The 57,671-nt window shown below is 38.4% G+C and carries 52 protein-coding genes and 3 pseudogenes (1 of these 55 running past the window's edge); 21 read left to right on the top strand and 34 right to left on the bottom strand.

What is annotated here, in order from left to right; translation table 11 throughout:
- Together DES48_RS03620 and DES48_RS03615 are read right to left on the bottom strand one after the other, a co-directional pair.
- Positions 1-423, bottom strand: the 5' portion of a protein-coding gene (locus DES48_RS03620) for a GNAT family N-acetyltransferase (RefSeq protein WP_113866940.1). The gene continues 33 nt to the left of window position 1, outside the view; the window shows 423 of its 456 coding nt (coding positions 1-423); its start codon is at positions 421-423; the stop codon falls past the left edge of the window.
- Between the two features lie 58 nt (positions 424-481).
- On the bottom strand, positions 482-670 hold the full coding sequence (locus tag DES48_RS03615; RefSeq protein WP_113866939.1) for a nucleoside triphosphate pyrophosphohydrolase family protein: 189 nt from the start codon (positions 668-670) through the stop codon (positions 482-484).
- A gap of 144 nt (positions 671-814) precedes the next feature.
- Here DES48_RS03615 and DES48_RS03610 point away from each other — a divergent pair, with 144 nt between their 5' ends.
- Positions 815-1,417 (top strand): NAD(P)H-dependent oxidoreductase, encoded by a 603-nt coding sequence (locus DES48_RS03610; RefSeq protein ID WP_113866937.1) that lies wholly within the window; start codon positions 815-817, stop codon positions 1,415-1,417.
- Between the two features lie 372 nt (positions 1,418-1,789).
- On the top strand, positions 1,790-2,122 hold the full coding sequence (locus DES48_RS03605; protein WP_113866935.1) for a magnetosome magnetite crystal formation protein family: 333 nt from the start codon (positions 1,790-1,792) through the stop codon (positions 2,120-2,122).
- A gap of 265 nt (positions 2,123-2,387) precedes the next feature.
- On the opposite strand, the gene DES48_RS03600 is transcribed toward DES48_RS03605, so the two are convergent.
- The 6 genes from DES48_RS03600 to DES48_RS03575 all read right to left on the bottom strand — a co-directional run bounded on the left by DES48_RS03600 (position 2,388) and on the right by DES48_RS03575 (position 9,697).
- Positions 2,388-3,470, bottom strand: coding sequence for a metal ABC transporter solute-binding protein, Zn/Mn family (locus DES48_RS03600; protein WP_245911280.1), 1,083 nt, complete (start codon positions 3,468-3,470; stop codon positions 2,388-2,390).
- Between the two features lie 42 nt (positions 3,471-3,512).
- Entirely contained in the window at positions 3,513-3,782 is a 270-nt protein-coding gene (rpsN, locus tag DES48_RS03595) for a 30S ribosomal protein S14 (protein WP_113866933.1), read from the bottom strand.
- Positions 3,783-4,178: 396 nt separating this feature from the next.
- Positions 4,179-5,147 (bottom strand): arabinan endo-1,5-alpha-L-arabinosidase AbnA, encoded by a 969-nt coding sequence (abnA, locus tag DES48_RS03590; protein WP_113866931.1) that lies wholly within the window; start codon positions 5,145-5,147, stop codon positions 4,179-4,181.
- A 439-nt stretch (positions 5,148-5,586) separates the two neighbouring features.
- Positions 5,587-7,155: a histidine kinase N-terminal 7TM domain-containing diguanylate cyclase gene (locus tag DES48_RS03585; RefSeq protein WP_113866929.1), complete on the bottom strand. Its 1,569-nt coding sequence runs from the start codon at positions 7,153-7,155 to the stop codon at positions 5,587-5,589.
- Positions 7,156-7,277: 122 nt separating this feature from the next.
- Positions 7,278-8,882 carry a xylulokinase gene (locus DES48_RS03580; protein ID WP_425451852.1) on the bottom strand — a complete coding sequence of 535 codons (1,605 nt, stop codon included), beginning with the start codon at positions 8,880-8,882 and terminating at the stop codon, positions 7,278-7,280.
- Positions 8,883-9,172: 290 nt separating this feature from the next.
- A complete protein-coding gene (locus DES48_RS03575; protein ID WP_113866925.1) occupies positions 9,173-9,697 on the bottom strand; it encodes a VanZ family protein in 525 nt (174 codons plus the stop codon).
- Between the two features lie 930 nt (positions 9,698-10,627).
- Between DES48_RS03575 and DES48_RS03570 the strand changes: the two genes are divergently transcribed.
- Positions 10,628-12,376, top strand: a complete 1,749-nt coding sequence (locus DES48_RS03570) for a methyl-accepting chemotaxis protein (RefSeq protein ID WP_113866923.1) — start codon at positions 10,628-10,630, stop codon at positions 12,374-12,376.
- 60 nt (positions 12,377-12,436) lie between these two features.
- Here the strand turns inward: DES48_RS03570 and DES48_RS03565 are convergent, their stop codons facing one another.
- Positions 12,437-13,819, bottom strand: a complete 1,383-nt coding sequence (locus DES48_RS03565; RefSeq protein ID WP_113866921.1) for an amino acid permease — start codon at positions 13,817-13,819, stop codon at positions 12,437-12,439.
- A gap of 162 nt (positions 13,820-13,981) precedes the next feature.
- Between DES48_RS03565 and DES48_RS03560 the strand changes: the two genes are divergently transcribed.
- From DES48_RS03560 to DES48_RS03525, 8 genes are all read left to right on the top strand, one after another.
- On the top strand, positions 13,982-15,409 hold the full coding sequence (locus DES48_RS03560) for an aldehyde dehydrogenase family protein (protein WP_113866919.1): 1,428 nt from the start codon (positions 13,982-13,984) through the stop codon (positions 15,407-15,409).
- A 546-nt stretch (positions 15,410-15,955) separates the two neighbouring features.
- Complete coding sequence (locus DES48_RS03555) at positions 15,956-16,900, top strand: glycine betaine ABC transporter substrate-binding protein (RefSeq protein ID WP_113866917.1); 945 nt, start codon at positions 15,956-15,958, stop codon at positions 16,898-16,900.
- Between the two features lie 386 nt (positions 16,901-17,286).
- Complete coding sequence (gene abc-f, locus DES48_RS03550; RefSeq protein ID WP_113866915.1) at positions 17,287-18,927, top strand: ribosomal protection-like ABC-F family protein; 1,641 nt, start codon at positions 17,287-17,289, stop codon at positions 18,925-18,927.
- A 352-nt stretch (positions 18,928-19,279) separates the two neighbouring features.
- Positions 19,280-19,948: a response regulator transcription factor gene (locus DES48_RS03545; RefSeq protein ID WP_113866913.1), complete on the top strand. Its 669-nt coding sequence runs from the start codon at positions 19,280-19,282 to the stop codon at positions 19,946-19,948.
- Positions 19,945-21,309 (top strand): sensor histidine kinase, encoded by a 1,365-nt coding sequence (locus tag DES48_RS03540; protein ID WP_113866910.1) that lies wholly within the window; start codon positions 19,945-19,947, stop codon positions 21,307-21,309. The genes DES48_RS03545 and DES48_RS03540 overlap by 4 nt, the downstream gene beginning before the upstream one ends.
- A gap of 104 nt (positions 21,310-21,413) precedes the next feature.
- A complete protein-coding gene (locus DES48_RS03535; RefSeq protein WP_113866908.1) occupies positions 21,414-22,325 on the top strand; it encodes an ABC transporter ATP-binding protein in 912 nt (303 codons plus the stop codon).
- Complete coding sequence (locus DES48_RS03530) at positions 22,322-23,029, top strand: ABC transporter permease (RefSeq protein ID WP_113866906.1); 708 nt, start codon at positions 22,322-22,324, stop codon at positions 23,027-23,029. Before DES48_RS03535 ends, DES48_RS03530 begins: the two co-directional genes overlap by 4 nt.
- Positions 23,029-23,751 (top strand): ABC transporter permease, encoded by a 723-nt coding sequence (locus tag DES48_RS03525; protein WP_113866904.1) that lies wholly within the window; start codon positions 23,029-23,031, stop codon positions 23,749-23,751. Before DES48_RS03530 ends, DES48_RS03525 begins: the two co-directional genes overlap by 1 nt.
- A 303-nt stretch (positions 23,752-24,054) precedes the next feature.
- Here DES48_RS03525 and DES48_RS16570 read toward each other — a convergent pair.
- Positions 24,055-24,258 (bottom strand): annotated as a pseudogene (locus DES48_RS16570) (Lrp/AsnC ligand binding domain-containing protein); the annotation flags it as partial.
- Positions 24,259-24,440: 182 nt separating this feature from the next.
- A complete protein-coding gene (gene ald / locus DES48_RS03515; protein ID WP_113866900.1) occupies positions 24,441-25,574 on the bottom strand; it encodes an alanine dehydrogenase in 1,134 nt (377 codons plus the stop codon).
- Between the two features lie 465 nt (positions 25,575-26,039).
- On the opposite strand from ald, the gene DES48_RS03510 reads away from it, so the two are divergent.
- A complete protein-coding gene (locus tag DES48_RS03510; RefSeq protein ID WP_113866899.1) occupies positions 26,040-27,962 on the top strand; it encodes a beta-glucoside-specific PTS transporter subunit IIABC in 1,923 nt (640 codons plus the stop codon).
- 130 nt (positions 27,963-28,092) lie between these two features.
- Here the strand turns inward: DES48_RS03510 and DES48_RS16140 are convergent.
- The 5 genes and pseudogenes from DES48_RS16140 to DES48_RS03485 form a co-directional block, all read right to left on the bottom strand.
- Positions 28,093-28,242, bottom strand: a pseudogene (locus DES48_RS16140) (GNAT family N-acetyltransferase); the annotation flags it as partial.
- A 40-nt stretch (positions 28,243-28,282) separates the two neighbouring features.
- A complete protein-coding gene (locus DES48_RS03500; RefSeq protein WP_113866897.1) occupies positions 28,283-28,501 on the bottom strand; it encodes a Rieske 2Fe-2S domain-containing protein in 219 nt (72 codons plus the stop codon).
- Positions 28,494-28,904, bottom strand: coding sequence for a hypothetical protein (locus DES48_RS16340; RefSeq protein ID WP_113866895.1), 411 nt, complete (start codon positions 28,902-28,904; stop codon positions 28,494-28,496). Before DES48_RS16340 ends, DES48_RS03500 begins: the two co-directional genes overlap by 8 nt.
- Positions 28,905-29,250: 346 nt before the next feature.
- On the bottom strand, positions 29,251-29,652 hold the full coding sequence (locus DES48_RS03490; protein ID WP_113866893.1) for a hypothetical protein: 402 nt from the start codon (positions 29,650-29,652) through the stop codon (positions 29,251-29,253).
- Between the two features lie 36 nt (positions 29,653-29,688).
- Positions 29,689-30,030, bottom strand: a complete 342-nt coding sequence (locus tag DES48_RS03485) for a VOC family protein (protein WP_113866891.1) — start codon at positions 30,028-30,030, stop codon at positions 29,689-29,691.
- Positions 30,031-30,236: 206 nt separating this feature from the next.
- Here DES48_RS03485 and DES48_RS03480 point away from each other — a divergent pair, with 206 nt between their 5' ends.
- Complete coding sequence (locus tag DES48_RS03480) at positions 30,237-32,168, top strand: beta-glucoside-specific PTS transporter subunit IIABC (RefSeq protein ID WP_113866889.1); 1,932 nt, start codon at positions 30,237-30,239, stop codon at positions 32,166-32,168.
- A gap of 44 nt (positions 32,169-32,212) precedes the next feature.
- Here DES48_RS03480 and DES48_RS03475 read toward each other — a convergent pair whose 3' ends face one another.
- The 3 genes from DES48_RS03475 to DES48_RS16485 form a co-directional block, all read right to left on the bottom strand.
- Positions 32,213-32,761, bottom strand: a complete 549-nt coding sequence (locus DES48_RS03475) for a cysteine hydrolase family protein (protein ID WP_113866887.1) — start codon at positions 32,759-32,761, stop codon at positions 32,213-32,215.
- 356 nt (positions 32,762-33,117) lie between these two features.
- A complete protein-coding gene (locus DES48_RS16490) occupies positions 33,118-33,495 on the bottom strand; it encodes a sulfurtransferase (protein ID WP_342769926.1) in 378 nt (125 codons plus the stop codon).
- A complete protein-coding gene (locus DES48_RS16485; RefSeq protein WP_342769925.1) occupies positions 33,489-33,947 on the bottom strand; it encodes a sulfurtransferase in 459 nt (152 codons plus the stop codon). The genes DES48_RS16490 and DES48_RS16485 overlap by 7 nt, the downstream gene beginning before the upstream one ends.
- Before the next feature lie 967 nt (positions 33,948-34,914).
- Here DES48_RS16485 and DES48_RS03460 point away from each other — a divergent pair.
- From DES48_RS03460 to DES48_RS03445, 4 genes are all read left to right on the top strand, one after another.
- Entirely contained in the window at positions 34,915-35,823 is a 909-nt protein-coding gene (locus tag DES48_RS03460; RefSeq protein ID WP_113866883.1) for a DMT family transporter, read from the top strand.
- 61 nt (positions 35,824-35,884) lie between these two features.
- Positions 35,885-36,571, top strand: coding sequence for a GNAT family N-acetyltransferase (locus DES48_RS03455; RefSeq protein WP_147232379.1), 687 nt, complete (start codon positions 35,885-35,887; stop codon positions 36,569-36,571).
- Between the two features lie 30 nt (positions 36,572-36,601).
- On the top strand, positions 36,602-37,099 hold the full coding sequence (locus DES48_RS03450) for a kinase (protein ID WP_113866879.1): 498 nt from the start codon (positions 36,602-36,604) through the stop codon (positions 37,097-37,099).
- 654 nt (positions 37,100-37,753) lie between these two features.
- Complete coding sequence (locus DES48_RS03445) at positions 37,754-38,215, top strand: hypothetical protein (RefSeq protein WP_113866877.1); 462 nt, start codon at positions 37,754-37,756, stop codon at positions 38,213-38,215.
- A gap of 48 nt (positions 38,216-38,263) precedes the next feature.
- Here the strand turns inward: DES48_RS03445 and DES48_RS03440 are convergent, their stop codons facing one another.
- A complete protein-coding gene (locus DES48_RS03440; RefSeq protein ID WP_170126158.1) occupies positions 38,264-38,455 on the bottom strand; it encodes a DUF3951 domain-containing protein in 192 nt (63 codons plus the stop codon).
- Between the two features lie 134 nt (positions 38,456-38,589).
- Positions 38,590-39,297: a dihydropteridine reductase gene (locus DES48_RS03435; protein WP_113866873.1), complete on the bottom strand. Its 708-nt coding sequence runs from the start codon at positions 39,295-39,297 to the stop codon at positions 38,590-38,592.
- 330 nt (positions 39,298-39,627) lie between these two features.
- Between DES48_RS03435 and DES48_RS03430 the strand changes: the two genes are divergently transcribed.
- Positions 39,628-40,020, top strand: a complete 393-nt coding sequence (locus tag DES48_RS03430; protein WP_113866871.1) for a hypothetical protein — start codon at positions 39,628-39,630, stop codon at positions 40,018-40,020.
- On the top strand, positions 40,013-40,429 hold the full coding sequence (locus DES48_RS03425) for a DUF3139 domain-containing protein (RefSeq protein WP_113866869.1): 417 nt from the start codon (positions 40,013-40,015) through the stop codon (positions 40,427-40,429). The genes DES48_RS03430 and DES48_RS03425 overlap by 8 nt, the downstream gene beginning before the upstream one ends.
- 241 nt (positions 40,430-40,670) lie before the next feature.
- Here the strand turns inward: DES48_RS03425 and cydC are convergent, their stop codons facing one another.
- The 5 genes from cydC to DES48_RS03395 form a co-directional block, all read right to left on the bottom strand.
- On the bottom strand, positions 40,671-42,428 hold the full coding sequence (gene cydC / locus DES48_RS03420; RefSeq protein ID WP_113866867.1) for a thiol reductant ABC exporter subunit CydC: 1,758 nt from the start codon (positions 42,426-42,428) through the stop codon (positions 40,671-40,673).
- Entirely contained in the window at positions 42,421-44,142 is a 1,722-nt protein-coding gene (gene cydD, locus DES48_RS03415) for a thiol reductant ABC exporter subunit CydD (RefSeq protein WP_113866865.1), read from the bottom strand. Before cydD ends, cydC begins: the two co-directional genes overlap by 8 nt.
- On the bottom strand, positions 44,142-45,155 hold the full coding sequence (cydB, locus tag DES48_RS03410) for a cytochrome d ubiquinol oxidase subunit II (RefSeq protein ID WP_113866863.1): 1,014 nt from the start codon (positions 45,153-45,155) through the stop codon (positions 44,142-44,144). The genes cydD and cydB overlap by 1 nt, the downstream gene beginning before the upstream one ends.
- A gap of 1 nt (position 45,156) precedes the next feature.
- On the bottom strand, positions 45,157-46,560 hold the full coding sequence (locus tag DES48_RS03405) for a cytochrome ubiquinol oxidase subunit I (protein WP_113866861.1): 1,404 nt from the start codon (positions 46,558-46,560) through the stop codon (positions 45,157-45,159).
- A gap of 807 nt (positions 46,561-47,367) precedes the next feature.
- Positions 47,368-47,559: a hypothetical protein gene (locus tag DES48_RS03395; protein ID WP_113866857.1), complete on the bottom strand. Its 192-nt coding sequence runs from the start codon at positions 47,557-47,559 to the stop codon at positions 47,368-47,370.
- 227 nt (positions 47,560-47,786) lie between these two features.
- On the opposite strand from DES48_RS03395, the gene map reads away from it, so the two are divergent.
- Positions 47,787-48,527: a type I methionyl aminopeptidase gene (map, locus tag DES48_RS03390; protein WP_113866856.1), complete on the top strand. Its 741-nt coding sequence runs from the start codon at positions 47,787-47,789 to the stop codon at positions 48,525-48,527.
- Between the two features lie 2,064 nt (positions 48,528-50,591).
- Here the strand turns inward: map and DES48_RS15850 are convergent.
- From DES48_RS15850 to DES48_RS03360, 8 genes and pseudogenes are all read right to left on the bottom strand, one after another.
- Complete coding sequence (locus DES48_RS15850) at positions 50,592-50,744, bottom strand: hypothetical protein (protein ID WP_170126157.1); 153 nt, start codon at positions 50,742-50,744, stop codon at positions 50,592-50,594.
- A gap of 180 nt (positions 50,745-50,924) precedes the next feature.
- Positions 50,925-51,395, bottom strand: coding sequence for a VOC family protein (locus tag DES48_RS03385; protein ID WP_113866854.1), 471 nt, complete (start codon positions 51,393-51,395; stop codon positions 50,925-50,927).
- Between the two features lie 74 nt (positions 51,396-51,469).
- Positions 51,470-51,676: pseudogene (locus DES48_RS15845) on the bottom strand (hypothetical protein); the annotation flags it as partial.
- Between the two features lie 243 nt (positions 51,677-51,919).
- The gene (locus DES48_RS03380; protein ID WP_113866852.1) at positions 51,920-52,735 is read right to left on the bottom strand and encodes an ABC transporter ATP-binding protein; all 816 of its coding nucleotides are present in this window, start codon (positions 52,733-52,735) and stop codon (positions 51,920-51,922) included.
- The gene (locus DES48_RS03375; RefSeq protein ID WP_113866850.1) at positions 52,735-53,766 is read right to left on the bottom strand and encodes a FecCD family ABC transporter permease; all 1,032 of its coding nucleotides are present in this window, start codon (positions 53,764-53,766) and stop codon (positions 52,735-52,737) included. Before DES48_RS03375 ends, DES48_RS03380 begins: the two co-directional genes overlap by 1 nt.
- Positions 53,763-54,803, bottom strand: a complete 1,041-nt coding sequence (locus DES48_RS03370; protein WP_113866848.1) for a FecCD family ABC transporter permease — start codon at positions 54,801-54,803, stop codon at positions 53,763-53,765. The genes DES48_RS03375 and DES48_RS03370 overlap by 4 nt, the downstream gene beginning before the upstream one ends.
- Positions 54,796-55,863 (bottom strand): iron-siderophore ABC transporter substrate-binding protein, encoded by a 1,068-nt coding sequence (locus DES48_RS03365; RefSeq protein WP_113866846.1) that lies wholly within the window; start codon positions 55,861-55,863, stop codon positions 54,796-54,798. Before DES48_RS03365 ends, DES48_RS03370 begins: the two co-directional genes overlap by 8 nt.
- Before the next feature lie 63 nt (positions 55,864-55,926).
- Positions 55,927-56,973: an NAD(P)/FAD-dependent oxidoreductase gene (locus DES48_RS03360; RefSeq protein ID WP_113866844.1), complete on the bottom strand. Its 1,047-nt coding sequence runs from the start codon at positions 56,971-56,973 to the stop codon at positions 55,927-55,929.
- A 273-nt stretch (positions 56,974-57,246) separates the two neighbouring features.
- Here DES48_RS03360 and DES48_RS03355 point away from each other — a divergent pair, with 273 nt between their 5' ends.
- Positions 57,247-57,435 carry a hypothetical protein gene (locus DES48_RS03355; RefSeq protein ID WP_113866842.1) on the top strand — a complete coding sequence of 63 codons (189 nt, stop codon included), beginning with the start codon at positions 57,247-57,249 and terminating at the stop codon, positions 57,433-57,435.
- Positions 57,436-57,671 lie beyond the last annotated feature (236 nt).

Below are 57,671 nucleotides of genomic sequence, written 5' to 3'. Positions count from 1 at the left end.
CCTACAATGAATACTATTTTCAAAAATTGGTTCATCATAATGCTTCACAAAGAAGTCCCTATCCACTGCATAAATGCTAAAACCACATTTCTGATATAACGCAAGCTGACCAATACTAGAATTACCGGTACCGACTTCTATCGTTTGATATCCATTATTTTTGGCCACTTGGATAGCATGGTTAATCAATTGCTTGCCAATTCCTTGATTTTGAAATTGTTGCGCAACTGCCAGATTTACTAGTTCAATTGTTGTTGAACTTTGAGCAAGTAGTATGTATACGCCCACAATATCATTCGCTTCCACCCCCAGATAACAATGACCTTTGTGCAAATACTCCTCATTTAGGGACTGGGAGGGATCAGCTAATAATAATAAATGCATCGGTGCTTCTTCTAATTGGTTTAACTCTCTAACTTCCATCTCACTCTCCTTCAATCCCAGTAAATTTCTCTATCTCCCACAGTTGTGTGTTGAAATCCTACTTTTCTAACATTTTTTTATCAGACAGTTGGTTGGCTCGGTTCAATTCTTCAACTTCTTCTCTCAGTTTATCTATCAGTGCATCGCGATACGCGTTAGCGGATAAGATGCGAAACTGTGGATGTTGCTTGTTTGCTTTGATAATAGCGATGATATTATCTCTTACTAGTTTGCGATAAACAGGCATATTATCCCCTCCTTCCTTCACACTAGTTTATCGTATGAAGACAATATAATGCTATACGAACCTATTGTTCTGTAAAATTATTCATGCTATGCTTTAACTATTGATTGTGAAATATTAAACATGACTTTGAAGGTGGTCGATTTTATGAAAGCATTAATTGTTTATGCTCATCCAAGAGAAGAAAGTTTTTCCCATGCATTACTGCAACGTGTTACAAAAGCTTTAGAGGCAAAAAACTATCAGGTAACAGTCCGTGATTTGTATCAAATGAAGTTTAACCCTGTGTTAGATGGTCCAGATATGATACATATTAAAGATAAGCAGTTTGTTCGTGAAAATAAGCAATTCCCTACTGATGTAAAGCAAGAGATGGATTACATGTTAGCAAGTGATTTATATATTTACATTTTTCCAAGCTGGTGGAACGGGATGCCTGCCATCATGAAAGGCTATGTCGATCGGGTCTTTCAGCATGGATTTGCATACAGCTTTGAAAATGAAGAAGTTAAAAAACAGTTTGATGGTAAACGTGCGCTATTCTTTACCCCTACTGGACAACCACAAGAAATTGACGGAAAAGAAAATCCATTGACAGGTGCTATTCGCATGCTGACATCTGGCTGGTTGTTTAATAGTAATAATGTTCAGGTGATTGATCATGTATTTTATGGTAGCGTTCCCTATTTAACCCGTGAAGAACTAGCATTATATTTGGAAGATGCGGAGAAGAGAATTGCAACCTTGTAAGAAGCAACTCCAAATAGTCATACACCTAACGAAGAAATTAGCGCCTCTGTATATTTATTAATTCTTTTATTATAATTTTTTACAGCAACTTTTGTTTAAACTGATTGCATCTTCCTATTTAAAAAGAATGGTTTTTGTGTGAAAAAAATCCATTTTTATTATAAAAAAGCAACAGTTTGCAACGATTACGCTTATCAGTAATCCTTTATGACTATGCCTAATTTTTGGACCCTCTGTTTTTAAACACTTTAGTACATTTAGTTTATTTTCTGAAAATAGTATTCTCAACTCAATCGAATTATGTTATTTTGTAGCTTGAGGTAAGTTATGACAATTAAATGTTATTTTTTATTTAGAAATGGAGGAACTTATATGAATGATTTAGAAACGAACACAACACATACAAATGATGTGCAAGAAAACAAGCTAGTTGCTATTTTAGGGTATATTCTCTTTTTTATTCCGCTTCTTGCAGCAAAAGACTCTGCCTTTGCTCGATATCACGCAAATCAAGGACTTATTTTATTACTTACGAGTATTGCTGTAAACATTATTGGTGCTATAATTCCTATTATAGGTGTATTTATTATTATTCCTATTGCAAGCATTGTTATTTTCGTCTTTTTTATCTTAGGCATTGTTAACGCTGCTAACGGTCAAATGAAACCTCTACCTTTAATTGGCGGGATTGAAATAATTAAATAACTACGACGGGAACGGCATTTGCCTTGTCCTATGTGAATAAACAAAAGAAGCGCTTGAATAGAGAGGTTACTTCTCTCCAAGCGCTTCTTTTTCTTAAATAAATATTGGTATTTGTCAATAACACTTGTTGTTCCCACTAAAGGGTCGCATTTTTCCAGTTACTTCATTATCCTCACCAACCAAAAACGACTGTTAGATATCATTAAATATCTAACAGTCGTTTTTTGAGTATTTCATTTTACTTTTGTGTCAGCCTCATTGTTTATTATTCTTGTAAAGCCATCTTAATAGTATCTAGATTTCGATTCATCAGCGTAAAGTAATCTTCATTATTATCCACATCTTCTTCTGTTAAAACAGATAAGTTATGGATATATAAGGATTCTACATTTGTTTCATCTTGGATCACTCGAGCAACTTTTGGTTCGACATTTTGTTCAAATAGTAAATAGCGAATGTTGTGTTCTTTCACTGTATCTACTAATTCTTGCAATTTTTTCTGTGATGGTTCAGTAGATGGAGACAGTCCAGAAATAGCTAACTGCTCAATACCGTAAGCACTCGCCCAATAGCCATAACCTGCATGGGTAACTAAAATTTCATTTCTCGGAGCACTTTCCAATGTGTTATGGAAGTCTGTATCTAATTCTTCTAATCTTGTTTTAAGATCTTCGAAGTTCGCTTCAAATTCATCTTTCGAATCTGGTTGTAATTCCACTAATGTATTTTTAATATTCTCAGCCAAGCTGATCGCACGAATTGGATCTAACCATACATGTGGATCTTTGTCCCCATGATGGTGGTGACCTTCTTCTGCATGATCACGGTCTTCACTTTCTGCATGATCGTGACCTTCTTCCTCGTGGCCGTGGTCTTCACCTTCTGCATGATCATGACCTTCTTCCTCGTGGCCGTGGGCATGTTCTTCTGAATGGTCAATTAAAGAAATTCCTTCTGACGCTTCTAAAATGCTAACATCTTCTCCAGATAAAGCATCTGTAATGGATTCTGCATATGCTTCCATACCTGCACCATTGTAGATAAAAGCGTCTGCTTCTGCAATATCCACCATTGTTTTTGAAGTTGGCTCGTAAGTATGAGCATCTGCTCCAAGCGGTAAAATAGATTCCGCATTAACATGATCTCCACCGATTTCATTAGCAAAATAAGCTAACGGGTAAAGCGTTGTGTAAACTTGTAAAGTTTCTTCGTTTGATTCAACTGCAGCGTCAGTATCTGATTCAGATTCATTTGAAGCACTCTCTTCAGCTGCTTGTCCACCACATGCTCCTAAGATTAAAATTGCAATGATACCTAACACTGCGATTATATTCCAACGTTTGTTCAATTGTCTCCACTCCCTAATACAATTTTAATATAAAAGTCCCAATTACCAGCTTGCTTTTTTGACACCAGGCAATTGGCCTTTATGTGCATATTCTCTAAATGCAATTCGTGACATGTTAAATTTACGCATATAACCTCTTGGTCTACCAGTTACTTCACAGCGACGTTTCACTCGGGTTGGAGAAGAATCTCGTGGAAGCTTGCGTAACGCTTCATAATCGCCTTTTTCTTTCAGTTCTCTTCTTAGCTCTGCATAGCGTTCAACCATTACTTCACGCTTCTTCTCTTTAGCAATCTTAGATTTTTTTGCCATGTGTGTTTACCTCCTTTTTTCAAATAATAATGTTTACGATTTATTCACCAAAAAATATGGTAACCAATACAATATATTTACATCAATCGTAATTATTACGGTTCGCTTTAATATTATAGCCTGCTTCTTCATATTTGTAAACAGTAATTATTACGATTTATTTTTTGTAACCACTACTAATAAAAGATTGCGACTAGGACAAAAGCGTAACTGAATAGAAAAAATCCGAACATTAAAGAGTGCACCATAATAGCACTTAGGCAAAATATTTCGCTTTCCACGGGCACATACTTGGGCCCACAGGAGTCTGCGTATTTTGCCTACGCTTGGTTCACATTGTTCGGACTCTAGTTCTTCTGATTTAGTTATGTCTCAACCTCATCTTTCTTATCTTGGTTAATAAGTCGGCCACCCAGCAGAATCCCAATACAAATCATTGATTAATAGCCTTGGAACCCCGTTATTCTCTGCATCATAAGCATGTCGTACAATTACATTATTATTATATACATCTTGGTGCCCTGGTCCTCTCCACCGCTCATTACCTGCATCAAGAATTGTTCCTCCTCCTTGTAACATATTTACCCCATTTCGGTCATAGTATGGTCCGGTAACTTGTCTTGATCTACCAACTGCGATTTTATAATCACTATTCACTCCTTGACAGCAGTGATCAAATGATACAAAGAGATAATAATATCCATTTCGATACGTAATATTTGGCGCCTCAATCGCATGTTCTGGGTGATTTGGTCGAGCTGCAATGGAATGAATGTTTCCAGTCGGTTTCATTGTATACTTATCTAATTTTACTAGTTTAATGCCACTCCAGAATGAACCAAATGATAACCAAGGCTCACCGCTCACATCAATGACTAAGTCACCATCAATTGCATTAAAATTATTGTTCATAGTCGATCGGATAACTAAACCATCATCTCGCCAATTACCTGATTGAATACTTGTTGTTGACGTCAAGCCGATCAATGAATTTTTTGAGCCGAACGATGATACAGAGTAAAACAACCAATACCTTCCATTATAGTATTGTATGTCAGGTGCCCATTGATTCGTTTCATGGGTAGGTACATAATTTTTCCACCATGATAATGGTGACGGGAAAATCACAGGGGTTGGTGACCAGTAAGAACCGTTATTAGACACCATAACACGTATCCCATTTTTATTTACTTCTCCAGTTCCAAAAGCCCACCACGTATTCCCTTCTTTTGTGATCGACGGGTCATGTAACATCGTGTCCCCAGATAGATCCCAAAATTGGGCGGATGCAGTAGGGATAATACAGAAAAGAAACAAACTAGATAGCAGCAATGAACGTCTTAGTACTTTCCACTTGGATACCATTAATAAAAACCCCTCCCTATTATTCGTTTACAAATTTTTCTTTCACAATCTTATTAAACCACAAAATGTAAGCGCTATCAATAGTTTTGAATATATTGTAAAATGTTTAACTCAACTATCTTAAGCTATGAGTTATCACCTTAGTCTGATTTCATGTAATTAACATAAAAAATGGTATTGGCTACGTAACTACAATACCATTCGCTTATTATCAATTTTTTACTACTTAACTCGACTAAAAATTTGGTTACAAATGGGAGTGAACAACTCCATTATTTGTTGACATGTGGTTGATGAATAAACTGCTGATGAAGTCACTTTTACCCTGCCTTTAGTCAGTTAATCGGATCAGCAAAGATAGAAACAACAATCCACTCGTTTTATCAAAAATTAGATTGATTATTATAAATTTCGCTACGCTATTTTTTAAATATATCTTCTAGTACAAGTGCAATGACTTAGCGTTCTCTCCCTCAATTCTCACTTGGTTTCGACCATTATTTTTGGCCTCATAAAGCGCGGTATCTGCCCGTTTTAACAATTGACGAAGTGTCTCGGCTTCGTCTCCAGTGGCTTGTGCAATTCCTATACTAAACGTAACCAACAAGTTGGTATTATCAATAGGTACGGCATGATGTTCCAATGTTTGACGCATTTGTTCTGCAAGTGTGAAGGCCTCCGCCGCATCTGCACGAACTGCTACAACAAATTCTTCTCCCCCATATCGAGCAAATAATGCATTGTTGCCAATTTGTTGCTTACACGCTTGTACTACTTCCTGTAATACAACGTCGCCAATGTCATGTCCATAAAAATCATTAATACGTTTAAAATGATCGATATCCATTAAAATCGCTGTATATGGCGTACCAGTTTCTTTGGCTTGTAAAAATTCAGATAGACAATGCTGAAAAAACGCTCGACGATTTAACACCTGTGTAAGCTCATCATAATAAGCGATATGCTCAAGCTGGAATTGTAGCTTTTTCATTTCTGTAATATCAGTAAAAAGCATGACAATACCATTGTGTTGCTTCGATACACCGAGACAACTCGTTCGCATTTGATAAATAGTACCATGTTGATCAACATGAATTTCTTTAGTCAAAGGGGACTGATCTAAGGTACAAGGGAATACTTCGTCGTAAAGGTCTCGCCATAAATTATAAAAGTTAACGCCAAGCATGTCTTTTGTTAATCCAGGAAACATTTGTTGGCCTGCTTTATTAAACTCGATTAAACGATAAGATTCGTCTAAAACTAGCACGCCATCATTCATACTTTGAAAAATGGTATCTTTTGCAATTGGAATGACGGTAAACATCTTCGAGTTATTCATAGCCCATAGATATAAAAGGGAGGAAATCCACAAAACCATCGGGACTGGATCAATACCTGGAGCAGTGCCAACAAGCAAATAAATAAACGCTGCTACCATTGGAATCAGCTGACCAATGATTAGCGCTACCAATTGCGGACGATAGGTTGCACTTGTTTCTTTCCAATTTGCTAAAATCACATATAGCCCGGCTAACATGCAGGAAAACGTATAGATACCATGTATGACATACCCTATCCCTATTTCTAATTGGATATAGGGTAATCCAAGATATGGGTGAGCTTCATAAACACGATAATACAAATGGTGCAAGTCATTTGTGGCTACCAATAACAAGGTGATTATAGGTATCACTAGAAAGATTAGATATCTTTTTCGGTTCACTTTTCGACCTAAATACTGCATAACAAAGAACAACCCCAGTATAGGGGCAAAAGCGATTCCGATATATTGTATTGTTGTCCATAATTTCAATTGTTCTATTGAGGTAGAAAGTAAACCAAAAGCTGCTGCAAGACAGTAGATCGTAATTGACCCAATGTACATACTAAAAGTCGTTGCAATGCTTCTATAGTAACTTTTTTTCTTTACTACATAGATAGCTAGAAATAGATTTAATACAGCTGAGATGCTAATTAGTGAGACAAACGCGGTTATATTCGTATTCATGGGATACCTCTTTTATTTAGACTATTCATGCAGCAGGTGCTCTCGTTGCTCGTTATGTATTATTATTAGCTTTACATAAAAAAAGATAGAAAACAAATGTTTTCTATCTTTATATTCTGTATTTAATTTAAATAATTAACCGCTGCTCGCTCAATTGGTAAACCTTCTTTATATCTTTTAATAAACATCTCAAAACCTTGCACGTCTTTTGGGTGAGGAGCGATTGTTTCAACTTGTTGACTGTCGAACACTTTTTCATTTAAATAATCTTCTAATGATTGATTGATAGCTTTGTTCTTCATATAAGATGCCAGTAGTGCAATTCCCCATGCACCACCTTCTCCAGCTGTTTCCATTAACGATACCGGCGTGTTCAATGAGGCTGCCATGATTTTTTGTCCAACCCCTTTGGTTTTAAATAAACCTCCATGACCAAGCATTTCATCTAGTTCTACTTTTTCTTCCTTCATTAAAATATCCATACCGATTTTCATCGCACCTAATGCGGAGTATAAATGGGTACGCATAAAGTTTGCTAGATTAAAGTTACTATTAGAAGAGCGAACAAATAATGGACGCCCTTCTTCAAAGTGCGTCATGTGCTCGCCGGATAAGTAACCATAAGCGAGTAAGCCGCCTCCATCATGGTCCCCTTCTAATGCTAAGTTAAACATTTTGCTATACAACTCATTTTTGCTTATTTCAAAGCCCATTATACCGGAATACTCAGAAAATAAATCGAGCCATGCATTTAAGTCAGATGTGCAATTATTTGAATGTGCCATCGCAACTAAGTGGCCAGATGGCGTGGTCACAAGATCAATTTCTGTGTGCAATTTTTCCAATGGTTTTTCTAATACAACCATGGCAAATACAGAAGTTCCCGCCGATACGTTACCAGTGCGCTTCGCAACACTATTGGTTGCTACCATCCCAGTACCTGCATCCCCTTCTGGGGGACATAATGGGATACCTGCTTCTAATGTACCCGTCGGATCTAATAAAGTAGCTCCTTCTTCGGAAAGTACACCTGCATCCTCGCCGGCTACCTTCACTTGCGGGAAAATGTCTTCCAGTTTCCAAGGAAGATTTTCTGCTTCTACTAATGTATTAAATTGATCAACCATGGTTTGGTTAAATGTTTTCGTTTCTACATCAATCGGGAACATACCAGAGGATTCACCGACACCAAGTACTTTTTGACCCGTCAGTTTCCAATGAACGTACCCTGCTAATGTGGTCTGAAATGTAATATCCGAAACATGTGATTCTTTATTAAGTATTGCTTGATACAAATGTGCAATGCTCCAACGTTGTGGAATCTGATAGTTAAATAGGTTGGTTAGTTCATTTGAAGCTTGGTCTGTAATGTTATTTCGCCAGGTACGGAATGGAACAAGTAATTCATCATCCGCTCCAAACACCATGTAACCATGCATCATCGCACTAAAACCGATTCCACCAATTTTGCTCAACGCAAGGCCATACTGCTCTTTGACAGAGGCAGCCATTTTTTGATAACTATCTTGTAGACCTTTCCACACTTCTGCCGTGTCATACGTCCAAATATTAGCAACATAACTGTTTTCCCAATCATGGCCACCCGATGCAATCGGGGTGTGATCTGGACCAATTAGTACCGCTTTAATTCGTGTTGAGCCAAATTCAATACCTAAAAATGTTTCCCCATTCTGAATCGCCTGTTTGTTCATTTCGCTCATTTTCATTCCCCCCACCTTTAAGTAACCACCAATAATTAAAACGCTTTCTTATGACTTTATTATAAACAAAAATACATATACGTACAAGTTAATATTGATAATTGTTAATAAGTTTATTTTGTTGTAATCATCTAATTGAATAAATTTACTATTGGGTCGGACAATTACCCTTATTGTGACATTGTTAATGAATTTTGGGTTTGACAGGTGGAGTAGATAGGGTGAAGAGGAGAGAAAATAATTGTTTTCTAGGAGGAGGGAGCGTACGAAACAATGATGTAGAAATGGAGGAAGAATTAATGGTGATCCGTGATAGTGCGTTTACTGATGATGTAGCCAAATGCAATACCGACAAAATTTAATATCCAATCATCAATATCTACAGTCCGAGTAACATAACCTATGTGGTGGAGAAAGATTTGTCCTGCTTCTAACAAAACAGGAATACCTAGCGCAGCGATCAAGCTTATGTGCATCGGATAACGCTTATAAGCTAACCACAATCCTATTGGGGTAGTTATTACCACATTCCCTACCATGTTGATCAAAAAGATAGAAAACCTGATGGAACCATGGAGTAGTTGCTCAACATAAAAAGTAATCGTTTGAAATGGAATAAGATTGTAAGATTGCTCTTCTAACACACTACCTCGATCAAACCAAACTAGATAAGCAAAAATTAGTCCATATAATACCATTGCTAGGTCAACTAGTTCCTTCTTTAATGAAGAAAATTTTCTCGTAACTAACTTAATACATATATACAGTGCGCTGCCCGGTAAACCAATGAACAAAAATCCCTTGATAATAGCAGTTAACATGGTTTTCCCCTTCCTTTAATCGATGTAACTTTCTCTATCTTCTATCACCTTACAAAAACTGTTAATATTTTATTTGTTTTAACTCCTGATATGCTGTTTGTTATCTTTCCACCTTCATTTTCATTCATATCTTTATACGGTAAATGTCTTCGGGAACTTAAAAAACTGCCTTAGCTAACATACTTATCTTGTTCATCCTGATCTTTGACGGTAAATGAGCCACTTAAACTGAATAGTTTTTGCCTAATGTACAATTTTTTCATAACGACTCTCTCCTTTGATTTTGCTTATTTCAAAAAGTGGTTCACATCATTTTTTTCTATATTTATTGATGATTTCCTCCTTTATTTACACTTTTGAAATAAATGATAAACAATTCGTCTACAACTAAACGATCATCTACTTCTGCTGATTGTGACAATTTTTAGCTATCTGAGTGAATTTCATAATTGCATTGACAATTATAAAACACGAATGTTACATGGCTATTTCTTTTACATGTTTTCTTTACACATAAGTGAAGGAAGCAAATGGGGGAGACTCCTCGAAAATAAAAAACTATTTTCTTCGTGCGATGATTTGCTGCCGAAGCGTTCCTTATCCTGAAGGAAACGCATCAACCGAAGATCCACTTTTGTTAATGCAGGAACGTTAGACTAAAACCGTCACGTCGTGTGACAACGTCTAACTGACCTACGTCTTGTGGGCCAGGTGATGCCTTCGGAAAGCGACCCCATTTGCAGACTGAACGAAGGAGTCTGCTACATTCAGTCTGTAGTATCATTCGTATTTGCTAATCAAATATTGAATTATGAAACTGATTCATCTATGTAAAAAATACGTAAAGAATGCCCAATAACATAGCAAAATTAGGACATTTGGCATACAATTTTGTTGGTAATGATCTACTTTTAGGAGGATGATATTATCATGCAATTACTTATCACCATTAAGGAGCGAATATTTTGTGTGTTTCAGCATTTTCACTGGCGAAATCAATCCATCAATCAGAAAATGATGTCTGCTGCTACGATCAGCTTTATGTTATATTTAGTGGCGGCTGGTTTTATCGGAATTTATATCAATCATTTAACTAGCGATGTTAACCACATTAATCACGATAGTGACTTGGCGGTTAATGTCACAGAAATCCAATCACTGATTCACGAAAAAGATATACGAATCGCAGATTACATCACTTTTCTGCGCGCGGAAGATAAATCATCTTATCGTGAGTTACGAACCGAACTAGACAATTTACTGCAAGACGTTGTTTCACAAGTAAATGATGCAACCGTAAAAGAATCATTAGCGAAGATTCAAGCGAATAATGACAAGATGGACCAATTATTCACCAATGACATCATCCCTTCTGTCGTTCGTGGTGATGAAGAAATATATACCGATGCTCGTATGGAAATATCCACATTGCGCGAAGAAAACTGGAGCATTCTTACAGATATCCGAACGTTAATTTTAGAGCAAAGAGAGGACACAGTAGCGCAAACACAAACCAATGTTACTCTTGCTCTCATTATCCTAGCTGCTTCCTTTGTAGTAGCGACCTTCATAAGCGGTGCGATTATGTACTTGATTGGACGAAGATTGCGTGGTCAATTACAAGAAGCTGTATCGTTCAGTAATCAAATGGCAAATGGTGATTTAACCAATCAAATGATCTCGCATGAAGGGAATGATGAGATCGGGCAATTATTTGATTCATTTGACGTGATGCGAGCAGAAATCAACAAGATGGTTACAAAAATTAATGCACTCTCTCAAGACGTAGAAGCCAATAGTATACAAATGAATGGACAAGCTTCAGAAGTGGTCGCATCCAGTGAAGAAGTAGCTGCAACCATGGAACAGCTATTACAAATCTCGAAAAAACAAGATACCTTGACGCGTGATATGAAGGATTTAATTGAACAATTTGATCAGAAAATGGCAGATGCTACGGAACAAGGAGAAAAATTGAAACAATCTTCTTCCCATATTACATCAATTACACAAGTAGGAAATCATACCATGGAAACAGCCATTGATAAGATGGTAGAAATTGATGCAATTATACATACATCGGTACAAAAGATGAAAGCATTTGATGATCGCCTGCAGCATATTACCACATTAGTAGACGTTATCAAAGGAATTGCATCCCAAACGAACTTATTATCCTTAAATGCAGCGATCGAAGCTGAACGAGCTGGCGAACATGGCAAAGGATTTGCTGTCGTTGCGCAAGAGGTTAGAAAATTGTCGCAAGAAGTAAGTGATTCGGTGACAGAAATCACTTCGACAATTGGAAAAGTTCAAGAAGAATCCGCTAGTGTATATCAAGAATTAAATACTGGGTATCAAACGGTAACAATAGGAAAGCAACAAATTCAAGAAACCGGCGCGAACTTCTCTACTATTAAACATGAACTAGAAGATACCGATCAAGCGATTCAAGTAATTTCAGAACACATCAATAGCTTGCATGCACACAACAAGAGTATTAATGAAGCAATCACGACTATTGCGACGATATCAAAAGAATTTGTTGAAGGCATTAACCAAACAACATCCGCTTCGATTAATCAAAAAGATGAGTTGGAAGAAGTGTCTTCTAACGCGACAGAGTTACAAGCTCATGCAGTCGATTTAACTAAGGCGATATCGTACTTTAATGTGTAATCAGAAATGGAATAGCATGCACCCAATGTATGCTATTTCATCCCAATTCCCTTTTTACAATCATGCTCTCCCCCACATAAATAGTTGATAACAAACGATAATTAACACGATCATTGCCGCGCTAATTAGCACCCCAATACGTTCGGCTCTATCTAGGAATGCCCCTCCAATCACAATGGTTATTACCAACATAGCAATTATCGAGGTATAGGGGAAACCAACTAATTTAAACGTATTGGTTTTACTTTGATAAGACGGCCGTAACTTTACTTGTGAAGCTAGAATGATGAACCAATTTAAGAGTAGCATGACACCAGCTGACGTCGTGACATATTCATACACTTCATCTGGTAAGACGAAGGAGAAACAGATAGAAATCCCTAATGCAAGCGTAGTCACAAGTAAAGCTCTGGTTGCTACCCCACGTTTATTTACTTTTTTAATAAAAGCTGGTGCATCACGGTCTTTAGCCAATGCCACCAAGACATGTGTCACGGAAAAAAATGCCCCAACCATGGTAGAAAATGCAGCACTAATAATAATACTATTAAATATCGCATCTAAGTATGGAATTTCAAACGCCGTAAGTGCAGTTACAAACGGACTGGCTTCTTCATCAATGGTATTCCCATTCACTAATTGAAAAACAAAGAATAAGGAAAAGAAATATACAGCAACAAGAGTGACCAACAATCCTTTTCCTGCCTTGGCTACATCACTTTTATTTTTCAATTCTGATGCCGTAACCCCGACCACTGCGATGCCACCGAATGAGAAAAAGATGAAGATCATTCCCTTCCACATCCCAGTCACACCTTGCGGAAACCAATCACTAATACCCGTTTCTGCTAGTACCTTTGTTTGTTCTAATGGAAGAATTCCAAATACAAACAATGCACCAAAGCCAATAAAAGCAAGTAAAGTTGCTAATTTTATAACTGCAAAAATCGATTCAATTTGGCCAAAGTTTTTTGCTCCTAATAGATTCACCCCTATCCCTAATACCGTATAAATGATGGAAAATAACCATAATGAAACATCAGGAAACCAAAACTGGGTAAAGGTTGATAAGGCAACAATCTCACTCGACATAATTAGCACACCAGCCAACCAGTACATCCAACCTGATAAGAACCCACCGATATGGCCATAAGCTTTTCTCGCATAGGTTCGAAATGATCCTAACTGTGGGTCATTAATTGTCATTTCTGCTAACGCACTAAAGACAAAATACGTTGTTACCCCTGCGATTAGGTAACCAAACAGAATAGCTGGGCCAGCTGTCTTAATCGATAAACTTGTCCCAAGAAAAAAGCCAGCACCAATAATGGAACCAATGCCAATTAAAGAAAGTTGCCACCAACTTATCCCTGACTTCCCTTTTTGTAGTTGCTTCTGCTTTTTTTGCTGAACCGCTTGTTTTACTAAATGATGATTTTTCATATGAATTCTCCTAATAAATTGCTTAAGAATAGTCTCACCAATTTTGATTGGGTCATAAGCAGTTATCTCTATGTATGTTTAGAAATATACACATCGGGAACCGTTTTTATAAAGAAAATGTTATCTATAAATTTCAAAATAAAGAAAGGAATGGATATTGCTATGTATAACTATACAAAACAATATATCAACGGGGAATGGATTGCTTCTACTGGTGAAGAAACCATTGATGTGTATAATCCAGCAACCGAAGAAAAAATTGGTGCGATAAGTTCAGGGACAGAAGATGATTTAAATAAAGCAGTAGCTGCAGCTCGTGCTGCTTTTCCTGATTACGCACAAACAACAAGAGAAGAACGCATTCAATTGTTAGAAAATATTGCTACTGAATATGAGAAGCGAAAAGACAAGCTGATTAACATTATGATCGAGGAGCTCGGCTCTCCGTTATCTTTCACAGAAGAAGTGCAATATACAATGGGATATAACCATTTTAAAGCAACCGCAGATGCGCTTCGTAACTTTGAATTCACCGAAGATCGGGAAAATTCCTTTATTCAAAAAGATGCCATTGGTGTTGCGGGATTAATTACGCCTTGGAACTTCCCAACCAATCAAATCTCTACAAAATTAGCAAGTGCTCTAGCTTCTGGTAGTACCGTCGTGTTTAAACCAGCATCTTATACACCATTTGCTTCCATATTATTAACCGAGATAATGGATGCAGCAGGTGTTCCAAAAGGTGTCGTCAACTTAGTAAATGGTAAAGGTTCGACAATAGGTAATGGCATTAGTAACCATCCTGACATTGATTTTGTTTCATTCACTGGCTCTGGCAAGGTCGGCAGTCAGATCATGCAAAACGGTGCGAAGGACATTAAAAAAGTTGCCCTTGAGTTAGGTGGAAAATCACCCATTGTCGTATTAGAGGATGCTGATGTTGAGACAGTTGCTCGAACGGCGATTTCCAATATCGCTTCTAATACTGGTCAAATTTGTTCCACAGGGACACGCATTTTCATACCAAAAGGCATGTATCAGTCATTTGTTGATATGGTTCAAAAACTTGTACCAGAATATCCGGTTGGCGATCCAAAAGATGAAAACACATTTATGGGACCACAAGTTTCCAAAGATCAATGGGAAAAAGTTCAGGATTATATTCAACAAGGGATTGATCAAGGCGGTGACTTGATTGTCGGAGGTACAGGTAAACCAGAAGGACTAACAACTGGGTATTACTCTAGAATCACCATGTTTGGCAACCTGCCACATGATGGCGCACTCGCCCAAGAAGAAATATTTGGTCCAGTCATGACCGTATTCACTTATGAGACAATTAATGAGGCCATTGCGCTTGCTAATACAACGATTTATGGACTAGCGGGTTATGTAGTTGGTAATGATCCAGATAACCTTCGTAAAGTAGCCAAAAACATTCGCGCTGGACGAATCACTATAAACAATACTGCATCTGACTTTAGCGCCCCATTTGGTGGCTTCAAACAATCAGGTATCGGACGTGAATGGGGAGATTACGGTATTGAAGAATTCTTAGAACCAAAAACGATTCTTGGATTACCTAAATAAAGTTTAATAAAAAATGAGGCTATTACAAAACTATATGGAGAACCCATAAAAACGGATGGTAGTTGAATTTCCTAATCTACCATCCGTTTTTATATCAAATGTCCCACAGCTAATAATAAAAATGGCTCACAAATGCCTGGGATACGTTAGAAATAAACACTCGAATAACCCACATACCAGTAAGGCTCCTGTTAAAAAGATATAAGCACAACCAAAAATACTAACAGAACTATACGCTAGCATCTTGTTTGCAAATTAAAAAATCTCTCCACAGTAACTTTTTTATCACGACAAATTTCAAATAAAATAACTAATTTCGAATAAACCGGTATAAAACGAAGGAAATGAAAGAAACTAATAGAAATAATCCTATACAATTTGTATAATTTAAACTGAATATATTTTTTATACTAAATAAAGTATTTTTGCAGTTTGAGTTTGGCATGAAAAATCTATAGTATAAATTTATATTATCTATCTCCTTTTCATGAGAGATGATACTGTTTTGTTATGGAACTAAAAAAAGAAATGAGGAATTTAGTCAATATGTTAACATTAAATTGGAAAAAATTTGGCATAGTTACCGGATTATCATTATCACTATTCGCAGCCGGTTGTTCACAAAACGATACAGAAGATACAACTAATGGTTCTGAAAGTGGTAGTAGTGATGGCGAAGCAGCAGAAACAACAAATGTAGGTGAAGCAGTCGATTATGCAATCACAGGTATTGAACCAGGTGCTGGTATTACTGAAAAAACAGATCTAGCTTTAGAAGAATATGAAAACCTTTCTGGGTGGGAACAAGAAACTTCTTCTACTGCAGCGATGTTAACTGCATTAGGCGATGCTATTGAAAATGAAGAACCAATCGTCGTAACTGGTTGGTCACCACACTTTATGTTTGCTCAGTATGACCTTAAATACTTAGAAGACCCTAAAGGGGTTTACGGTGAAACAGAATACATTGGTACGATTGCCAGACAAGGGTTAGAAGAAGACATGCCTGAAGCTTATACGATTCTTGACAATTTTCATTGGGATCCAGCAGATATGGAAAAAGTTATGTTAGATGCACAAGAATCTGACTTGGAAACTGCAGCTCAAGATTGGGTAGATAACAATGGTGATGTAGTTTCTGAATGGACAGATGGTGTAGATTCTGTAGATGGTGACTCAATTGAATTAGTATTGACACCTTGGGATACAGAACGTGCTTCTGCAAATGTTGCAAAAGTTGTATTAGAACAACAAGGTTATGATGTGACACTTACACCAGTTGATCCATCTGTTATGTTCGAAGCAATTGCAACAGGTGATGGTGATGCTTCACTTGCACCTTGGTTACCAGTAACACACTCTAGCTTCTATGAAAAATATGAAGGTCAGTTTGTTGACTTAGGTGAAAACTTAAGTGGTGCGAAAATCGGTCTAGTTGTACCAACTTACATGGATGTTGATTCTATTGAAGACCTTGAAGCAGCTGAATAATCAGTATATTAAAAACTTCGCATACGCGCCCCTGCGCGTTGCGGAGTTTTTTCTGTATGAAGAGCGTATTTTGTACTTTCTACCAATGAGCTTTTAAGCCTGTTGTTTATTTTTCTTAAAAATGGTAAAGTTAGATTAATAAAAACGAAAGGAATGATGGATGGACAATGAAAAACTAATCCCATTTTTTAAAATTTGAAATTGTATATTTCAGATCGCAAACAATCGGATTAGTCTGTCCATTTTTATCTTCTTCACTATATTGCCGTTTGATACCGTTGAACGCGTAGTTTAATTTGGTTGTATCAAAATTAGGCGCAGACTAATCCTTCCAATCTATTGGGAGGGTTTTTTTATCCTCCCTAACCAAGAAGGGATGAGATGTCATGAAGGAAATTATGCAATTACAAGCGATAACGATTGAAATAGAGGGAAAGATTATTTTTGAAAAAGCCACCACACATGTGCAGCAAGGCGATGTGATTGGAGTAATTGGTAAAAATGGCGCCGGTAAATCAATGCTACTACACATGCTACATGGTGATTTCAAACCGACAGATGGACAGGTTAATCATGTTCGGGAGGACCTTAATATCCGAATGGTGGAACAAGAATTGACTTCTTACTCTTCGGGTGAGGTAACAGCAGAAGAAGCTACCCTACTCAAGGAATGGCATGTACCTACGCTCGAATTTGCGAACATGAGTGGAGGGGAAAAATTAAAAGCTCGTCTTGCCAAAGGATTTACGCAAGCTGTAGACATATTGTTACTCGATGAACCGACCAATCATCTCGATCAACAGAGTACTGATTTTTTGGTTAACCGTATCCAACAGTTTAAGGGCACCATTATACTCGTATCACATGACCGGTATTTCTTAGATCAAGTAGCGACAAAAATATGGGCAATCGAGAACAAGCAAGTGATTTCACACCTTGGGAATTACACCAGCTATATAGCATTTCGAGAAAAAGAACGACGTCAACAGCAACAAGCCTATGATAAACAGCAAAAAATGAAAGCACAGATGGAAAAGCAGATAAAGCAACTATCTTCTTGGTCCACATCAGCTCATGCACAATCAACCAAACAAGCAGGTTTTAAAGAATACTATCGAGTGAAAGCGAAAAAAATGGATGCTCAAGTAAAATCAAAACAGAAACGCTTGGAAAAAGAATTGGAGAAAGTGAATGCCGAAGCACCAGCTGATGATTATCAAGTCAATTTCACATTAACTGCTAATGATAAAGTAGGCAAACGATTGATAGAAGTGAGAGATTTAGCCAAGGTATATAGGGAAAGGAGCTTATTCAAGCATGTAACTTTCACTGTACAACATGGCGAGAAAGTTGCGCTAAAAGGTCCAAATGGTAGTGGGAAAACGACTCTATTGCAGATGATCACAGGACACATCGAGGCTTCTAGTGGTGAGATCTGGGTTTCACCTTCGGCCACGATCGGCTATCTAACGCAAAATGTGTTTGACCTACCGTTAACACAAACACCTGCTCAACTATTTGAACAATCTACCTACCAAGCGCAAGGGCACGTACGGAATTTGATGCGACATTTAGGCTTTCAAGCTTCGCACTATACGGAACAGATCGGCAAGATGAGTATGGGCGAACGCGTGAAATTAAAGCTAATGACATACATGTTAGAAGCAAAAGATATACTCATTCTAGATGAACCGACTAATCACTTAGACTTACCTTCACGTGAACAATTAGAGAGCACATTAGAACAGTATAATGGCACCCTTTTAGTTGTGTCGCACGATCGTTACTTTCTTGATAAAACAACAAATCGTGCGCTTACGTTTTCCAAAAACACAATTGTGAAGCAAATGGATTCACGAGACCAAGCAAGTATCTTTGACCGTAATGAAGAAAAACGCTTAACATTGGAGACAGAAAGGCAAGATGTTTTAGGAAGACTTAGTTTTATGACACCAGGAGATGCCGAATATGAAGCGTTAGATCGCAGGTTTAATGAACTGACGAAAATAATCAAAGAACTTTCTTGATTTGAGCGATTAGCTCATACTGGACTTCTTTTTTAACCAAGGATAGCTTATGATATGAGCTGTGCTTGGTTATCTAGTATTTAAAGGCAAATGATGTTTATTAATGTCTACACAGGGCATTACTTGTGGCTATTAGGTTATACTGTTTTTTGTCAAAATATAACTGCTCCTCTACTTATGATTTCGTCTTATATTAGCTTTTTAGACCAAAACTCATACTCTCTTACTAAAGATTTCTATTAATTTTGCTCTACAAATAAATTCACTACCCCACTTACCCAAAAGAAAGTGTAAAATAAGGAATAACACTATATATTACCTTTTTTTACTGTTAAATAAAAGGAGGATGACGATGGTTCGAATTTTATATATAGAGGATGAAAAAGAGATTGGTAGCTGGGTATCGGAGGACTTAACGGATCGAGGCTATGAGGTGATCTGGCTTCAATCTGGTGCTCAACTAGAAACCCATCTATCAAACATTGATATTGCGATTCTTGATATTATGTTGCCAGGGCTGGATGGTTTTTCGATTGGCAAACGATTAAAGAAAAAATTAGATGATTTACCGGTATTGATGCTTTCGGCACGATCTGCGGTAGAGGATAAAATTGAAGGACTTAGTTTTGCGGATGATTATTTAACCAAGCCATTTCATCCCGATGAGTTGGCTGCGCGGGTGGAAGTACTACTTAGACGTTTTCAAAAAGAAGAAGCTGCGCTGACTATTGGACATTTGCGTATTTACCCCCAATCTATGCTGATAATCAACGCCAATACTGCTGAAGAAATCACGTTGACAGGGAAGCAATTTTATTTGTTCCAATTTTTCATCCGCCACTTGAATCAGATATTAACCAAAGAACAACTTTATGAAGGGGTATGGGGCGAGCCTTATCTGGAAGGCGATAAAACGTTGATGGTACATATTCGTTTCCTTCGTGAAAAATTGGAGCAAAACCCGGCAACACCAACCATTATTGAAACGATCCGTGGCATCGGGTATAGGGTGAAACAATGAAACGATTTTTCCGTTCTTTATTAGCAAAATATATGTTGATTATCATTGCCGCCCTGTTATTCATACAAGTAGCGTACTTTATCGTCGTTATATTAATTACTGGGATATCGCATAATTTGGAGACTGACTATACAGTAGAAGAAACAAAATACACAACAATTGAAGAGAATTGGCATGATGAAGCAAGCCAGTTGCAGGATGTTTCTGCAGCTAGCATCACGCAATTTTTTAAAGATTGGAAAGCGGATTATCCGGATGCCGCTATGTTTTGGGTCGATGGCGACGGGAAGTTACGAGAACAATTAGCTGTTGATGAAAATCTACCAACCCAATGGACGCCTTCTTACACAGCAAAGTTTATTAAGGCACGTTATGACAATAATCCATTCACTGTCATTGCTTTTGTTGGCGGCGAAGATGAATCGAATGGTTTTATTGTTTTTGAAATTCCTAGAGAGGTTTTACTCACTCCTAGCCAGAAAACATTCAATCAATACGGTATGGTGTTTGTTATTGGAATCGCGGTATTAGTTCTTTTGTTTATTGTGATTTCCTTCCTATTCTTCCGCAGCATTCGTAAAAGGCTCCTGCAATTACAAGATGCGATGGAAATACGTGATGTTGACAGTCTACCAGTACAAATCCAAGTTCGAAAACAAGATGAAATTGGTCAGCTTGAACAAACGTTTAATCAAATGGTACAGGAGTTAAAAACGAGTAAAGAAAGAGAACAGGAAGAAGAGGGACTGCGTCGGGAGCTAATCGCGAACTTATCCCATGATCTGCGCACGCCACTCACAAAAATTAATGCACAGACATTTAAACTAGCCAAAAAGGAACTGCCACTTGATGTTCAGCAATCGGTACAAACGCTAACAGCCTCGGTGCAAAATATGGATGGTCTGATTGAGAATTTGATGTCTTATACCTTGCTGATGGCCAGTAAATACAAGCTAGAGCGAAAAGAGATGGATATTATCCGCTTTACCCGCAGATACATTGCATCATGGTATCCAGCATTTGAAAAAGCAGGATTTCAATTTGAGGTAGACATGCACCCATTCGATCACCAGTGGTTTGTGGATCCCAATTGGATGCACCGAATTTATGATAACTTGTTGCAAAATGTACTAAGGCACGCAGCTAATGGGAAGTATGTAAAAATGTGTACCCAATCAACCGATAGTTATGACGCCATTGTTATTATGGATAAAGGAAATGGGATGAACGAAGACTCTGATCACAAAGGAGCAGGAATTGGCCTATCTATTGTTGATAAAATGGTAAAAGGGTTAGAACTAGAATGGAAAATAGATTCTTCGGCGGATGGAACAACAATAAAAATTATTAATTGTTATTAGCAGAAAGAACTTTTTGTTCTTTCTGCTTTTTTAAACAAAATTTAAACTTCTCACCCACCTACTTTTAACCTTAATCACCTATGATAAGAAATGAGGTGAGGAAAATGAAATATGTAGTGGAAACAAAAAACTTAACCAAATCGTTTGGAAAAGAACAAGCTGTACAAAGTTTGGACATGAAAATCGCAAAAGGTGAGATTTATGGATTTTTAGGACCGAATGGTGCTGGGAAAACAACTACTATTCGAATGTTGTTAGGCTTAATGAAACCAACGTCCGGATCGATTCAGGTTTTTCAACAAGACCTAAAAAAATCACGTATCAGCATCCTTTCGAAAGTGGGATCCTTAGTGGAAAATCCTTCTTACTATCCCCATTTAACCGCTCGTGAGAATTTAGAAGCTTGGCGAAAGATTTTAGGTGCGCCTAAATCAAGAATAACTGACGTGTTAGCAATTGTGCGTCTATCTGACGTAGCGAATAAAAAAGTAAAAGGGTTTTCGTTAGGGATGAAACAGCGCTTGGGGATTGCAGCTGCCTTATTAAATAACCCAGAACTGTTGATTCTAGACGAGCCGACCAATGGGCTAGACCCATCTGGGATTATTGAAATTCGCGAGTTAATTAAGCAGTTACCACAATCACATGGAATGACCGTGTTAATTTCCAGTCATTTGTTATCAGAGATCGACCAATTAGCTACCACAGTTGGGGTTTTGACTAAGGGAAAATTGATCTTTCAAGACTCGATTGAGGCAATGCGCAAATTAGCAAAACAGAATATTTCATTACGCGTTAGCGATCAAGATGAAGCCCATCGATTACTACTCGCTAAAGGAATACAGACTGATTATCAAAAAGACCGACTTATTTTATCTGAGTTTACCGATGAAGAAATCGCCAATGCCATTCAATTTCTGGTGCAAAAACAGATTGCAATTTACCGCGTGGAAGAGGAAAAACGCTCCCTTGAAGATATCTTCTTACAAATGACAAGGGAGGATCAGGTGGGATGATTAGAAAACTAATACAGGTCGAATTTTTAAAGAGCAAACGGAAAGGTTTCTGGCTGTTAGTCTTTTTAGGTGGGTTTGGTGTTGTGGCATTGCAGATGGTGAATTACGGGGTACGAAAGGAATATCTTTTACAGCAAAGTGACAACGATTGGATTTACTATCTCATGAATATTTCTAATTTCACCCCGCTTGCGCTTGTCTTAGGGATTGCTATTTTAACCTCATTTATGACCAGTATTGAAAATGAAACAAATGCTTGGAAACAACTAATTGCACTGCCAGTTTCTAAATTAACGGTTTATTTAGCAAAATTCACTGTGCTTGCATTTATGTTGTTGGTAGCTTCCCTATTGTTAACCCTTTTTACTTATGGCTATGGCGTGTTTTTGGATCTGGGTGCAATTCCTTATGGCGCGTTATTGAAATATTCCTTCTATCCATTCTTTGCAAGTCTACCGATCTTAGCATTACAGCTTTGGATTGCAACCGTTAGTAACAACCAAGCGATCCCAATTACCACAGGTGTTATTGGTGTACTTCCGTCTTTTTCTGCGCAAAATTTACCTGATTGGTTGATCTGGAAATGGCCTTCACTTATGAATAGTTGGAACGAACCCATTTACTACGTGTGGCTAGGACTGGGAGTTGGTTGCCTCCTATATTTTGTTGGTATGTTTGATTTTGCTCGAAGGGATGTGAAATAATGCTTGCAATACTACGATCAGAAATCTTTAAATTTCGAAAAGCTAACATCTGGGCCCTTATTTTTGTTGGTCCGGTAATCGCTATTTTCGCTGGGTTAGTAGATAGCGGTGAATTGCCTGTTAATAGTTGGGTATATACTGTGTTAATGATGAATCTAGTCTATGCGGTACTGTTTTTACCATTAATTACGGGGGTGTTTGCTAGTATTGTCTGTCGCTATGAACATCAAGCTGGTGGATGGAAACAGCTTTTAGCACTACCGGTTACCAAAGGGCGAGTATTTTTGGCCAAATATCTGTTGCTAGTCAGCCTTGTCTTCCTAATGCAACTCCTTTATTTAGGCGCCATTTATCTAGTAGGAAACATGCAAGGATTTGCGGAGCCTTTCCCACTTGAAATCATTTGGAAAAGCGTGCTCGGCGGCTGGATTGCTACTTTCCCATTAATCGCTCTACAATTGTGGTTAGCGATCTGGTTCAAAAGCTTTGCTGCGCCATTTGCAGTAAATGTTATTTTTACCATTCCAACTATTCTCGCATTAAACTCGGAAAAACTGGCTCCTTTTTATCCATGGGCTCAACCTTATTTAATGATGAATATTGGTGGAAAAGTTGACGCCATGTTTTTTGTTCCGTGGGATCAATTACTAATAGTTGTTGGTGGAAGTTTCATTTTATTCTTTTTAGGTGGGTATTTCTTATTTAATCGGAAAGCCTTCTAATACAGTTACAAGGCTGGGACAAAGCTAATTTTTAACTACAGTATACGAATGATTGATGAGAACTTAACCATCGCAACTGGAAATACACTCGCGTTCTGCGGGCGCGGACTCGGGCACACAGGACGTGGGTCAGTTAGACGTTGTCACAGGACGTGACGGTTTTCGTCTAACTTCTAGCCGCTTTACAAAGTGGATCTTCGGCTCGCGCTTCTCCTGCTAGAGTCTCGTATATTTCCAGTTACTTAGTTATGTTTTCTAACTAAAAACGAACGATAGATAAAAAAGTTATCCATCGTTCGTTTATCAGGGGTCTTCATTCACTTTTGTCCCAGCCTCATGCTTTATGTTTTGCCTGATTGTATTCCAAGCCAATTGTTGATCAATCACAATCGATAATTTGTAATTGGCATATTGTTTTAGCGTTTCCAAGAATTCATTTAATCCTTCATTAGCAGGAAATTTGCATTCTAATAAATAACAGCCTTCCCCACTAATTTTGTAATCGTGGGTGACATTTTTCTGGACATTATCTAGAGAAGAATAAATAAATATGCAAGTGATAAATGATAAAGGCTTTCCCTCTCACTTATTAGCACCAGATGATGGTAAATCCTATTCATTTTAATCAATAGTCAAACAGAAAAGCAGACCTAGCGGAAACACTGAAAAGATCTGTTTTTTTCGAATGATTACAATGTCGTTGTTTTCGTTTCAAACACTGTTTCAGCTGCAATAAATGGATAACCAAGGTCATCGGCAACAGCTTGATAAGTAATTTGTCCATTCGCAACATTTAAACCATGTTTTAAAGCGTCACTTTCAGCAATTGCTTGATGCGCGCCTTTGTTGGCAATTTGCAATGCGTAAGGAACCGTAACATTGGTTAGTGCCATCGTTGAGGTTCTTGGCACAGAACCAGGCATATTGGCGACAGCATAGTGCACTACCCCGTGTTTGTCATATGTCGGGTTGTCGTGTGTGGTTATTCGATCAATCGTCTCCACAATACCACCTTGATCAATCGCAACATCCACAATGACCGATCCTGGTTTCATCGCTCTCACCATTTCTTCTGTTACCAATTTAGGCGCCTTAGCCCCTGGAATTAGTACTGCTCCGATTAATAAGTCAGCCTCCGCAACTGCTTGGGCAATTGTTAACGGATTCGATATTAATGTTTTGATTTGTGTACCAAAAATATCATCCAATTGCCGCAATCGCTCTGCGCTCACATCTAAAATCGTTACATCTGCGCCTAATCCTACTGCCAATTTAGCAGCATTCGTTCCCACAACACCACCACCAATGATGGTTACTTTGCCGCGAGACACACCTGGAACACCTGCAAGTAAAATTCCCTTACCTCCATTACATCTTTGCAAAAATTGTGCCCCAATCTGGGAAGCCATCCGCCCTGCCACTTCACTCATCGGCGTAAGTAATGGGAGCGTATGGTTAACGCAGACTGTTTCATAAGCAATCGCTATGACACCGTTATCTTTTAATGCTTGTGCCAACAATGGTTCAGCTGCTAAATGTAAGTAAGTGAATAAAATTAATCCCTCACGAAAATACTGGTACTCAGCGGGAAGCGGCTCTTTCACTTTCATGACCATACTGGATCGCTTCCATAATTCCTCTGCTTTATTAACGACCTCTGCTCCGGCAGTTAGATAATCTTGATCGGAAAAACTACTACCAACACCGGCATCCGTTTCGACTAACACGTGATGACCGGCTTGAACGAGAGACATTACACCGCTTGGCGTAATCGCCACACGATTTTCATTATTTTTTATTTCTTTCGGGATTCCGATTAACATCTTGCATCTCTCCATATCTTTTAAAAGATTTTCTAATACATAGTGTATTCTTCTCACTATCCTTAGCGACCATATATATCCTTTTCCACTTTTCTTGAGCTAACCATAACAAACTATTGAAACATAATCTTCATTTGTGTTAGATAACCTACCAATACTTATCTTATGTTTGTCACAAAAAATACAACAACAAAACTAACAAAAATAACCACTAATAGTATAGCTTTTCATGCAACACACTACTTATCAAACACCTTTATACAGGTAAATAAACTTGAATTTTCATGAAAAAATGAAAATACACGTGTTAAATATTTTAAAAAAATGTCGAAAAACGTTGTATCTTTAAAAAGTATGTCGTATAATGTGATTAAGAAAGCGATTTCATTACTGCTGAAGCAACTTTGACTGCGCTTTCTTTGTAATCATTATATTTATACTATAAATTACTGGGGGTGCATCAAAGTGAGTTACGAAAAATTAGCAAGCAATATTATTGACTTAGTTGGTGGAAAGGAAAACGTCAATAGCGTTGTTCACTGTATTACTCGGCTTCGCTTCAAATTAAAAGATGAATCTAAAGCGAATACCGATGCATTAAATAATCTTGATGGTGTTGTAACTGTTATGAAAAGTGGTGGGCAATACCAAGTAGTTATCGGGAACCATGTCGCTGATGTATTTAAAGAAGTCGTTGCTATCGGAGGCTTTCATTCAGATAGCAATCAAGAGCAAGAAGACGGAAGTAGTGGCAGTCTGTTTGACCGCTTTATTGATATGATTTCAGGTATTTTCACACCGATTCTTGGTGTATTAGCAGCATCCGGTATGATTAAAGGTTTTAATGCTCTATTTGTGGCGGTGGGTTGGTTAGATAACACAGGTGGTACGTACCAAGTGTTAAATGCGATAGGCGATGCATTATTCTACTTCTTGCCGATTCTATTAGGTTACACTGCCATGAAAAAATTTGGTGGATCGCCGTTTCTCGGTATTGTTATTGCCATGGCGTTGGTTTATCCGAGTCTTGAAGGCATTCCTGGTTCCATGGATCCGTTATATACGCTATTTGCAGGAACTGTATTTGAATCACCAGTATATATTGAGTTTTTCGGTATTCCAGTTATCTTAATGACTTATTCCATGTCGGTTATTCCGATTATTATTTCGACATTCTTTGCAGCTAAAGTTGAAAAATTCTTTGCACGCATTATTCCATCTGTTGTGCGTATGTTCTTAGTTCCAATGTTCACGTTACTTATTATCGTTCCAATCACTTTCATTGTCATTGGTCCAATCGCAACTTGGGCAAGTCAGTTATTAGGGGTAGCTACGATTTGGGTATATAATTTAAGCCCAGTCATTGCTGGATTGTTCTTAGGTGGTTTCTGGTTAGTATTTGTTATGTTTGGTCTTCACTGGGGACTTGTACCGATTGCAATGAACAACTTTGCTACTCAAGGACAAGATCCAATCTTAGCACTAATTTTTGTTCACTCTTTTGCATTAGCAGGTGCGATCCTAGCTGTTTGGTTACGTACGAAAAACAAAAAAACCAAAACACTTAGTGCACCAGCATTTATTTCAGCTATGTTTGGTGTTACAGAGCCCGGTATGTACGGTATCGCACTACCACTTAAGCTTCCATTCATTTTCACGCTTGTCACTTCAGCGCTTGGAGGCGCAGCACTTGGATTCTTTGGTACGACAGGTTATGTAATGGGTGGGCTTGGACCATTCCAATTGCCAAGTTTTATCCCAGCGGAAGGAATTGACATGAGTGTAATTGGTGCTTTACTTGCCGCTGTTGGTGGCTTTATCCTAGCTTTCGGTTTAACATACTTCTTTGGTAGAATTAACCGAGCTGAAAGTACAGAAGAAACAACTGAAAATACTGAAACCGTATCTGATGTTGCTCCATCTACAATAAACGTAACAGAAGGTAAAGTTAGTAGCCCCTTAAAAGGCGAAATTGTTCCTTTAAAAGAGGTAACCGATCAAGTATTTGCTTCAGGTGCAATGGGAGACGGAATCGCGATTCGTCCAACTGACGGTAAAGTCGTATCTCCTGTAAATGGTATCGTAGAAACGCTTTTTCCAACCAAACACGCACTAGGTATCAAAACAGAAGATGGATTAGAAGTATTGGTGCACATTGGGTTAGATACAGTAAGTTTAGAAGGAAAACATTTTGAAGCACATGTAGCACAAGGGGACAAAGTTTCCATTGGTCAAGCGCTTATCACCGTTGATATTGACAAAGTTAAAGCAGCTGGCTTTGATACCGTCACACCAGTCATTATCACCAATGTAGCTGAAACAGCAACCATGAAGAAAACAGATAAGAAAGATGTTATGCCAGGTGATGATTTATTAGAACTTAACTAAGATAAGAGCGGCATGATTTCATTACGATGAAATTACGCCGCTTTTTTTATGTTGACTATATGGAACCTAATGTAAAATGGTCATTTACGTTACAAAATAGCACGACGATAAAACCTTGAATCTGATTTATAATACTTTTTGTCATAAAAACACTATTAGGATCAGCTTTGTAATGTGAAAAAGGATGACAATATCCAAATCCAAAACTTTTGTATAGTCTCCTAGCAGGCTCAAAAACATACATGACACCCGTTTGCAAACTTAGCTTTCCGTAACCTCGAGCATTGTAACGTAGAATACTTCACTCGTGATAAAGAGAATTAATACTCACGCATCGGCTCATAAATATGTTCACCTGATACAGTCCCGTCTAAAAGGGAACCTTTTGTTAATGGACAAAAATTTTCAATGGCTGTAATACGACCATCTGATAATTTAAACAAGGCAATATCTGCATCACCTACCGAGTTTAATCGTCCAATTTGAGGGACTACTTGATCAACAGTTGTTAGATAAATTGGCTGACTCCTATTATTCACCTGCCCCAACAGTTTCTCGACGATCCATCGAGTATAGTTTCTCTTTCACATCACGGTCACCAACAATTTCGTGCCACGGGTCGTTTCGTTTAGCCGCTGTTGCTTGATCTAGCGCCTCTACTAATTTTTTTCTTTGCTCTGGTTCACTCAAACGAGCTTTCACATTGTCAAATCCTAGTCGCTCTAACCATGGTGCTGTACGTTCTCCATAAATTCCAGTCTCTCGGTAGTACTGCAACATTGCACCACAATATTCGATTACTTCAGCTTCCGTTGCTACTGTTGTTAGCAATTGAGCCTCACGTACTTCGCCCCCACCATCTCCCCCGACATATATTTGGTAATAAATTCTAACTAGCGTGGTATTTTCAAAAGTCATGAATGGAGATCGTTTGTCTTGCATTATTCTACTAGATTATCTAGATAGGAAAACCAATTACTATAGCTTCCTGCCTACAATTTAACATTTTAGTAACCTGTTAGTTTTTCACGCAAACCTATAACAATAATAGGGATAGACGAAAAAGAGAAAAATTAACAGCGTTTTTTAAGGAAAATTAGTTTTTCCCTAGAATTTTCTTTAAGATCGTTTAAATTTATGAACATTCTCTTGAAAGTACTGAAATGATTCACCAAGCCAAAGATCAAAAAAAGCAAACAGATAAAAAAAGATGTTAAACCAGGTGATGCATTATTAGAACTTAACTACTCATAAAGGGAACAGGTTAGATAACCTGTTCCCTTTATGACTAATTTTCTTTATGTAAAGGTAGGATTGGCTCTACGTCACTATATCTTGAATACATCCAGCCTTCATTCGTTACATCTGTACAGTTATCATCTATGCAGAAAAAAAGATACGACTGTTCGTTGGTTTGCACATTAATCTGGTAATGATAAATAGAAGCTGGGTCCGCCACATTAAATCGGCTAACTTCCTGTTTAATTGCAGAGACCGTTTCTCTTGCAGCAATTTCTTTGTATTCCTTATTTTCTAATACCATTTTCGTCATTTCCCCTAGTATTTGCTGGTCCTCTTGATTAGGTGAATAGGTACTTTTTAGATAACTATTAAACCCTAAATATAGATTTAACGCAATGCTAGCAGCAAATAGGATGCTAAACATCATTACCTTCGATTTCTTTTTCATTGCTTGACCTCAACTTTAATAGGATTTTATGATGCTTTACTCAAAATGGCAAACCTGCAATTTATTTTTGTCTGGATCATAAAAGTCAAAAAACGTGACGTCACCAATATATTCCAATTCCGATACTTCTACTCCCTTTTCTTTTAATTTTTCATAAGTATCTTTAATGTCTTTGGTGAAAAAAATAGGATGGGTTGTGTTAGCAGGCGATGAGATGTTACCTTCTGCAATCGTCAACGGAGTTGGACTATTTCCAATTGTGAATACGTGATGCCCTTGACCTTTAAAGGCTAGGTTAAAGCCTAATGCTTGATACCAATCGCTTGCTTCTTCCACATTATGCACGGTTAAGCACACCGTATCTATCCGCTCAAACATATCAACACAGCTCCTTTATTACACTCATATTTGCTTAAATTATAGCATCTTCTTCCATATTGTGTATGAAAAATTTTAAAAATCATATTATTTGCATGATAAAATTCATATATACTACAATGCCATTAAAGTAAGCGTATACAAAAAACAAACACAAAAGTGATTGCGCTTTCTTTTTAACTATTATTTGCTGGGGGTGCTGTGTAATGAAATATGAAAATTTAGCAAAGCAAATTATTGATTTAGTTGGTGGAACCGACAACGTCAATAGTGTTTATCACTGTATCACGAGGCTTCGTTTTAAATTAAAAGATGAATCTAAAGCAGATACAGATGCACTCAAAAATTTAGACGGTGTCGTCACCGTTCAGAAAAGTGGTGGTCAATACCAAGTTGTTATTGGTAACCACGTAGCTGATGTCTACAAAGCAGTTGAGTCTGTCGGTGGATTTTCTGCAAATAGTGATCAAAATGCAGAACAAGATGATGAAGAAAAAGGCAATTTATTTGATCGTTTTATTGATTTAATTTCAGGTATTTTCACACCTATTCTTGGTGTATTAGCCGCTTCTGGTATGATTAAAGGTTTTAATGCTCTATTTGTTGCGTTAAATTGGTTGGAAGAATCAGATGGTACCTACCAAATATTAAATGCTACTGGGGATGGATTATTTTATTTCTTACCAATCCTATTAGGTTATACAGCCATGAAAAAATTTGGCGGTTCTCCATTCCTTGGGATCGTTATAGCGATGGCATTGGTATATCCTGATCTTGAGGGAATTCCTGAATCAGGTGAGCCATTATATACGCTATTCTCTGGAACGTTATTTGAATCACCAATTTATATTGAATTTTTCGGTATTCCGGTAATCTTAATGACTTATTCTATGTCTGTCATACCAATTATTATTTCAACATTCTTTGCAGCGAAACTGGAAAAATTCTTCACACGTGTTATTCCAGCCGTTGTTCGAATGTTCTTAGTTCCTATGTTCACACTATTAATTATCGTTCCTATTACATTCTTAGTAATTGGTCCGATCGCGACTTGGGCAAGTCAGCTAATCGGGGAAGCCACGATATCTGTCTACAACTTGAGTCCAATCCTCGCCGGGTTATTCCTAGGTGGGTTCTGGTTAGTGTTTGTTATGTTCGGTCTTCATTGGGGACTTGTACCAATCGCAATCAACAACATTGCTTCTCAAGGACAAGATCCGATTCTAGCATTGATTTTCGCACACTCATTTGCTTTAGCCGGAGCTATCCTTGCTGTTTGGATACGTTCTAAAAATCAAAAAACAAAAACACTTAGTGCACCGGCATTTATTTCAGCAATATTCGGTGTCACAGAGCCAGGTATGTATGGTATCGCATTGCCGCTTAAGCGTCCATTTATTATCACGATTATCAGTTCAGCTATCGGTGGTGCATTCTTAGGACTATTTGGTACAATCGGTTATGTAATGGGTGGTCTTGGTGTATTCCAATTACCTAGTTTCATTCCACCTGAAGGCATCAACATGTCTGTTATTGGTGCTATTATAGTTGCTATTGGTGCTTTTATCTTAGCCTTTGTCCTAACCTATTTCTTTGGTGCAATTAACAAAATCGAAAACACAGAAGAAACAAGTGAAACAGATAATACAGAAGCAGAAGATGTAGCACCATCAACAACGAACGTTACAGAAGGAAAAGTAATTAGCCCAATAAAAGGGGAAATTGTCCCACTAGCAGATGTTGGTGATCCAGTATTTGCACAAGGCGCAATGGGTGATGGAATTGCTATTCGCCCAGCGGAAGGTGAGGTATTATCACCAGTTGATGGAACTGTTGAAACATTGTTCCCATCCAAACATGCCATTGGTTTAAAAACAAATGATGGATTAGAAGTACTCGTTCATATCGGGTTAGACACCGTAAACTTAGAAGGAAAACATTTTGAAACACATATTACACAAGGCGACAAAGTTTCTATTGGTCAGCCATTGATATCGGTTGATATTGATCAAGTAAAAGAAGCTGGTTACGACATAGTTACACCAGTGATCATTACTAATGCGTCTGATTCTGCTACGATGAAGAAAACAGATAGCAAAGAAGTCGTACAAGGTGATGTATTGTTAGAACTTAGCTAAGCAATAAAATGGATTGATTTCTTGTTGAAATCAATCCATTTTATTTAAATTTCTTTTTTACTTTCTTTTATCAATCTTGTTACGTCATCAAGAGGGACTACTTTTGCAAAACGGTTATGCCATATGCTGAAGTTGTAAAACGCATAAAGGTTTTTACCTGATAGAAATGCATTATCCGCACTTGAATTTGTTTGTTCTGGAATGATTACCTCATATTCACTATCAAATGCACTTTTCACAGTGGCATCCATACAATATTCTGTTTGCATTCCTGTCACTATTAATGTATCGATATGTTTCTTATCCAGACAGCTCTTTAGATCCGTTTTAAAAAAAGCACTATTGTATTTTTTATCAACAATCTTTTCATCAACATTAGGGGTGATTTCATGATAAATTTTCCATTGATCCGTTCCATGAGCTAGCGTTTCTCCCTCACCATCATCGTGCCTTACATATATTACTTCGATACTAGATTTCCTTGCTGTCGCAATAAGCATTTTGATGTTTTGAATGACCATTTCTTTGTTATATAGCTCGTCGTTGACTAAGCCTGTTTGTACATCGACGACTAACAGTGCATACTTGCGCATAAGCAATATCCTTTCCATGTGTTTTAGTAGACACTCTCCCAATCAACGCACTTTTTTATTACAGCAATAAAATATTTACTGTCATTCCGTATCCCGAATAACTTTAAAACACAAACTTGATAGAAGAAATGAAACTACTATGAGGACGGGTACGACAAAGATGACAGCTATTAGGTCCGTTCGATAGTTCCAAGGAACAAAAACTTCCCACAGTCCACCTGTTACGCTCCACAACAACTTAAAGATAAAGCACGTAATACCCAAATATATGATTTTTTTAAAAAATTTTTTCGCCATTTTACTATCCTCCATGAAGCAATTTTCAAAAATTATGAATGGAGATTGTGCGTCTTGCGTTATTCCACTGAATTATCCGGATAAGAGATCCAATCACTGTAGCTTCCTGCATACAATTTAACATGTTGATAACCTGCTTGTTTTAGCGCGATATAGTTCGGTGTGGCTGTGATACCTGACCCACAGTAGACGATCACCGGTTGGTCTATGTTCATTGCTGCGAACCTTTCCCGTTGCATGTCACTATCTTTAAATGTACCGTCGGTTAAGCCTTCTTTCCAGAAATAATTGACTGCGCCTGGAATGTGGCCAGCTATTCGATCGATCGGTTCTACTTTTCCTGCATAGCGGTCATGGCTTCTTGAATCAATTAAAACCGCCGAGGCATTAGCCTGTTGCTCAACAGTTGCTTTGACTTCTTCATAAGAGGCTAGCATATCTGCTTGTAGGTTGACCGCAAATGTAGTAGACGGATAGGTTGGTATTTCTTTTGTTGTCGGTAGTCCTGCTTCGACCCACCCTGTAAAACCTTCATTAAGACATACACATCTTCATGTCCTAGATAAGTGAGCAACCACCAAAATCGTGAGGCGAATGCTCCTTCTCCAGCATCATAAGCCACGACTGTTTTAGTGTGATCAATACCAGCTTGTTCAAGCGCTTGCTTGAAGGTATCAATAGCTGGAAGGGGATGTCTCCCACCATGTTCGGTGACTGGGCCAGAGAGGTGTTTTTCTAAATCAAAGTGGACAGCGCCGGGAAGATGGCTGTTTTGATAATCTTCAATGCCTTTCGTTGGTTGCCCAAGAGCAAACCTACAATCGACAATTCGTACCTGCTCGTTCATTAATTGGTCGGCTAACCATGTGTTCTTGACGGCGAAGTTCATATAATCAAGCTCCTTTATATATAATTTATTATCTCCGACTTGGTTAGTTGTTTGAATAATGTAATTCTTTTCTAATCATCGCACATTATCATGGATTTGTAACTACTTCAGACACTTTTAAAACCTCGAACCAATGCATGAAATCCACATCTATCTTAGTATACCTCTCTCTTACGGGAAGCTGTACTTGTACATATACTAACAGGGAAGAAGAAAGGAGGGATAAATGTGAAAATACCATCGGAACCCATGACCGCTGAGCTTGCAAAACAGTTGCTGGAGAGTCAAACAGCCTATTTAACACCAGAAGGAAGAAAAATACTAGAAAAAATGGTGAAAAAATAAGTAGATAATCGGCATGCATATCTCTCCTTCTCCTCTTTAGGTTCTACCTTTCTACATTCCATTCCACTCCTCGACATTTGATTGACTCCTGGGGGAGGTAGAACCTATTAACATTACTTAATCAACCGAAAGCATACACTAACAATTAGAGCCCTAGCGATTAAGCTAGGGCTCTGTCTATTTTACTAATTCTACCAATGATACCCATCATGCTGTACGAATTTATCCGCTGCTTTTGGACCATTCGAAGCTACGGGATAGAGATGTAACGACACAGCATCTGTTGCAAGACTCCCTATAATCTTGCTTTTATATGTAAGATAACCCCATTATTTAAACTGATTCAAAATACAAGTGAATTCGGATCGGACATAATAAACGAGATGTTGCAACTTCTCCCATGTTGTTGCAACTTCCGACTATGTTGTTGCAACTTCTCCCATGCTATTGCAACTTGCTTACTAGCTAGTTAATAGCAATAGACAGAATACACTTTTCTTCCTTCTATCTTTCGAATTTGATATGATTACTTTTGTCTGTTTTATTGCTTGCGATAAAACAAGAAGAGAGAAAATATCTGTTGTCTATTAAAGCAGATACTAGCACAGGGAGATGAAGGAGCTTGAAAAATATTTTCACGAAGCCAGCAACGGCTATTTTTATTGCAATTATTTGTTCTATTCTTTGGGGGAGTGCATTTCCAGTACTTAAGGTCAGTTACGATGAACTACAGATGGCGCCAGATGATGTGGCAGCTAAAATGGTATTTGCGGGTCTGCGCTTTTTACTTGCAGGTGTGCTTGTCTTGATTTGGTTATTCTTTATGAATGCCAAAAGTATAAAAGTAACTAGAAAACAGTTTTTGGTCATTCTTATTCTTGGAATTATTCAAACCTCTTTACAATATTATTTCTTTTATAATGGGTTGGCTCGGGTATCCGGTATGCAGGGGTCCATCCTTGCATCGAGCGGGATTTTCCTAACCGTATTACTGGCGCATTTTTATTATAAAAATGATCGGTTAACCGGGAGTAAATGGTTCGGAATTATTGCTGGATTTGTTGGAATCGTTTTAGCAAACTGGGGACAGTCATTCGCTTTGTCCTTTCATTGGAACGGGGAAGGCTTTATGATTATGGCCGGTTTAACTAGTGCGGTGGCAACGATTCTCGCCAAAGAACTCGCTACAGGCATTCATCCGTTTGCCATTACTGGTTGGCAGTTGACGATTGGGGCGATTATTCTACTTGCGATCGGTTATCCACAGTTAGAGGAAGGTGCGATTCAGTTCACTCCTCTAGGGACGGGCTTACTATTATATGCTGCTGTTTTATCGGCTGTCGCTTTTGCTCTTTGGTATTCGCTGTTAAAATACCATCCAGCAGGAAAAATAACAGTCTATAAGTTTATTGTTCCTGTTGCCGGTACTCTATTGTCAGCATTATTTATTCCTGGCGAACATCTAAATTTGTTGCTAATTGCAGCATTTGTCTTGGTTGCTTTTGGTATTATTGTGGTGAATCGCCGCTAACTAAGACATAAAAACCTGAAATATACAACTATATTTCAGGTTTTTTTTGTTGGAGTAGCAGTTGAAAAGAAGGAAATCGAAGCATTCAAACCGAATGCTACCTATAGTACATACACAAAATACAACATTAGAGGGGATGAAAGCATTGCAAGAGATTATTATTCGTGATTACCAAATGGAAGAAGAATTAGATTGGTTGGACGTGCATGCCAGTGTAATGGTTGATTCTTATGCGTGGTGGACAGTCCTTCATCAAAAGCCGACCTATACAAACGATACGATCGATTTAGTTGCTGTAGACGATACCGAGCGAGTCGTTGGATTTATTACAATAGAGATGAATGCGGCAGTGGTAAAGGAACAAAGTGATGCTGGTTTTGCATGGGAGTTTGGTGTTCATCGAAACTACAGAAGAAATGGGATCGGTAAGCAATTGATTGCTGCAGTCCATCAGCGCATGCGCACTCAGTTTATGATTAATCGAAGCATTTGGTACTCACAAGATAAGCAGGCACAACAGTTTTATGAAAAAATGGGTATGGTTGAAATTGCACGGCACTGGCAATTTAGTGTGGTTCCAAATGAGCAGCACAAATCGTTATTCAAACAAAATAAATTTGATTGTTGGGAAATCCGAGGATCTTGTGCAGTCGAAGATTTTGAGGAAGTAAAGCAAACATTTGAATTAATAGAAGATGATGATGCATTAAATCCACAACTTTGTATTGGATATGAGTGGATTGATTAATCTATTTCTATAGAAGAGAGGTGAAGCGAGATGACAGCAAAACTAATCATCCTTCGCGGGAATGCAGCTAGTGGAAAAACTACCATTGCTAAAGCGTTACAAAACCATTTTGGAAGGGATACGCTTGTCGTATCTCAAGATGTTGTGCGCCGAGATATGTTGAAGGCACACGATAAAGTAGGCAATCTTTCGATAGATTTGATTTATCAAATTGCTGCATTCGGTAAAGATAACTGTGCCATTGTTATTGTGGAAGGAATTTTGAATGAAGGTCGTTATGGGGAAATGTTGCGAAATTTAATTGCGTTTTACGATGAGAAAGCTCATACCTATTATTTCGATTTACCTTTTGAAGAAACGGTAAAGCGGCATAACACACGTGCTAAGAAAAACGAATTTGGCGAAGATGCTTTACAGGCATGGTGGAACCCAAACGATCATCTTGATGTAGCCGGGGAAATGATTGTTACAGAAGCACAGTCACAGCAAGAGATTGTTAGCTTGATTATTGAGCATGTAAACCAATAAAAAACCACGATTTTAATTTTACTACTAATATGAATGAATATGCAGGCAGATAAGGTTACACTTTTTTAATCTGTTTACTATAAGTAGAGGGATTACGATGTTAAAAGTATCAACTATTCAAGCATCGTTATTTACTGGCGTGTTGTTGGAATCGTTTTGTTTATATTAGAGTATACCGCCCTAGATAGCTCTCTTATTAAAGGCCTATTGCTTCCATTACTGCTGGGATCGGTTATTCGATAGGTGAGAAGTTATTTTCGGATAAAATATAAGTCTATCATGATAGAAGTTTTATAGAGAGGGGAAGAACTGTGAATCTGATAAAATATTGGTATACAGCTCACACTTTTTAGTGTACTTATCTTAACTAATTTTTACTTAGATCCTTATCTTAATACATCATTCACATTGACAAACATATTCGCTATTGCAATTGGCACTGTCATCATTGTTGGATTGCATCAATTCTATAAATTAACCCGAATACTAGGGGCGATTCGGTTGTCTACTAAAATCACTATTTCAATAGTTTCATTTCTGAAGGCTGTTATTGTAGTAGGATTGTTAACTAGTCAACTTGTTATATGGTGATAGTAACCTAATTGGAGTGAAATAAAGCGGTAGATATCGATCAACGGAGAGGATTTACATTATATGAAATATTTAATCGATTGGGATCATTGGGATTTAACAGGGTACCAACAAGAGAAGGCCAAATTGTTACATCGTTTTAATCAAGAAACTGCTACTTTTTTGAAAAATAATTCGTTTCATGATGGCGAGGTCATCTCAATTAATCTATTGAACCAAGCAAATGGGGAAACAAAAGATCCGACGATAGTAAAAATGGAGATCAACCATCCTAATGGTGGTCGATATGAAATTCAATGGAAACATGTTCGGAAATTTTCGATAGATTATGATATTACAAGAAATGTTTATGCAAATCAACCAAATCGTATAGCTTTTGGTGGTAGAAGAGGGCTCGATGCTTGGGGATATGATGAGCTTTTACCATTAAGCAAGCGGAAGCTACAGCATGAGATTTTTTTATTTTCTGAAACAACCATCATCATCCATTTCACTACACTTATGATTAGAAAAATAAAAGCTTAGTGCCACGTTAAACCAACGCATTTACTCGTTTGTCACGCTCATACTCCATTACTTCTCATATTGAATATGATATATCGTATCATAGATTGGTCCATCTGTCCGGATACGGTTACTTTTTGATCCTGTCGTCATGTCATCATATGGTGTGTACGACACAGAGTGTTTCGACTTATGTTTGATCTCGCGGTAGGTAATAAAACCAATGATAGCGACGAAGATGCCTGCAAAAACATAGCCCATGGACAAAATCCCTCCTTCTATAGATTTTCCTACCATTCTAGCGTAAAGTGTTTTGATCTATTTTTCAAAAAAGAGCAAAAATAAGCGTTCCTTCCCCTTGGAAGAAACGCCCATCTCTCGTTTCACATTTTCAATTAATCTACTGGTAAAAACTCAGCTAACATCTTTGGATGTTTGTCGAGCTTAATCTGTTCTGGTTTAATGCCCTGTGCCCGTAGGAACTCGATATTCTGTAACAGAAATTCATCACTACCAACCACATAAAACAGGCCATCTTTATCGGCAGCGAGCTTTTGCACTTCTTGATAATACTCTTTTCGGTTATCGACGTACTGTGCTGTGAAGTTTTTATCTGGTGTGGTTTTAAATATATCTGTGAATAAATAATCGGTTGATGAATCGATGTTTAACGAATGGATGTGCTTGACATTAGCAGCACGGTCGAAATAGTCAAGGACAAGTGGTCTAAATGTTGCTAATCCAACCCCTGCTGATAGTAAGTAAACAGTTTTGTTTTCTCGTTTCAGTGGTACATTGGAATGCGTTTTAAACAAGGCAACATCACTGCCAATATCAAGATTTCTTAAAATAGATTTAAACTCCGAGCACTGGTCTTTTATACGGGTTGTAATGCCGATGGTGAGTTCGTGCGGTAGTGTAGAAATCGACATGTGGCGAACTAAGCTGCGGTTTGGTTTATCTCCGGCGTTAAACCCTTCCATTGCAAAATGGGTATGGGATCCCTCTTCCCAAGTAAAGCCTTCCGGGCAATCAAGTATGTATGTCTTTACTTCTGGTGTTTCATCAATTATCTTATTTATCTTCGTCCAATATATTTGCATGTTATTTTCTCCTTGCTTCATGATAAAAGTATTACTATTTATCTTACAACAGATGATAACAATTCTCAATTAATCCGACCATATTTTTCTGAAAATTTATATGTATTTATTTCTTAACGTGGCAAGCAATAAAACTACTACCTTTTTAAAAAGGATCTGGATCTTTATCACTATTCCAATCTTCTTTAATAGAACCAGTTTATTATTTCAATGTTTGATTAAAAAATGAACTTTTTGCTAACAGAAAACGTATATGTATTACAGATAACGAATGCAGCAAGATACATTAATTGACTTAACCTGGCTCGTATTAAGGAGGAGAATTTGATAATGAAGCAATGCTGGTTATTATTAGTCACGGTTATGATCGCTTTTTTTCTAATGGGATGCACGGGAGGATCTTATGCAATAACTATCGGGGAAATTGACACTTCACAGAACAGTTTAAGCGGAGAATATCAAAGCTTCACTGGTAATTATTATAGAAGTGTCGAACTTGATAATGACGCAATCCTTTCCTTATCATTTGATGTTGTAACCAATAAGGGAGAACTATCCGCAAAAGTGATCCAAGCAAATGGGGAAACAATCAAAACAATAAATCCTAATGAACAAGTGGAAATAGATGAACCAGGAAAATATAAACTAATGATCGAAGGAAAAGAACATCAAGGTAGCTTTCTATTGGAATGGGAAATACAAAAGGAGAAGCTAAATGAATAAAAAAAGGATTCTAATTACATTAAGTCTATTCATTCTAATTGTCGTCGCTATTCCTATAGGTTTTATCTATGTTTTAAATAACGGAAACCCCTATGTAAAATACATTGCAGACAAGTATGTACCAAAATATCTTGAAGAGAAAGGATATACAAAAGATAAGATTGAAGAATCACACTATGTAGAGCCAAAACACATAATAAACAAAGATTTTTATCATGGGCATTATATGGTTGTTTTTAAAGACGAAACGGATACTACCTATTATTATGGAATAACGAAGGATGGAAAAGAGGTAAGGCAGTTTTGTGAGAAAGATGTTGTCTCATCAGATGGTGTAACCCATATTGTTGAGGATGAAACGAACTATAGTGAAGCAACGTGTGTTCATTCGCTTGATAATAGAGACTAACAGCTTCGTTTTTTACGTATTCAGAACGAAAACAGCTTTCCAAGTTTAGAAGTTAACTTTTCGTATAATAACGGTATATGCAATATATACATAAAAGAGCTGCCTAAGCAGCTCTTCTATTCTACATTAACGCTATGACATACGATTGGCTATGCATTGCTTTAAAATTCCAAATTCCCTGTTTTTGAGACATGGTGTACATGTACCATGCCTGCGCTCCTGTTTTTCTTCCATCTTACATTTACATTGTTGCTTTCAACGGATCACTCGCTTGGACGGGGTAATCTAACTGAAACAATCTGCGGTAGCGGTCTTCCTCTGCTAATAGTTGCTGATGGCTTCCTTCCATGGTGATCTTGCCCTCGTCCATAAACAAAATTCGATCCATCTTGGCCATACCAGCTAAATGGTGGGTCACCCAAATCATTGTTTTATCACTTAACGTATCAAAAATGGTTTCGAGTAAGTGATTTTCGGTAATCGGATCGAGTCCAATCGTTGGTTCATCCATCACGACGATTGGGGTCTTTTTCAATAAAATACGGGCTAGTGCAATCCGCTGGCGTTCCCCACCAGAAAAACGTTGACCTGTTTCATGAATGTTGGTTTGATAGCCTTTTGGCAAAGATATGAACATATCATGCAAACCGACCTGCTTGGCTGCTTGATAGACTTCCGCTTCTGTTGCATCGGTGTTGCCCATGTGAATGTTGTTAAACACCGTTGTGTGAAACAAGTAAGCTTTCTGATTTAACATCGACACTACCTGTGGAATAGCATCGGAGTGTGCATTGGTATGGTGATCATTGATCAACACCGCACCATCGCTGGGTTTCATTGCACCTTGCAATAATTTTAATACCGTTGATTTTCCTGCTCCACTTGGACCTAAGATGGCGATTTTTTCCCCAGGTCCGATGTGCAAATGAAAATCATCAATTAGCTGGGTTTCGGCGTGATACTGAAAAGCAACATGATTAAAATCTATTGCTACATTGGTACCGAAATCGACCTCCGCTACCGGTTGATCATTTGATTCGGGTTCGGTGTCTGCTTCTAAGCGGCGCAATCGGTTAATTGAATCCTGGTAGCGCGTGCTTTCACTGACTGCATCGGATAATGAAAAAAATGTCTCTACCACTGACAATAACATTAAAGCAAAAGCCGCAATAAACGTCGCTGGGATTTCACCGGTTACTGCCATCCCGTTTGTCCAATACACCGCAAAGGCAACTACTAGTCCTAAGATAACCTGATTGCCGATGCCTCGCCAGTTAATAAAAGATTTTTTCTTCGCTTCGATCTGTTGGAGTTCTTGCTGCTTTGTGTCATACTGAGCAATCATTTCCAAATGTCTACCACTAAACAATACTTCACTCATCCCAAATAGGTTATCAGTTAATTGTTGATAAAGCGTATGCTTGCCTTGTTTGACGCGTTCGTTTTTCTTTTTCATATAGAGATAGGAGATGGCTGGTCCGACAAAGACTAGTAAACCGATCAACACCAATAATACCAGTGCAAAAGTAAGGGAAAAAGCACCTGTTCCAATTACGATTGTCGCATAAATCATCAGTGAAACAATCGACGGGAATAGCGTTTTTAAATAAAAATCTTGTAAGTATTCGATGTCATCCGACAAAGTGCCTAGCAAGTCCCCTGTGGAAAAGCGCGATTTTAAAAATAGTGCTTGTGGCTCTAATAAATTGTACAGACGCACACGCATGTTAGACAGTACGTTTAAAATAAAATGGTGACCGGCTAGACTCTCGACATAAGCTAAGGCTGCGCGTCCAATACCGAAAGCACGCACACCAACAATCGGCACGTACACCATTAAAATCGTTTCTGGTTTGGTGGATGCTTTGGTAATTAAATAACCCGAAGTAAACATTAAGCCACCACTAAAAAGAACGGTCAAGGCGCCGAGCAAGATGACCAATAGAAATCGCATGCGAAATTGTTTGATATATGGCATAATCCATCTATTTTTATCCATGTTGGCCCTCCAAAAATGCTTCTGTTAACTGGTAATAGAAGCCTTGTTTTCGCATTAATTGATGATGCGATCCAGTCTCGACGATTTTTCCACCGTCTAGTACCACCATTTCATCCATTTGCTCCATCCAATGGAGACGATGCGTTGCAAAGCATACCAGTTTATCTTGAAATAATTCCAGCATCGGCTGTTTTAAAGCATATTCTGTCTCAATATCTAAATGAGCAGTTGGCTCATCCAGTAAGATGATCGGACGGTTGCCTAGAAAAGCGCGTGCCAGTGCAATCCGTTGTTCTTGGCCGCCACTCAAGGAACGACCGCCTTCCCCAACAACCGTTGCTAGTCCTGCTGGCAAGGAAGCAATTACATCAGTTAGTCCTGCTGCTATAGCGGCAGCTTGCACCTGTTCTTCCGTTGCATCCGGCTCGTAAAAACGAATATTGTCTGCCAAGCTCGCGGCAAAAATATACGGATGTTGTGGGATATAGGTAATTTGGTCTTGCCAACCTGCTTCCGCTAGATGATCAAATCGTTTACCATTGATCATAAAACAGCCAGCAGTTGGGGAGCGAAAGCCACTAAGCAAGTCAATTAAGGTCGATTTCCCTGCCCCACTTGCACCGATAATTCCAATTTTTTTCATGCCTTTGACGGTGAAATCAAGCGCTGCTAACCCGTTGGTGTTTTCTTCTTCAAACTGCAGTCCAACTTTTTCTAATACAAGTGTACTCGCTTGATTCCAACGTCCAATGGTTGTTTGCTGTTGAGTAACGGTATCGATTTGCAAAATGTCGTGAAATTCTTGCGCCGCTTCTTTCCCATCCAATGTTGCATGATAATCGGAACCCACTTCACGGATCGGCAGAAAATATTCTGGTGCTAAAATAAGAATCAATAATGCTGGGAAAAGCTGTCCATGTCCTTCAATCAAACCTAATCCAAGAAAAACAGCGACCGTCGCAATGGATAACATTGTAATAAAATTCAAAGCAAATGATGACAAAAATGCAATGCGCAATGTCGCCATGACGTTTTTACGGTACCGTTCACTGACCAAACGGATTTTTTCCCTGTGTGCACGACTGACCCCTAAGTATTTTAATGTTTCAATCCCACGCAAAGAATCAACAAAATGATTCGAGAGCATTTGATAGGACTTGTATTGTTTGTTTGACTTTTCTCTGGCAGCAAACCCAAGCAAAATCATAAACGCAATTAAAATCGGGAAGGCCACCAACAAGATAATAGCGGAACGGCTATCATGAAAAAAGATAAACAACCAAACCGCTGCCGGAATGATCATCGTATTCACCATTTTCGGTAAAAATAGCTCTAAATAACGCTGAAACTTTTCCGTTCCTTCCATCATGTTGGTAATCGTCTGCCCTGACCCTTTTTCGGTAACAAAACGTGGACCGAGTTGAAACAACTTGTGCAAGACAGCTGTGCGAATGGATGTACTTGTCTCATTAGCAAATCGATACACGATTTTTTGCTTCACAAAGGTACATCCTTGCCGTATGACTAAGGCTAGAAAAAAATAAACCAGCTTATGCCAAGTAGCTTGAAACAAATCTCCTCCAAATAGGGAGGAGATCGCATCAGCCAAGAAATACGCTTGCAGAATAACCATGACTGCTTGCACAGCGGTTAGCGCAACTAAACTTGCGAGCACCGGCTTGATTCCTTTATAGGTGAACAGTAGCTTATCCATTAGTACGTTAGATGCTCCTTGTCACTGACACGTTTACGGAAAATATAATAACTCCAAATGGTATAGCCTAGGACGAATGGCAAGATACCTAATGCCATAAAGGTCATCACTTTCAAGGAATACGAACCACTTGATGCATTGTAGACCGTTAAGTCGAATGCTTTATCAATTGAACTAATCATCACACGTGGGAATAACCCAACAAAAATACTTAACACGGTAAAGCTAAGCCCTAGACCAGACATGGTAAACGCAAGACCTTCGCGTTGTCTCGATATAAAAACATTCGATAGCACATAAGCCACTACGATTAAGGCCACGAGAATTAATTCTGGCACAAGGCGTACTTGGAATACATCGGTCATAAACCACGTTAAACCAACAAACACAACAAGTGCGCCGAGTACCGCATAAACAACTTTTTTCGCTAATGTTGCTGCTCGTGACCGAATATCACCATCCGTTTTTAACGTTAAGAAATGCAAGCCATGCAAGAAGCAAAGTAAAGTCACGGTAATGCCGCCCCAAATCGAATATACATTAATGAAATCCGAGAAACCGCCCGACATGTTCATTTCTTGATCAATTGGCATGCCTTTTAACATGCTGGTAAACAAAACACCAAGTAAGAACGGTGGTAACAGACTACCGAAAAAAACTGCCCAGTCCCAACTGCTGGTCCAACGGGAATGAGGCACCTTGCTACGGAATTCAAACGAAACCCCACGCGCAATTAACGCGAGTAATACAACCAATAGCGGGAGATAATAACCACTAAACATAGTCGCGTACCAGTGTGGAAAAGCAGCGAAAATCGCCCCGCCACCCGTTAAGAGCCAAACTTCATTTGCATCCCAAAATGGCCCAATGGTATTTACCATAATGGAACGTTCTTTTTCATCACGAGCCAGGAACTTGGTGGCCATTCCAACACCAAAGTCGAATCCTTCCAAGAAGAAAAAACCAATAAATAGAACAGCAATTAAGACAAACCATAATTCACTTAATCCCATCTTACACACCTACCTTACTGAATGGATCGGTCGAAACAGATTCATCCACTTGTTCATGCATTTCTGGTCCTTTTTTCACTTCACGAACCATTAAGTACACCATCACGATTGCTAGCACGGTAAAGATAGCCATGTACATGATGATGGAGAATAAAATACTTCCTGACGAAACGTTGGGTGATACCGAATCAGCTGTTGTCATCAAACCAAACACTGTCCACGGTTGACGTCCTACTTCCGTCATGATCCACCCAAAAGTATTGGCTAAGAACGGAAAAGAGATAGCTGGGATTAAAAAACGTAAAAAAACTTTACTTTCAAGCTTGCCTTTTTTCCATAACCATAGTCCTACTAATGATAACAAGATCATCGCCATACCAAAGCCAACCATTAAACGGAAGCTCCAGTAGGTGGTTTTGACTGGTGGAATATAATTCGTACCTTCGCCCATTTCCGCATCATATTTATCGGCATATTCAGCTTGTAAGGTGTTCATCCCTTTTAAGCTACCTTCAAATTTAGAATAAGATAAGAAACTTAAGGCATACGGAATGTTTAATTCATAGTTATTTTCTTGTTTTTCTGTATCAATTAAAGCAAAGGTGGACCAGGGTGCTGGGTCATCAGTATCTTCCCAAATCCCTTCAGCAGCAGCCATTTTCATTGGTTGTGTTTCCACTAAGTATTGTGCTTGCCCGTGCCCGCTAAAGGCAGTACCAAGACTTCCAATTACACCAATCACAAGGGCAATTTTTAGTGAAAGCTTATAGAATGTTACTTTCTTTTTCTTCAATATTTGAATCGCACTGATACCTGCAACAAAGAAAGCACCCGTACATAAAGCACCTGAAATGACGTGTGGGAATTCCACCCACTGTTGTCCATTGGTAATCAAGGCAAAAAAGTCATTCATTTCTGCCCGTCCATTTGCCATTGTGTAACCAACTGGATGTTGCATGAACGAATTCGCTGTTAAAATCCAGAAACCAGATAGAATCGTTCCAATCGACACAAGCCAAATACTAGCTAAGTGTAATTTCTTTGGTAGGCGATCCCAACCAAAAATCCATAATCCGATAAACGTTGATTCCATAAAAAACGCAAGCAACGCCTCAATCGCAAGTGGTGCTCCAAAAACGTCTCCAACAAATCGAGAGTAATCGGACCAGTTCATCCCAAATTGGAATTCTTGAATAATTCCTGTTACTACCCCAACCGCAAAGTTAATTAGAAATAAATGCCCCCAAAACTTCGTCATTTTTTTGTAAATTTCTTTTTTCTTCATTACGTAAAGAGTTTCCATTAATGCAACCATGAAAACCAGACCAATGGATAACGGCACAAAGAAAAAGTGGTAAACGGTCGTTACCCCAAACTGAAGCCGAGCCAAAAATAATGGATCCATCTTTCATTCCTCCAAGACTTTTTTAATTTAATGGTAATAAAAAGTTTATTTAAAAGATTACCTATTTATAGTAGCACAGAATTTATGGATGTTTTTGTCTATTCCTTGCCAATTTAGTGACCATTTTGTGAAATTTTTCATTTGCTGTGACAAACGTCACACCTAGCGTGTTTAGTAGCGTTGACTACGTTACACACTACTGTTTAATTGTAATAATATGTATTTTTGGTAGCGATAATAACCGTGATTATTATTCAAGTGAAAAAGTAGTACGAGGGGAGGAACGGAAAGTTCGTTCGGAGTACATGCCATGTTAATCTAGCAGGTGTACACTGTTGTGGATTTTTAGAAGTGAAAACTTGATATCTAAATTTTTTATGCACATAATGAACTTAAGAATACCCGTTAAAAAGAGGATCAACACTTCACTAACCTTAAGATGGATAACTACCTTCTGCAGTAGCTCTAGTAGAAGAAATTCCCCACACTCTTCACCAAAACATAGGAGGCGTTTCTTTTTATTGAAAATAGTGTTTACAGCTGTGACTACTGCTACGATTAACATTAGAATGCTTATCATCATGCTTAGTAGTTCACAATCTGTCATCGGTGATCATTCGGAGTAACCTGCCCATCCCGCATATGTAATCTATCAGTCCATAATTAAAAGCTTTTAAAGGTTGATACTCTTTATATTTACATTTGTTATTGTATCTTTCCTAACAACAAATCGTAACAATGCAAATTATCCTACTTAGAAAGTTCTTTCTACTTTTAAAACTATTTCTTCTCTAGCTGTATCACGCATCAAGCACTAAGGCTAACTACCGTAACCCAAATAAGGGGTGTCAAAATAACCAACAAAAACAAGCCAGTGAACATATATTTGATGTATTGATTCCGATCTTTACCAGCACGCAATTCCCATAGTCCTAATATAATACAATAGAGCCCTACCATCACAATGGCAACTGGAATGAGTAGTAATAAGATCACCATTTATTTCTCCTCTCTTTATCGAGCTTTTTCTATCGAACAAATATAACTTAAGTTTAACACATAGTGACATACCCATTAATTGATTTCTGGATATTTATGCTATACTGGGTTTTAAAAGCTTTAGTGCGGCAGCAACTCCTGCTATAATGAAAGAGTTTGGAAGCATTTAATAAACATCAATAAAAAATGGATGATAGTGAATGAGATGAATTTTTTGGAGGGATAACATGATTGCAAAGACAGAAGCAGATTTTACTGGATTACAAGCGATTGGACGTATTTGTGGTTCAATTCGGGATGAACTTGTTCGTTCTACCAAACCTGGCATCACAACGAAGGAATTGGATGAAATGGCGGGTGTCCTATTTGAAAAAGCAAGTGCGCAATCTGCGCCAAAAAGCGTATACGATTTTCCTGGATATACGTGCATTAGCGTGAATGAAGAAGTTGCGCATGGCATTCCAAGCGAACGAATCATTGAAGAAGGCGACCTCGTTAACATCGATGTTTCCGCTTCAAAAGAAGGTTATTTTGCAGATACCGGCATTTCCTTTGTTGTTGGGCAAGGCGAACAAGTATTGCAAAAACTCTGTGCTGTTGCTAAGGAAGCTTTTGACACCGGCCTGAAGCTCGCAACACCTGGGGCAAAAAAAAGTGTGCTAGGAAAAGCTGTACAAGACGTTGCCAAACAACATAGCTTCACCGTGATCAAAAACCTAACTGGACATGGCATTGGCCGCTCCATTCACGAATCACCTAATCATATCTTTAACTTCGAAGCACGCTGGGATGATGAAGTACTAAAAGATGGTATGGTAATCGCATTTGAACCATTTATCTCCACAATGGAGGAAGAAGTACTTCAAGCGGATGATGGGTGGACCTATTTTACTGATAAAAGCTATGTAGCACAGTACGAGCATACCATTATTCTGACCAAAGAAGGCCCGATTGTTACTACGTTGTAAGTAATGTAACTACCAAAACAGATTCGTTTATGAAAGGATCAGATTAAGTTGGGTACATTTTTTAAAAAGAGTTCTGAAAAGAAAAAAAGAACATGGAAAAAGGATGTATTGTGGGATTTTTCACTCTCTTAATCGTCTTATATACAAACCAAATCACTTTCTACTTTCTTAACCGTTACTTTATCTCCAACTTTGCTGTGTTTTGGATTGGACTGATAGCAGCTTTTGGTTCGTCTTTTATTCTTAATGTAAAAACAAAAAGAACAGAATAAGTGAACATGCTTAATTTAGAGAGGGAAATTGCCCTCTCTTTTTTATGCAGCTTACTTTTTTCATTAATGTTTTTTTGTAACAATTGAAATTGAAAATTGATACTTTTAAAGCAGGATATCAGCAAACGTAGTGATTAGAATATCACCCAAAATCGCAAAAAAGATGAATTGCCTCTTTACCGCACTAATGACAACCATCGCTACCACAATGACTGTCCAAACGATGTAATCACCTACTCTTGGAAGCAGGTCAAACAGAAATAGATTAATGGTGGATTTTTATATGTAATAATAAAAATAATGCAATGGCGAGGCGGTTTAAGTTTAAATGTGGACGCGGTTGCTTTTGCTTTGCTAGTGTTGGCACTGCGCAATCCTCCGTTTGTAATTGATGATCTGGGTGTGAACGCTGATAACTAATTTAGAAGACTGCTCTTAATCGGCAATCTTCAAACGACCGTCACCATGTTCGCGCATGTTGGACGGTCGTTTGAAGATATTCAATTCATGCAAAGCTTTATCCTTGTTGATTATTATCGCAATTCCGGTGATCATCGTACTTTCCATTCTAAGAAAGCGAAATAATAAAATAAACCGCTTAGAAGAAAAACTAGATCAACTTATAGCCGAGCAAAAAGATGATCATTCACATTAACAAAGCTAAAAAGAATGGTTGCAAATTCTATGTCTCCAACACCTGCAAATATATACAAGACGATCTCTCCTTTTTTAATTAAACTGTTTTGAGCAAGAATTATTATTAAACCAATCATTTTGTAGCGAAAAATTTAATGGAAGTTAAATATGTACGTTTACTTAATAAATGCATTCGATGGTCAATTTTTCTTTAGTTAACCTAAGTTATATTATACCATTTTTAGGAATAGTAAACTAGTCATTTATAATAGCTTGGTCATGTCAATTGAGACATAGAGATAAGGATATTATCGGTTCTCTGTCAAATGTGGTGGTGTCATTTTCACTCCACCATCTCTTTTATTACACTTACATTATTCATCATACTTGTACCGGAACCGCAGGGGAAATATACGCGCTTTCCTCGGGCACGGCCTCGGGCACACAGGACGTGGGTCAGTTAGACGTTGTCACAGGACGTGACGGTTTTCGTCTAACTTCTAGCCGCTTAACCAAGTGGATCTTCGGACGCGTGGGACTGCGATTACTCGTCCCATCGAAAACATTTGCTGTTCCCGTAGGAGTCTCGCATATTTCCCCTGTTAAGGTACTTTTATAATAAGACGCTTCTTATCTCTTGACGCCCCAGTATCTTCTTTTTCAATCGCTCAAAACTCTTAATGCCCTAAGATATGCATTTGGTCACTTTTATTGTGTTGTTCACCCCCTCAATATATCCATTATTAAAGAGAGGGGTTGCGTGAATTTTTTTCTTCGAGGGAAGCTTTGAGAAATCAAGGGATACCACCACATTTAGTATAGAGCCATATTATCTTCCTATTGTTAAGTGTATAAATTATAAAATGCGCTTCTTCGTTCTTGAAGAAACGCACCCAATAGTTTAATAAATATTAATTTAATTTACTATTAAGTTAGACTAAAACCGTCACGTGCTGTGTGCCCGAGGCTGTCCCGTGGAAAGCGAAGTATTTTGCCAAAGCGTTATATTTTCACTTGTTAATGTTCGGGTTTTTCCTGTCTATTTACTCTTTTGTCCCAGCCCCTTTCAATTCCCCTGTCTCATTAGCACTGTAACAGTAGCGGCAGCTTCGTTCGCTTTAGCTCTTGCACTCCGTTATTGGAAAAGTGAAAAGCTCTATAAAAGTGAAACAGTAACAATCAGTGTTGATAAAGTACCGAAAGAAGTTAAAGTAATGATTTTTCGGTTATTCTGCTCCTTTGAAGGCTTGATTAACTCGTATATTGTCGCAATCCATATAAATGCAGAGGCAACTGCAATCATAGTCATATCACGCCATCCCCCTTCATTTTTTTACCGTCTAACAGGAAAGTTTCTATAACACAAACCGGCTCGTTTGCATAATAAAAGTTAAACAATTCCTCCTAGATTTTAGCATAGATCTAATTTATCCTTGTTCAACTCTTCCGTCTCTATAGTTGAGCAAGAATATAAAAATGGCTTATTCAATCATTTGATTGAATCATTTAACTTTTCCCACTCACTTAGATACATTTTTTCAGTTATATTTTTAGGATTACCGATTTTGCAGATGAACTCTAAACTATTCCCGTCTGGGTCATTAAAATGAATTTTAGCGTGACCAAAACCCTCCTTAGGATTAGGCATTACAAAAGGTTCGGTTGGTTCAAAACCAAAGGCTTTCCTTGGCGTGTAACCTTTATTTATTAGCCAATCAACAGAGTCTTTTAAACCTTCTAAGGAGACCTCAAAAGCTATATGTCTAATGGATGGATGATACTCTAATTCAACTTTATCGGTCTTCCATAAACCAAGCCAACTTTTATCTTTTTCAATCCATAAAAATGCTAATCTATCCTCAATTTTATGATCAAATTCCAACCCTAATCCTTCATAAAATTTAATCGACTTATTTAAATCACTTACTGGTAAATGTGCCTCAAACAAACCTTTAATCAAGGAAAATACCCCCTAGTAAATTGTTACATTTGATAACCTAAGCGTATCATGCATTTCCATATTTTTTTGTTGCGTTACCCTGTCTCGTTACTACAATAAGCATTATTTAATAATTCTATTGTAATTGCTACTGCACCCCATTCAGCTGCTTTCTCTGGAGTATATATTTGATAAGTCTCGTCTATCATTTCATCAATTGAACTTCCAACAGTATCAAAATCACTTGCAGGTATAGTTTCGTACATTTCTTTAAATGTTGGAAATTCTCTTAATTCAATGACTTCTACTGTTAATGTATCTTTACTTTAATTTTCTTTTCATAAAGTATCCTCCTTCTATTTTTTTCTTTATTTTACCACAAAACCCAAAATCATCACTAACCACTCAACTGAATTAATTCAATATTACATGATGGAAACTTTCCGGTTGTCTAGCTAAAATAGCTCTATCATAAATGAGATGAATTTTACAAGTTGGACAACAAAAACCCCCTCGACCATCAAAAAGGTAGAGGGAGCTAGTAATTATGCATGCTTATCTTGAACAGAATGATGCCGTCCAATTGGTACGACCAAAGGAGAACTGGAGACAGGGTCTTTAATCACGGTGCACTTCAGTCCAAAGATCTGATTGATGATTTTACTAGTAATGACTTGGGCTGGCTCACCTTGTGCTACCATTTTTCCTTGATGAAGGGCAAAAATATGATCTGCATAGCGCGCGGATAAATTGATATCATGTAAGACCATCACAATTGTTGTTCCGTATGTATGATTTAGATCGGTCAGCAGATCTAGAATTTCAACTTGGTAAGTGATATCCAAAAATGTGGTTGGTTCATCTAAGAATAAAATGTCTGTTTGCTGGGCAAGTGCCATTGCGATCCAAACCCGTTGGCGTTGGCCACCGGAAAGTTCGTCAATGTGGTGGTTGGCTAGTTCCGTAATATTCATCATTTCCATCGCTTCAGCTACAGCGTGATAATCTTCTTTGGTCCAAGCCGCAAATAAGGCTTGATGTGGAAATCTTCCCCGTCCAACTAAATCAGCTACGGTGATGCCTTCTGGGACAATTGGTGATTGCGGTAACAGGCCCACCGTGCGCGCAAATTGTTTGGCAGGAAATTGCCCAATCGACTTGCCATCCAAGGTGATTTTCCCTGCTGTTGGTTTAATTATCCTTGCCAACGTTTTCAGCAAGGTCGATTTCCCACAAGCATTCGCGCCGATAATCACGCTGATTTGATTACTAGGTAACTCCAAACTGATGTTGTGAATGACCGTTTTATTCTCATAGCCAGCAACAATTTCTTCTGCTTGAAAAAGGTGTTTCGGTTTCATTACAATTCTCCCTTTTGGTTCATTCGAATAAGTAAGCAAATCAAATATGGTGCGCCAATGATTCCAGTGATAATGCCGACTGGATATCTGACATCAAAAGCAAATTGCCCAATCAAGTCTGATGCTAACACTAAATTAGCACCAACAAGACCAGCAGGAATGATAGTGGAGAACCCTGTTCCGACTAGCCTTTTGGCAATTGGACCAGCTAAAAACGCAACAAAGGCGATTGGGCCAGTTATCGCCGTGGCTAAGGCAAGAATCAAGACCGCACTAACAATCAGCAACAGCCTCGTTCTAGTGGTACGGATGCCTAAAGAAGTAGCTGCTTGTTCTCCAAGTTCTAAGACATTGAGTTGTTTTCCAAGTACAACCATGATCGGCACAAAAATCAGCACACTAATCATAAGGAGTGGAAGTTCGTGCAGTTGCACACCATTCAGACTACCCGTAAGCCAGCGTAATGCGGAAGGAATATCTTGTTGCGCACTGATCAACAGAAAATAAGAAATCAATGCATTTAGCATCGCTTGCATTCCGATACCAACTAAGATGATTCGGCCAATCGAGAATGTGCGACTTTTGGAAAATAAATAAATAAAAAGAACGGTAGCGAGACCAGCAACGACAGAAGCCATCGAAACGATCATCTCGCTTGTATGTAAAATAACAATACAAAAGACGGCTGCGGCACTCGATCCTGTCGAAATACCAATGACATTTGGGTTAGCTAGTGGATTGCGCAACATCGTCTGAAAGATATTTCCGGCAATACCAAATGCTATCCCTGCAAAAAATCCAGCCAACATGCGCGGTAACCGGATCGTATGCACAGCAAATGATACACCTTGAATCTCTGCACCAAACAGCGTTCGAATCACATCGCTGAGTGGATAAATCGTGTTTCCAAGTAGCAACATCGCACCACACAGTGCAACGGCTAATACAGCAAGGGAGACGGTAACTACCAGCCAGCGGTGATGTCTTTGTCGCCGTCCTGCGATAATAAATTCCATTGTATGGTTTTTCATAAGGCACGCACTTTCGCTTTCCTTGCAAGAATAATTAAAATTGGGGCACCAATAAAGGCAGTTACTACCCCTACTTCCAATTCACCTGGACTACCGAGCAAGCGGCCACACACATCCGAGATTGTTAAAATCATCGCTCCTGCGAGTCCAGCCATGGGAATAATCAAGCGCATGTCTGGACCAAGTATCAGTCGTATGACGTGAGTAGCTAATAGTCCAACAAAACCAATTGGTCCTGCTAGTGCGGTGGTTGCTCCACACAATACAACGGCTGCTAGTGCTGCGATCAGTCGAAGGAATCCGGTACGAACGCCTAATCCAGTTGCGACCTCATCTCCCAATGCTAATGCATTTAGGGCCGCGGTAGCGATAATACCTAATACCAAGCCAACAATAAGAAATGGTAAAAATGTGGTCACCGAACTCCAATTCGCAGCACCAACACTACCTACCTGCCAATACCGGAATTGATCCATCACATAGGAGCGCGGAATCATAATCGCAATAACGAGTGAAGATAGCGCAGCACTTGTGGCCGCACCTGCCAATACGAGCTTAAGCGGAGTCGCACCACCACGCCCCATTGATCCAATCCCAAATACAAACACCGCTGTCAGTGTCGCCCCAGCTAACGCCAGCCAAATATATTGATTCGGCGTAGTAATGTTTAAAAAAGCAATCCCACTAACGACAAACAACGATGCGCCCATGTTCACCCCTAGTATACTTGGATCTGCAATTGGGTTACGTGTAACACCTTGCATCAAGGCACCAGAAACCCCAAGTGCCGCACCACAAAACACACTAAATACGGTACGAACAATCCGACTTCGTACCACGGTTGCTCCGTAAGAATCGATCTGTTGATAAAATAAACCATTTCCTACTTCCTGTAACGTAACGGATCGAGAACCAAACATCAATGACGCAATAACGCACAAAAAGAATGACAGCAAGCAAATGATGAGCACGGCTATAAAGTGGCGTGGCACATGTGGTTTCATCCAGCTGTTTTTCGTGTCTAGTAACCTATTCATTGATCTTTTCTATCGCTCCTCCGATTAATTCTAAATATTCATCAATCGTGTAGGCGATGGAAAGTGGATTCGGATTTCCTGCTGCTGCTAATGCAGTATTATTACCAATAAAGACAACAGAGCCCCGTTCAATAGCAGGGATTTTACCCAGCAGCGGATCTGCTTTAACCGCTTCATATAAGCTATCATCACCATAACCGATTAAGATATCTGCATCATTCAGTACATCTGCATTCTCCGCACTCAAGTCTTGATAGAAACTATTTGGATCCGTGATTTGATTAACTACACTTTCTGGATATTCCATGCCTAGCTCTTCTAAAAATGCACCCCGCGGATCGGCAGGTGTATAAATCGAAATGGTTGATAAATCTTCAGCAGAGAAGTTTGCAAAGACGACTTTCTTCCCTTCAATCTCTGGATATTCACTTACTTTTTCTGCAATTAAATTCTCCGTATCCGTAATTAACTGTTCTCCTGCTTCTTTCATACCCATACCTGTGGCATTTAGCATCACTTGCTCACGCCATGTCGTCACCCAAGGTCCTTTTTTATAAGGGACAACGGGTGCAATTTGCGTTAATGTGTCATAATCTTCTTGCGTGATACCAGAGTAACCAGCTAAGATCACATCTGGATTGGAATCAGAAATGGCTTCAAAATCAAGTCCATCCGTGTCTTGATAAATGTTGGGGTCTTCTACACCTAGTTCATCCAGTTTTTCCTTTGTCCACGGCAGTAAACCACTGTCATCTTGCACGCCGTAATTGGCAGCTGAGAATCCTACAGGGACAACGTCAAGCGCAAGTGCAACATCATGGTTTGCCCATTGAATCGTTGCCACACGTTCTGGTTTGCTTTCAATCACCGTTTCCCCAAAAGCATGTTCCATGACAATCGGGTAGCCAGCAGTTTCTTCTGTAGAAGCTTTGTCGGTTTGACTGTCTTGTGCCTTCTCTGTGTTAGATGCTGAGCTAGAACTCTCCGAAGCACAACCGAATAATAGTAAAGCACTGATTGTTAAGAGAAGTGACGCAAGCCAATTTCGTTTTGTTTTCATTTTTCTCATCCTTTATTCTATGGTTTTTAACGCTTTTTACTTGTGAAAGAGACACCTATACTCCTACTTTAACTGTTTAAATAATGCAGCATTTTTTTCTTTTAATCGTTCATTGTGCGAAGATACCATCGCATAGTCATTTGCCTCTGGTTGAAGGTATTGCTTTGCTTTGTTCACTGCATGAATTGCATCCTGAAATGCACCAGCAATTAAGCCGACTTTGCCATCATGCATCAAAATATCGCCTGCAGCATATAAGCCATCAATCGAGGATTGACTGTTTGCGGTTCCTTCAATGAAGTAATCATTCACTCGTTTAATCTCCAGGTCACATTGATCCAATAATGCGGCATCACGTTCATACCCATGGTTAATGATGACATCGTCGACGGAGAGAGTTGTCACTTCACCTGTCTGATGATTGGTTAATTCAACTTGTTGGATGAAAGCTTGTTTTTCACCTCCATCTAACTTGGTGATCGACGTGTGATAGAAACACGTCGCCGAACTAGTTGTCAGCCTTTCCACTTGCGCTTCATGCCCCTTAAGCGCAGCATTTCGATAGGTGACATACACTTGCTTAGCATAGGGTAATAACTCGATTGCCCAATCAACTGCTGAGTTGCCTCCCCCTGAAATAATCACTGTCTTACCTTCAAAGCGCTTTAACGATTTAATTATGTAATGTAAATTGGAGGACTCATATTGTTCCGCACCAGCAATCGCCAACTTCTGTGGTTTCAAAATTCCTGCTCCGATGGCGACAATAACCGTTTTGGAATAATGCTTACGTCCAGATTCACTATGCAGGATGAAGCGTTTTGCTTCCGTTTGCTCAATGTTGACTATTTTTTCACTTGTCATCACCCTTGGGTCAAACGTTAAGCCTTGCTCTACCAGCTGCTCAATCAGTTTTTCTCCAGTTATGGGGGGAAGTCCACCAATATCCCAGATCATTTTCTGTGGATAGACATGGATTTTTCCTCCTAATGTTGGTTGATACTCAATGATTTTTGTTTTCATCGAACGTAATCCACTGTAAAAAGAAGCATACAAACCCGCGGGGCCGCCTCCAATAATGGTTACATCATACCAGTCCTCTGTCGTCATCTCCAATCCTCCTTATTTATTTCACACCATGCTTGTATGGCTTAATTTATGTTTTAATTGATAGTGATTATCAATATCAAGTGTATGTTATCACAGAAATAGAAACGATACAATACAGTCGCGGGAAAATAATCTATAATTTTCCTATTAGTGCACAAATTCGGTGCGCTATGATAGGAACAGCGTCTGTCTACTATAAACGTCGCTAGGATAAATTTTTTAAAAAATACAAACTATTTCTTTCTTTATTACGAATATACAGATAGCCAGTGAATGGTTGTGATACATACGATGATGACACCTGAGCAAAAATGGATTAAGGCCATTCAGAAAAAATCAAGTGAACATGCGGCTAATTTCCCAGTATACGTGACGATCGGGACGTATATTGCCTTAGTAATTATTGGAACAGCCAATCTGATCTGGTGCTGGAAAAAAGAACGATGGATTGATGTAGGTTGAAAGAAGGTTCTGGCTAGAGTAGAGGCACCCGAGTTTTTATCGGGTGCCTTTTTGTTTGAGTGGTGCTTGTGCTCAGGCTGGGGTCGGCGTGAATGAGTGTTAATTTTTATATGGTCTATATATAACTAAGATTCTTAATGGGGCCTTGCTAGATAAACAGCAAACAGAATGAGAATGATTCCTAGCACTATGAAAGACTTGTATAAAAAATTACGTTTCCTACGAGAAACACCAAG

The organism is Paraliobacillus ryukyuensis (genome assembly GCF_003315295.1).
GTDB classification, from domain to species: Bacteria; Bacillota; Bacilli; order Bacillales; family Amphibacillaceae; genus Paraliobacillus; species Paraliobacillus ryukyuensis.
Note: the sequence above shows the minus strand (reverse complement) of the source record. Positions and strands in the feature narration are given on the sequence as shown.

Excerpts from the sequence above, each read along its gene's own strand:
- DES48_RS03605 (WP_113866935.1), top strand. The coding sequence starts at position 1,790 with ATGAATGATTTAGAAACGAACACAACACATACAAATGATGTGCAAGAA.
- DES48_RS03480 (WP_113866889.1), top strand. The coding sequence starts at position 30,237 with ATGAAATATGAAAATTTAGCAAAGCAAATTATTGATTTAGTTGGTGGA.
- cydD (WP_113866865.1), bottom strand. The coding sequence starts at position 44,142 with ATGGATAAGCTACTGTTCACCTATAAAGGAATCAAGCCGGTGCTCGCA.
- DES48_RS03570 (WP_113866923.1), top strand. The coding sequence starts at position 10,628 with ATGCAATTACTTATCACCATTAAGGAGCGAATATTTTGTGTGTTTCAG.
- DES48_RS03575 (WP_113866925.1), bottom strand. The coding sequence starts at position 9,697 with ATGTTAACTGCTATTATCAAGGGATTTTTGTTCATTGGTTTACCGGGC.
- cydB (WP_113866863.1), bottom strand. The coding sequence starts at position 45,155 with ATGGGATTAAGTGAATTATGGTTTGTCTTAATTGCTGTTCTATTTATT.
- DES48_RS03375 (WP_113866850.1), bottom strand. The coding sequence starts at position 53,766 with ATGAAAAACCATACAATGGAATTTATTATCGCAGGACGGCGACAAAGA.
- rpsN (WP_113866933.1), bottom strand. The coding sequence starts at position 3,782 with ATGGCAAAAAAATCTAAGATTGCTAAAGAGAAGAAGCGTGAAGTAATG.
- DES48_RS03535 (WP_113866908.1), top strand. The coding sequence starts at position 21,414 with ATGAAATATGTAGTGGAAACAAAAAACTTAACCAAATCGTTTGGAAAA.
- DES48_RS03615 (WP_113866939.1), bottom strand. The coding sequence starts at position 670 with ATGCCTGTTTATCGCAAACTAGTAAGAGATAATATCATCGCTATTATC.
- ald (WP_113866900.1), bottom strand. The coding sequence starts at position 25,574 with ATGTTAATCGGAATCCCGAAAGAAATAAAAAATAATGAAAATCGTGTG.
- cydC (WP_113866867.1), bottom strand. The coding sequence starts at position 42,428 with ATGGATAAAAATAGATGGATTATGCCATATATCAAACAATTTCGCATG.
- DES48_RS15850 (WP_170126157.1), bottom strand. The coding sequence starts at position 50,744 with ATGACTATGATTGCAGTTGCCTCTGCATTTATATGGATTGCGACAATA.
- DES48_RS03395 (WP_113866857.1), bottom strand. The coding sequence starts at position 47,559 with ATGGTGATCTTATTACTACTCATTCCAGTTGCCATTGTGATGGTAGGG.
- DES48_RS03485 (WP_113866891.1), bottom strand. The coding sequence starts at position 30,030 with ATGTTTGAGCGGATAGATACGGTGTGCTTAACCGTGCATAATGTGGAA.
- DES48_RS03380 (WP_113866852.1), bottom strand. The coding sequence starts at position 52,735 with ATGAAACCGAAACACCTTTTTCAAGCAGAAGAAATTGTTGCTGGCTAT.
- DES48_RS03565 (WP_113866921.1), bottom strand. The coding sequence starts at position 13,819 with ATGAAAAATCATCATTTAGTAAAACAAGCGGTTCAGCAAAAAAAGCAG.
- DES48_RS16490 (WP_342769926.1), bottom strand. The coding sequence starts at position 33,495 with ATGCTAGCCTCTTATGAAGAAGTCAAAGCAACTGTTGAGCAACAGGCT.
- DES48_RS03490 (WP_113866893.1), bottom strand. The coding sequence starts at position 29,652 with ATGAAAAAGAAATCGAAGGTAATGATGTTTAGCATCCTATTTGCTGCT.
- DES48_RS03445 (WP_113866877.1), top strand. The coding sequence starts at position 37,754 with ATGAAATATTTAATCGATTGGGATCATTGGGATTTAACAGGGTACCAA.
- DES48_RS03530 (WP_113866906.1), top strand. The coding sequence starts at position 22,322 with ATGATTAGAAAACTAATACAGGTCGAATTTTTAAAGAGCAAACGGAAA.
- DES48_RS03450 (WP_113866879.1), top strand. The coding sequence starts at position 36,602 with ATGACAGCAAAACTAATCATCCTTCGCGGGAATGCAGCTAGTGGAAAA.
- DES48_RS03585 (WP_113866929.1), bottom strand. The coding sequence starts at position 7,155 with ATGAATACGAATATAACCGCGTTTGTCTCACTAATTAGCATCTCAGCT.
- DES48_RS03435 (WP_113866873.1), bottom strand. The coding sequence starts at position 39,297 with ATGCAAATATATTGGACGAAGATAAATAAGATAATTGATGAAACACCA.
- DES48_RS16340 (WP_113866895.1), bottom strand. The coding sequence starts at position 28,904 with ATGCAAGACAAACGATCTCCATTCATGACTTTTGAAAATACCACGCTA.
- abnA (WP_113866931.1), bottom strand. The coding sequence starts at position 5,147 with ATGGTATCCAAGTGGAAAGTACTAAGACGTTCATTGCTGCTATCTAGT.
- DES48_RS03545 (WP_113866913.1), top strand. The coding sequence starts at position 19,280 with ATGGTTCGAATTTTATATATAGAGGATGAAAAAGAGATTGGTAGCTGG.
- DES48_RS03525 (WP_113866904.1), top strand. The coding sequence starts at position 23,029 with ATGCTTGCAATACTACGATCAGAAATCTTTAAATTTCGAAAAGCTAAC.
- DES48_RS03355 (WP_113866842.1), top strand. The coding sequence starts at position 57,247 with ATGGTTGTGATACATACGATGATGACACCTGAGCAAAAATGGATTAAG.
- DES48_RS03475 (WP_113866887.1), bottom strand. The coding sequence starts at position 32,761 with ATGCGCAAGTATGCACTGTTAGTCGTCGATGTACAAACAGGCTTAGTC.
- DES48_RS16485 (WP_342769925.1), bottom strand. The coding sequence starts at position 33,947 with ATGAACTTCGCCGTCAAGAACACATGGTTAGCCGACCAATTAATGAAC.
- DES48_RS03370 (WP_113866848.1), bottom strand. The coding sequence starts at position 54,803 with ATGAATAGGTTACTAGACACGAAAAACAGCTGGATGAAACCACATGTG.
- DES48_RS03425 (WP_113866869.1), top strand. The coding sequence starts at position 40,013 with ATGAATAAAAAAAGGATTCTAATTACATTAAGTCTATTCATTCTAATT.
- DES48_RS03560 (WP_113866919.1), top strand. The coding sequence starts at position 13,982 with ATGTATAACTATACAAAACAATATATCAACGGGGAATGGATTGCTTCT.
- DES48_RS03430 (WP_113866871.1), top strand. The coding sequence starts at position 39,628 with ATGAAGCAATGCTGGTTATTATTAGTCACGGTTATGATCGCTTTTTTT.
- DES48_RS03555 (WP_113866917.1), top strand. The coding sequence starts at position 15,956 with ATGTTAACATTAAATTGGAAAAAATTTGGCATAGTTACCGGATTATCA.
- map (WP_113866856.1), top strand. The coding sequence starts at position 47,787 with ATGATTGCAAAGACAGAAGCAGATTTTACTGGATTACAAGCGATTGGA.
- DES48_RS03540 (WP_113866910.1), top strand. The coding sequence starts at position 19,945 with ATGAAACGATTTTTCCGTTCTTTATTAGCAAAATATATGTTGATTATC.
- DES48_RS03365 (WP_113866846.1), bottom strand. The coding sequence starts at position 55,863 with ATGAAAACAAAACGAAATTGGCTTGCGTCACTTCTCTTAACAATCAGT.
- DES48_RS03610 (WP_113866937.1), top strand. The coding sequence starts at position 815 with ATGAAAGCATTAATTGTTTATGCTCATCCAAGAGAAGAAAGTTTTTCC.
- DES48_RS03440 (WP_170126158.1), bottom strand. The coding sequence starts at position 38,455 with ATGGGCTATGTTTTTGCAGGCATCTTCGTCGCTATCATTGGTTTTATT.
- DES48_RS03360 (WP_113866844.1), bottom strand. The coding sequence starts at position 56,973 with ATGACGACAGAGGACTGGTATGATGTAACCATTATTGGAGGCGGCCCC.
- DES48_RS03580 (WP_425451852.1), bottom strand. The coding sequence starts at position 8,882 with ATGAAAATGAGCGAAATGAACAAACAGGCGATTCAGAATGGGGAAACA.
- DES48_RS03405 (WP_113866861.1), bottom strand. The coding sequence starts at position 46,560 with ATGGATCCATTATTTTTGGCTCGGCTTCAGTTTGGGGTAACGACCGTT.
- abc-f (WP_113866915.1), top strand. The coding sequence starts at position 17,287 with ATGAAGGAAATTATGCAATTACAAGCGATAACGATTGAAATAGAGGGA.